The following is a 56,012-nucleotide window of genomic DNA, read 5'->3' on the forward strand; positions in this document are numbered from 1 at the left end:
ATATGACCATCTTTAAACAGCTTAACGTCTTGTTGTAGCTGCTCGTCTTCTGGTTTAATTCGTCCCAGCTCGGTAGAATATACTAAACGACCATCTGACATTGCTTTCTCCAAACTAGTTATCTTATTTTGGATACTAACAAAAAGTGTTTTGTGTCGTTATATTTTTTTGGCGAAATTACGTAATACGATTATATTTAAAACATAAAGATGGATAACAAAACCAAATTTAGAGTAGGAGCTTGCAATGAGCCTGAGCAAAAATGCTTCAGCTGACGGAAAGACCTTAACAATTCAGATTAAAGGGAAGTTTGACTTTAATTTAGTGCAATCATTTCGCCAAGCATATGCCGAAGTGAACGATGAAACTGAGAAAGTCGTTGTTGATTTGCGAGACACAGACTACATGGACAGTTCAGCATTGGGCATGTTGTTAAATATGAAAAAAACGCTCGGTGATTCAGTTGGTAGTATTCAAATCAGCAATTGCCGACCCCAGTTAAAAAAGATATTGCAAATCTCGAGATTCGATAAAAAGTTTGAAATAGATTAGCAGAGCTTAATTTAGCATGCTTATTTTAGTGGTTGATGATCAACCCCTCAACTGTAGACTGCTCACAGCTATGCTTGAGCAGCAGCATTATGATGTTTTGGTAGCGAATAACGGTCAAGAGGCTTTGACTTTGTTACATCAACATGAAGTTGATATTGTGCTATTGGATGTCATGATGCCAGTGATGAATGGTTTTGAGACTGCGCCAAAAATAAAAGAATACGCAGGAGATGTGTATTTACCTATCATTTTTATTACCGCACTTGAAGATCATGCTAGCTTCGAAAAATGCCTAAGAGTCGGCGGAGACGACTTCATTCACAAGCCTTTCGATAGGATCATTCTTTCCGCCAAAATTAGAGCGCATGCGCGCACCAGAAAACTCAGTAAAGAAGCGCACGAGCAGAAAAAGTTACTAGAGTATCACTACAATCAGACCGAACGTGAACATGAAATCGTAGAGCACATTTTTCGCAATGCGCTATCAGGGCAAGAAAAATTTGATAGTCTGTGTGATTTTCACCTTTCTCCCGCATCTATGTTCAACGGAGATATGTTCCTTATGGCGAAAAGCCCAATTGGCGGGTTTTACTGTTTATTAGGGGATTTTACTGGTCATGGGTTAGCTGCTGCTGTCGGTGCTTTGCCAGCCTCACGTATTTTTTACACTATGGTGCAAAAAGGGATGGCAGTGGGTGACATTGCCACAGAGTTAAACAGCTCATTATATACCTTATTACCCGGCCATATGTTTTGTGCAGCTGCAATTATTGAGCTCAGTAGTTCAGGTAAAAATATCTCAGCTTGGCTTGGCGGGTTACCCGATGTTTACCTAGTCAATGAACAAGGTCGTGTTTTAAAAACGGTTGAATCTCAGCATATGGCGTTAGGGATACTCGACGATGATGAATTCGAGAGGACCATACTACACTTTGAAGTGGAGAAGGGCACTCGACTCGTTATGGCAACTGACGGCATTATTGAGAGTGAAGGGCCTGATGGAGAGATGTTTGGAGAAGGGCGTTTTATAGATACGTTGCAAAGTACGCCCGAAATCACCACACAAGAAGTCATTGATAAAGTGCGTAACTATGCGCAGCATGCGGAGCAACAAGATGATTTGAGCATTGCGATTATCAATTGTTTGCCGGCGGAGTTAGAGCATTCAGGTGAAACGCATTACTCATCACTGCCTTTTGAGATTGCTGTCTCCTTAGACGCTGAGCAAATGAAAGTGACTGATCCTGTTTTGGAAGTGGTTAATGTGCTTAGTAATGTTGAAGGGGTGGATGCACACCGTTCGAACATCTTTTTGCTACTGTCAGAGGCATATAATAACTCACTGGATCACGGGGTTTTGGGGATCAGTTCAGAGTTAAAAAATCAAGAAGATGGATTTTTAGAGTACTACACACAGCGTGCTGATGCGCTGTCTAAGCTCACCGAAGCGTTTATTGAAATTGCGGCCTCTTATAGCCCCGAAAAACGGTCAATCACTTTTGATATCAAAGATTCAGGTAGAGGTTTTTCTCAGCCTGACTTGCCAAGCGATAGTACATTATCTAATGAGCATGGAAGGGGGGTTCAGCTACTCTCAGAAATTGCTGATAGTGTCAGTTACAATCGAATTGGAAATGAAGTTAAATTGGTCTATTCGTTGGATTAAGCAGGTCCACCTATCTATTTATTAGAATTGAAATTTTTTTACGATATCCCCTTTCTTTTAACTCCCAATGATAAAAAACATGCTTGTGCCTATAGGCAAAGGCGCGTTTGCGTGTTAAATTGCGTTTAGATATATAGATGTTTGGATGGCTAAATGATTTCTGCATACTTAGATAAAACACAAACTTCCCTTGACCATACACTTGTTCAATCACAGCTTGATGCACTGGATGCTTATTTAGTGTCACATAAAGCTCAAACGATCTGGTCTTATCAAATACCAGAACTTGGTGAGGGGGGAAGTTGTAGTTTATTTGGTCACTTACAAGAAGCGCCATTTGAGTTGGAAACGATCATAGCGCGAACGCAAGAAAATGACGTTTTATTGTCTAAGCTTCAAACAATCGTCGAGTTTGTGACTAACAAAACTGGTGTCGAGTGGTTCGGTATTTATCAGTCAAGACAAGTTGACGGTGATCAACAATTGCTTAAACTCGCGTACAATGGTGCACCTAGCCGCCCATTATTTCCTATCAATGAGCAGTTTGCAGCAACATCAAATAATATTCAGACAGTACTTTCTGAAAAGTCTCGCATTATCAATAATATTCCTGAATATATTGCGCAGGGTGGCGAGTATTATACCTGTGACCCAAAAGTACAAGCGGAGGTTTGCATACCGCTGTTAAATGACAAGCTCGATTGTATCGGGATCATTGATGCAGAGGCTTTTAGTAAAGACTTTTTTACTGCTGACAATTTATCTGTACTTGTCGCGGCTTGCATGAAAATAACGCATTACCTTCCCAAGTAACAAGTCTCGTGTTCTTGTTAAATTGTGGTAGTATTATGGCAACTATAACCCCCACAATTGTTACGTAATATCGAGTTAAATACTTAGATAAATAGAGGCGAGCTTGCAAAAGTGTGAGCGATTTTTCGTCTCTTTTGATTTTTGTGCGTATCAGTTTTAATAGGAATAAAATACACATGTTTTCAGAACTAAAACCATTACCAACAGATCCTATTTTGGGCCTAATGGCAGCTTATAAGCAAGACGATAACCCTAACAAGATCGATTTAGGTGTTGGTGTATATAAAGATGAGCAGGGTGCTACACCAGTTTTAAAAGCGGTTAAAAAAGCAGAAGCATTTCGTTTAGAAAACGAAACAACAAAATCGTATATTGGATTAGCAGGTAATTTAGATTTCTGTACAAAAATGGAACAATTGCTGTTAAGCGATAGCCATACAACATTACTTGCCAATCGCGTTCGTACGGCTCAAACGCCAGGTGGTACAGGTTCATTGCGTGTTGCAGCTGAGTTCATCAAGCGTTGCAACAAAGATGCGACAGTATGGGTGACTACACCAACATGGGCAAACCACATTAGCTTGTTTGAAGCGGCTGGCTTAACGGTAAAAGAGTATCCGTACTACGATTATGAAAACAAAGGCCTGCTTTTTGACGAGATGATTGACACGCTTAAGCAAGTACCAAAAGGTGATGTTGTTTTAGTGCACGCCTGCTGTCATAACCCAAGTGGTATGGATTTAAATGCAGAGCAATGGCAAATTTTTGCAGATCTTGCTAAAGAAGTAGGCTTCACGCCACTAGTCGATATTGCATATCAGGGCTTCGGCACTAGCTTAGATGAAGATGCAAACGGTCTTCGTTTATTAGCTCAGACAGTAGAAGAAATGATTATCTGTTCTTCTTGCTCTAAAAACTTTGGCCTGTATCGCGAGCGAATTGGTGCATGTTCGATCATTTCAAAAGATGCGGCGAATGCGGATGTTGCAAACTCAGTATTGTTAAGCGTTGTTCGTAGCATTTATTCAATGCCGCCAGCACACGGTGCTGATATTGTAAATACGATTTTATCGAGCGATGAATTAACACAGCAATGGCATCAAGAGCTGGCTGAAATGCGTGACAGAATTAATGGCCTTCGCAGTTTGGTTAAAGACAGCCTTGAGCAAAGAAATACAGGACATGACTTCTCATTCATTGAGCGTCAGCACGGTATGTTCTCTTTCTTAGGGATTAATAAAGCGCAAATCGATCGTCTTCGTGAAGAGTATTCAATTTACATTGTGGGTTCTAGCCGTGTAAATGTTGCTGGTATTAGCCACAGTAATATTGATTACTTTGCAGATGCTGTAGCGTCAGTATTGAAGTAATCTAACAAGATATTTCAAGTATATTAAAACGCCGAGCTATATTGATAGGTCGGCGTTTTTGCGTTTTTGGAATGAATAAGCAAGTATAGATAAAGGCAGTATCATGCTTGTTTAATAGCAGTCACCTTATCATCTTCAACGTCGGCTTTTTTGGTCGTTTTTTTCGGCTCTTTTTCTGCTGTTGGCTTACTGCCTTTTAGTACAGAGATAAAGTCATCTTTGTATTTTGCCATTTCTAGCGCAAGAGACTCTACTTGCTGCTCGCTCAGTGGCACATCTACCTTATCTAGCATCCCTTCAAGCGCCTCTGCCACATCCAGCATTTTATCGTAGGCATCTGCCTCTTTTTTGCTAGTAAATGTCATTCGCTCTACTCCATTTCTTTCAACCACATACTTTACTATAACAGCCATGATCACCCTCCATAAAACACTGTTTTTTTATACAGTAAACTGTATTTGATTTTTTTGCAACTCAATCGCTGCCAATTAGACGATCCATATGAAAAAAATACAATGAAAATATTCTTAGGTATTTTACAAAAGTCAGTGATAAATCCTATGGTTACATTGCTTAATCACTTTTTTAAGCATGGTGAAACTCACAAACAGTTTAAGGAGAAATTAAATGCTCAAGCAAATATGGAATATTGGCTTTCTAGTGCTTTTGTTAACTTTTAACAATGCTGCTCAGGCACAAGCGGTAAAGAATATAGAAACGTCGACCCTACAGGTCAATGTGAATACAGCAGCAGTTGATGAGCTAATGAAATTACCAGGAATAGGCAAATCAAAGGCGCAAGCAATTGTGGACTCAAGGGAGCGAGAAGGATTATTTTTCAATATACAAGAGCTGGCAAGAGTGAAAGGTATAGGGACAGGGCTAATAGATAAAATAGAAGCCCATGTCGTATTGGAATAAATAGAGAATGCAGAGCCTAATTTTGGCTCTGCTTAAATTCAGACAAAGCTTTATCTAAGTTTTTTAAAGCAAACTGTACTTCAATAGGGGCTGTTAAGAGCGGGTATGCAATACCAGTGATAAGCAACACAGGTAAAAGTGACCAGCCTTCAAAGTAGGCAAGTGCCATAAATAAGGGGGTTAACAGAGCGAGTTTGCATACAGCCAATATGACCTTACTTTTTGCCGATAGCATGGAAATCGCTATTGCTTTAACTTGCTGCTTTTCACGTAAAGATAGCGACGCAAGTGCAGGAATTTGGCTTAGTCTAAAAATCATATATTTCTCTAATTTACTTCTTAAAAATAACCATAGGCGCAAAAATCAAAAAGCTAATGGCATAAATTGCAAAAATAACTTCCATCCAGCCTGGCATAGATAGTCCTGCAAATGACCAGTCTATGTTTGAGCAGCTACCTGTTACGGCAAAAAAGGATGGGATCCATTCATGCAAAGGAACAGGGAAGTTAGGTTCAAAAGAACAGGTAAAAGCAAAAGGATCTGTAGTGGTTTGCATATCAAGGTGCTGACGCGCAAGTAGCCACCCCCATATAGCTGATACACCCCATCCAGCAGTCGCTATTAATCGAACAAGGTAATTATTCTTACTGCAAAGCCCAAAAAAGGCTGCGATTAAAACCCCTAACATTGCTGTACGTTGATAGATACACATCACACAGGGCTCTAGACCCATGGCGTACTGAAAGTATAGTGCAACGATTTCGAAAGTAAGCGCACTTAAAAACAATAAGCCCCAAGCTGTGGTGGTACGAGAAAAACTCGCGAGTCTATCAAACATGTATGTCTCCTTTTTTGCCCGCTATTATGGCTATCTAGTGTCAATGCATCAAGCTATTTGCACCTTAATGTAGGTCACATTAAAGGGAGTAAATTACTTTTATCATGCTTTGTAAGTTATCAATTCGTTTAGTAAACAGATTGTTAGTCTATCCGTTTTTCATTTAGTTCCCACTTTGTACTCTATTGTTCGGTTGTTGCCACCTGATGGTGACTATTTAAGATTAAGTGAGGCTATCCACAAGATTGTTGGTTTGATGTATGACGCAAATTGCACTCTACTATGAAGGAAACTAAGCAATTTGTTCCTATATGCTATCTAAACACGAATTACTCTGCCTTCATATCACTGTTGCGCTTGTTACTTTATATCCATCTGGTACAATCAGTAGATTAACGAGTTGCAGTATCATGCTGCGCCTGCTACCGAGAGTTGCTTGCGCTGAATGTATCTTGCCTTTGGTTGTAATTTAAGTGGTGCAAAATGAGAATTTTTAAAGCCAAGAGCCCAGCGGGATTTGCTGAGGAATATATAGTAGAATCGATTTGGAATGGAGAGTTTCCGCCGGGGTCGATATTGCCAGCTGAGCGTGAACTGTCAGAACTTATCGGTGTGACTCGTACAACCTTAAGGGAAGTATTACAGAGATTAGCGCGAGATGGTTGGTTAACTATTCAGCATGGCAAACCGACACGTGTAAACAATTTCTGGGAAACATCGGGTCTAAATATTTTAGAAGCACTTGCTCGTCTTGATGAAGATAAAGTCCCTGAACTAACAGATCAATTATTGTCTGCAAGAACAAATATTAGTGCAATTTATACTCGTGCTGCGATTAAGTTAAACGCTGAAAAAGTGATTGAGATTCTGGCGCAATACCAGGAGCTACCTGATACGGCAGAAGCATTTGCAGATTATGATTATCAAGTACATCATCAGCTTGCCATTGCAGGCGGTAACAAAATTTATGTATTGATTTTAAATGGCTTTAGAGGCCTTTATTCGAAAATCGGCTGCCATTACTTCTCTGAGCCGAAAATTCGTAAATTGACCAGAGAATTTTATCGAGATTTAACGGCATTGGCTGAACAAGGTGACTTCGACAGAGCGATTGCGCTTATCCGTAAATATGGTCATCAGTCAAGTGAGCTATGGCAGGGTATTCGTGCCGACATGCCAAATGACATTATGGATTAATGATTTAAAAGCGCCCCGAAAGGGGCTTTTTTGTGTCTAAATATTGGCCTCATCGAATTTTTAGATTGTACCTATCGGTTAATTCGATTGTTATTTTTCCTCAGAGCTGAATAAACTTAGGCAAATTTTTTCAAGGGGTTGTTTTTCGTAAACAGCGCCTCAATAATTAGAATCAAATTACAAAACGATTTGTATATTGGAACTAAACCTAACTATTTGGAGAAAACAATGGGTGTATTAGTTGGCCGTCAGGCTCCTGACTTTACAGCAGCAGCAGTACTAGGTAATGGTGAAATCGTAGATAGCTATAATCTACATGAGCGTATCAAAGGTAAAAAAGCGGTTGTATTCTTTTACCCACTAGACTTCACTTTTGTTTGTCCTTCAGAGCTTATCGCTTTTGACAAGCGTTTCGAAGAATTCCAAAAGCGTGGCGTTGAAGTGATCGGTGTTTCTATCGATTCTCAATTCTCACACAATGCATGGCGTAACACGCCAGTTAACGAAGGCGGTATCGGTCCAGTTAAATATGACCTAGTTGCTGACGTTAAACACGAAATCTGTCAAGCATACGACGTTGAGCACCCAGAAGCTGGCGTTGCTTTCCGTGGTTCTTTCCTAATCGATTCTGAAGGTAACGTACGCCACCAAGTAGTTAACGATCTACCTCTAGGTCGTAACATCGACGAAATGCTTCGCATGGTTGACGCACTAGCGTTCCACGAAGAGCACGGTGAAGTATGTCCAGCAGGTTGGACTGAAGGTAAATCAGGTATGGACGCAAGCCCAGAAGGTGTTGCTAAGTTCCTATCTGAAAACGAAGGCGAGCTATAATTAGCAACCTCGTACAGTTTTAAAAACCCGCCTTGTGCGGGTTTTTTATTGTCATAAATCGCCACATCATGAGGTACTCTCTTCAAACCACTTTTGACTGATCATCTTGATGGTTTCTATCGAAAAATATGCCAGCAATAAGCTCACTACTGGCATCGCTAATAAGCTAATCAATGTTACTTCACTAAACATATTAGTTATCCTTTTTAGCCTGTGTTGTTTCAGGCTGGTCGATTTCGATGTCCTTATTGGTACGGATCAAACTATCTACTAGTGCCTTTTTAGTGTTTATTTTTAACTCCACTAAACTCGACTGAATGTTTTCACTCACTCTACTTTGCACATCACTTAACAAATCACTGCTAATCGAACTCGCGTTAGCTGAAGCTGATAGACCAATAAAAAGGCTAGTTGTAAGTACTTTAGTAAATAAGTTCATGCTGTTGTTCCCTTTGTATGTTTAGACGTAATAACTATTACAAAGGTTGTGCCAGCTTAGATTTTATTTTTAAGTTGTTGATAATTATGGGGTTTTAATTTTTCTAGATTTTGGCCAAAACTGAGGTGTGGTCGATTTGGCCAAGATGAGTCGTTTAATTAACTAATTTTTGGTTAATTTTGCTCTAACATTTGATAGATGAGCTGTTTTACGATATTGGGTTCAAACGGTTTATCACACATTGCATTGACACCTGATTGCGCAACATTTGCTAAATGTGTTTCATTGGCCTCAGACGTTACCATTAATACTGGCACATGGGCATGTTCATCTGAGCGACGAATTGCCTCTGTTAGCTCTTGTCCGTTGACTTCTGGCATGTTGAAATCGGTGACGATTAAATCGAACATGCTCTCATTTAATATGCTTAAAGCTTGAGCACCATTTTCAGCTTCACTGATACGTGTTGCGCCAAGATTTTGCAGAACACGTTGAATGTGGTTACGGGCTAGCATGGAATCGTCAACGACCAAAATTCGCAAGTCTTGAATGTCGTATAAATCTAGCTCAAGCTCTTGTGGCGAGAGTAAATCCAAGGTGGCGTTAATGGCTTTGCCTAAGTGCTCTTTGGTAAATGGCTTTGGCAAAATCGCAACGACCCCTGATTGCTTATAAGCTTCAAGCTGTTGCCGGCGAGTTTCACTGGAGACCAGCATAAAGGGCAATTGATGTTCACTGAAGTGCTCGTGAACATGATCCAATAGAGCAAGTGCGTCTCCATCTGCCAAGTAAAGTGTACAGATTATGAGATCCGGCAAATTCTGATTGAGTGCATCTATGGCGCTGCTGACTGAATCGGCAAAGTCAATATTTTGCACGCCTTCATCTTTGAGCTCTTTGGCGATAATCTTTCGTTGGGTCACTGAGGGTTCGACGAGTAAAATCGTCAGATCTGTACTGAGTAAATCGTTCATTTTAAACCTGAGGATAGAAACAGAAGCTAAATGTCTTCAGCCAGTACAATTTATTTACCTAACGTAGGTTTTTTTCATCAACTGGCTGCACATGATTCAGGCTAATATAGCGTATTTGTAAACGACAGGCTAGTTTGGATAATGGTTGCGTTAATGCTTGTTAACTTTTATCTGCGAAATTCAGGGTTTTGTGGTAAATCAACCAATATCAAAATGGCGCCTTTACCACCATACTCAAGAGGTGCTTGGTGCATAGCAAGAATATCAGGGTGTTGTACCAAATAATGGGGCACCTTATGCTTCAAAATACGTTCACCAATACCATGTACGATGCATGCACAACTGATATGCTGTTTTTTACAGGCATGAATAAGCGCAGCAAGCTCATCTTTGGCCGTTTCTTTATTCATACCATGCATATCTAAAATCAGCTCTGGCGCATAGTCACCGCGTCTTAACTGCTTTGCAAGGTACTTATCGGCCCCCGGTCTGACAAAGTTGATGGTGCCATGAGTATCAATATCTGGTACATACTCATCTGAAAAATAAAACTCAGCTTGATGTTGTTTCTTTTGCTCAGCAATCACTTCGCCTTTGAAGCGGGTGGCTTTACGTTCGTGCACCACAGTGTCTTGCTTAAGGGGTTGTGTTCCGGAAATTGCATCACGGAATAAATCAAAGTCATCAGAGGCCATAGCTACTTCAGGGTATTCTCTATTCATTCGCGCATTTTAAATAAAAAAAGCATAAAAACCTAGTCTAAAAACCGCTACAATGCGGCTATCTACAAAGTGTGAGAATAATCATGAGTGAATTAGCAATAACCAATGAAATCGCCCAAGAGGCTTATGAAGATCTGGTAACCATGCAAGATTGGCTGCGTTGGACGACAAGTCAGTTTGTTGCAAATGGGCTTTTTTATGGCCATGGTACCGACAATCCTTGGGATGAGGCGGTAAATTTACTCTTGCCAACGCTAAATCTACCGATAGATGCGCCAAAAGACTTGATGCAAGCTAGGCTGACTAGGACAGAAAAAAAGCGTTTAATTGAAGTTATCAAGCTGCGTATTGAGCAGCGTATGCCTGTGCCTTACCTTACGAATCAAGCGTGGTTTGCAGGTATGCCTTTTTATGTTGATGAACGCGTATTGGTGCCGCGCTCTCCATTTGCAGAGTTGATCACCCAACAGTTTCAGCCTTGGGTTCAAGCGCCTGAAGAAGTGACTCGTATTTTAGATATGTGTACGGGCTCTGCATGTATCGCGATTGCACTGGCTAAGCATTTTGAAAATGCACAAGTGGATGCCGTGGATATTTCATTTGATGCGCTGGCCGTGGCCGAAATGAATATCCATGACCATATGATGGACGAACGTGTATTTGCGATTCAGTCAGACGTCTTTAGTGGTGTGCCGGGTCAAAAGTACGATCTAATCGTCGCAAACCCACCTTATGTTGATGCTGAAGATATGGCCGACCTGCCCGATGAGTTCCATCATGAGCCTGAATTGGGCCTCGCGTCTGGTGACGATGGCTTAGATGTGACCCGAGTACTGCTTCAAGATGCGGCCGAGCATCTAACAGAGAATGGTATTCTATTTGTCGAGGTGGGTAATTCTATGGTACATATGGATGCATTATATCCAGGTGCGCCATTTACTTGGCTTGAGTTTGAGCACGGCGGTTTAGGTGTGTTCATGATCAGTAAAAAAGAATTGGTAGCATACTTTAACGATTAAGCTTTGCTGTATATTGCCTGCAAATGAAGCCGATTCATTGGCAGCTTGATACGGCAAAGAATGACAGTGGTGAACATTGTCAAAACTTGGGGTATAGCCCCATTTAGGCTTTAGGCCAAAACCGTAACGAGGAATGAGGAAAGTTAATGGCAGGCAATAGCATAGGCCAGCTGTTTCGAGTGACAACCTTCGGTGAAAGCCATGGTACAGCACTGGGTGGTGTTGTAGATGGTGTTCCGGCAGGGCTTGAAATCAGCGAGGCTGACTTACAGGTAGACCTAGATAGAAGAAAGCCAGGGCAAAGCCGCTACACGACACAGCGTCGTGAAGGGGATGAAATTAAGATTTTATCAGGTGTATTTGAGGGCAAAACGACCGGTACAAGTATTGGGTTGCTGATTGAAAATACCGATCAACGCTCTAAAGATTACAGTAAAATTATGGACGTTTTTCGTCCAGGGCACGGTGACTATACCTATTGGCATAAATATGGTCATCGTGACTATCGTGGCGGCGGACGTTCATCTGCACGTGAAACCGCCATTCGTGTTGCAGCCGGTGGCATCGCTAAAAAATATCTCAAGCAAGTCCATGGTATTGAGGTTCGCGCTTGTCTATCGCAGCTTGGGCCAATTAAAGCTGAGGTGTTCAACTGGGATGCGGTGGAGCAAAATGCATTTTTCTTCCCAGATGAAAGTAAATTAGACGCTTTAGATGAATATATGAGAGACCTTAAAAAGCAAGGTGACTCAATTGGTGCCAAAGTGAAAGTAGTCGCTAAAAATGTGCCTGTGGGTTTAGGTGAGCCAGTATTTGATAGACTCGATGCTGAGCTCGCGCACTCTCTGATGAGCATCAATGCAGTGAAAGGCGTTGAGATTGGTGATGGCTTTGATGTGGTTGAGCAGAAGGGCTCAGAGCATAGAGACGAGTTGACACCCGATGGATTTGTTAGCAATCATGCTGGTGGTGTACTTGCCGGGATCTCTACAGGTCAAGATATTATCGCATCGATCGCGTTGAAACCAACTTCAAGCATTACAGTACCTGGGCAGAGCATTAATACTGCTAATGAGTCGGTAGAGATGGTTACTAAAGGACGTCACGACCCATGCGTGGGCATTCGTGCAATCCCAATTGCGGAAGCAATGATGGCCATTACAATTATGGATCACTTACTTAGACAGCGTGGACAAAACCCGCATGTCGAAGTGCCTCAAGGTCCTATCCCTGGGCAAGTTAAATAATGAAAGGCACCGTAAGGTGCCTTTTTTATTTCAATATATCTATATGATAAATAATGAACTTTAGATTAAGCGATTAATTTAGCAAAAGCGCGATCAGCTGCTGCGATGGTATTGTTGATGTCCTCGTCGCTGTGCATGGTGCTGACAAACCCGGCTTCAAATGCAGATGGTGCAAGGTACACACCTTCTTCTAACATCAAATGGAAGAAGCGCTTAAACCTTTCTAAGTCACATTCAGTCGCCTGTTGGTAGGTGTCAACGCGCTCGGCTGAAGTGAAAAAGAAGCCAAACATGCCACCGGCGAAGTTAGTCGTCAGTGGAATACCGTGCTTATCCGCGGCAGCCTGAAAACCAGCACATAGCGCTTGGCTCTTTGCTTCTAGGTCGTCATGTAAATTAGGCTCAGAAAGTAACTCAAGTGCTTTAAGGCCTGCTGCCATCGCAATCGGGTTACCAGAGAGCGTACCAGCTTGATAAACAGGTCCTATTGGTGCGATGTAATCCATGATTTCACGCTTTCCACCAAAGGCACCAACAGGCATGCCGCCACCGATCACTTTGCCTAAGCAAGTCAGATCTGGCTCGATATTGTAATAGGCTTGTGCACCACCAAGGGCGACACGGAAGCCAGTCATCACTTCATCGAAGATAAGTACTGACTTGTGCTCATCACATACCGCACGAAGACCCTCTAAAAAGCCTTTAACAGGCGGGATGCAGTTCATGTTACCTGCAACGGGTTCAACGATAATACAGGCGATTTCATCTTTATATTCTTCAAAAATCGCTTTGACTTCATCCAAATTATTAAATGACACTGTAAGTGTATGTTTTGCAAAATCAGCAGGAATGCCCGGAGAATTTGGCACGCCCATTGTTAGTGCGCCAGAGCCCGCTTTTACTAGTAGAGAGTCGGCATGACCATGGTAGCAGCCTTCGAACTTTAAAATCTTATCTCTGCCAGTGAAGCCTCGGGCAAGGCGGATCGCGCTCATTGTCGCTTCGGTACCAGAGCTCACCATACGAACTTTTTCAATTGACGGCACAAGTGCTTTAACTTTTTCTGCCATTAAAATTTCAGTTTCAGTAGGCGCACCGTAGCTAAGACCGTTCTCCACTGCGTCTAATACCGCTTGTTTGATTTCTGGGTGGTTGTGGCCAAGGATCATCGGTCCCCAAGAACCAACATAGTCGATGTAACGATTATTGTCAGCGTCAAAGGTAAATGGACCTTCTGCTTTTGTGATGAATAATGGTGTGCCACCCACACCATTAAATGCCCTTACTGGCGAGTTAACGCCTCCCGGGATAGAGGTTTGTGCACGCTCAAATAAGTCTTGGCTAATTGTCATAATGTATCCTTTTTGATTAACTTTGGCGCTTTCTGCTGAACCAAGGTACGTTGGTTTCGTATTGCTGTACTTTGTTTTCTACACCGAGTGTCAGTGCGAAAAGGGCCATACGGATCAATACACCGTTTTGTACTTGTCTGAAGATTGCCAAGTTATCATTACTATTTAAATCATTGTCTAGTTCATTCGCATCACTGCGGCTATCTCTAGGGAGTGGGTGCATTAATACTGATTCAGGCTTACAGTGTGCGTCGTAGATTGCTTGGCTTATTCTGAAGCCGCCACGGTACTTGTTTGCTTCTTCTTGAGACGGGAAACGCTCTTCTTGAATACGCGTTTGGTAAACGATATCAGCAGCTAGATTACCTTCCATTTGAGATACGAGCTCGATTTGGTGTCCAGCATTGGAGACCGCATCTAAGACATAATCTGGCATTTGCAAGCCATCTGGCGCAACCATCGAAAATTTAATATTTTTATAGTGACAAAGAAGCTTTGATAGCGAATGCACAGTTCTGCCGTACTTTAGATCGCCCACTAACGCGATATGCATGCCATCAACTGTACGGTCAAAGCGGCTAAGCTCTCGGTCAATCGTTAATAAATCTAACAGTGCTTGCGTAGGGTGCTCGTTTGGCCCATCACCACCATTCAAAACAGGTACATCTGACCCTGTGGCAAATTCAGCCACACTGCCAGCATCTGGGTGGCGCATAGCAACAGCATCCGCATAGGCAGAAATAACACGCGCTGTATCGTATAAAGACTCGCCCTTAGCTAATGCAGAGCTTTGCATACCTGTGGTTTCTCTTACTAAACCACCTAATAAGTTAAATGCAGTACCAAAACTGACACGGGTACGAGTGCTTGGCTCAAAGAATAAATTTGCCAGTACAGCACCTTCAAGCACTTGAGTACGCTTATGCTTTTTAGCATAAGGCTCCATGCGCTTAGCAACGTCAAAAATTAATTCAATGGCTTCTCTATCGAGTTGATTGACAGAAAGGATGTTTTCACCTTGGAAACTTAGCATGCGGCGATTCCTAATCACAGATTGACAACAGGAGGCGGGGTGCGCTCCTAACCGAGATAACCTTGGCAACGCAGGTTACTGGAACGATATGATAGCATAATTGCGCGCCAACAGGAGAGCATGACGGCAGGATACCGTCATATTTGTATTAAAAAAGTGGCTTTAAGACTGCAAGTAAGATGATTGGCAGTAATAAGAACACTGGGAACTCGTTGAAGAAGCGATAAAATCGAGTGCTGCGAATATTTCTATCATGTTTGAAGTCGGCGAGGAGCTTGAAGCAATATGCATGATAGATGTAAAGAATAATCACAAACACGAGTTTATAGTGCAGCCACATGTTGTACTTGAACCACTCTCTGCCGTATTCCATGATAGTCAATACCCCAAATACAGTGGTTAAAACCGCAAATGGCGTGACAAAGTAGAGCAGTCTGCGCTCCATAATTTTCAACATGGCAGTGCAGGCTTTTTCTTCTGTCATGGTGTGATAGATGAATAACCTTGGCAAATAAAAAATACCAGCGAACCATGCGACCATAAAAAATATGTGCAAAGCCTTATAAATCAGCAAAGCGCTCATAATGCCCCTTATTTTTATTGATTAAAGTAAACTGTTTCTCATTGTGAGTATGTGGCGTAATTTGTCCCAGCGCACCACGCCCATTATTTGTAAGCTGTCTTTTTGGTTGTAAACATAGACTGCGCCAGAGCGCTTATCTTTTAATATTTCAAATGCTTCAGCAAGCGTTGCCTGAGTACTGAGGCCCTGTAGCGGCACATACTTAATTGTGGCACTGTCATCAGAGACTAAAGTTAAATCATACTCTGCTAGACGGTAGCCATTTTCTTCATCATAAGTGATAAGGGGGGTTTGGCTATCCACAGCACTGAGTGTTGCTTTGATTTGCTCTGGGTCATTTGAGTACAGTAATTTGAAATCCTCTTCCATTTCTTCGACGATCCCGACTTTTTGCAGTGCTTCTTTGGCGGGCGAAACTTGATATGGCAAACCTTGAAAATCGAGTTGCTGAATAAAAATAGAGCGATTACCAAAAACTTGTAGTGCGGTCACATAGGCGGTAGAGATCACCAACATGGCAGGCACGACGATTTGTGGATTTGAGGTCAGCTCCATAACCGCCGTCAACGCAGCCAATGGGGCATGTAAAGTCGCCGCTAGAAGCCCCGCCATACCAAGTACCCCATAGGTCCCGGCCACATTGACTTCTGGTGAAATAAATTGTGCGAAAAATGCCATGAGGGTGCCCATGATTACGCCAAGTCCTATAACTGGACCTATCAACCCGCCAGGGATCCCCAGCCCAATTGCAAACAAAGTTGCAAGAAGCTTTGCGATAAAAATAGTCGTGAGCAATTGCAAATTGTCTGGTGTCTCAACGGCAAGTTTAATGGCGCTCATGCCCGACCCCATAGCTTCAGGCACCATATAACCAATCAGGCCCGCAATTAAACCTGCAAGTAGCAAACGTGGGAACATGCTAATTGGCTTAAATGTTTTGATAATTAACATCAGGTTTTGATTGAATGCAAAGGCGACTGCACCCAGTGCAAATCCGCAAATGATGAGGTAGGGGTAGTGCCAGAAGCTGAGCATTTCTATTTGGATCAATGAAAGTTCGGAGACATTACCAAATACAAACTGTGTTGCTAAGGCACCAGTAACGGCTGCTAGCATGATGGGCACAAAGATATGGATCTTGTACTCCCTAAGCACCACTTCCATTACGAAAATAACAGCGGCTAAAGGCGTGTTGAACGAAGCCGCTATCCCTGCTGCAACACCGCACCCGGCAAGTGTTCTAGCAGCATTGTGCGGTAAATGGAGTCTTTCAGTGAGGACGCTAGCGCCTGTCGCGCCCATATGCACAGATGGCCCTTCACGACCTACTGAGAAACCACAGATAAGCGCGATACCACCGCCAAAAAACTGATTGACTGAATTCCAGATGGGCATATGCCCGTAATGATGCTTGATCCGGTTAATTACAAATGGAATGCCGAGTCGATAATGCTTAAAGCCAGTTAAGTTGGCAAATAAGGCGATAACCAATGCTGCTCCGACAGGCAGTAATAACCTTTGGTGTTCTGCTAAAGACGTGAAGTCGTCATGGCTTTCAAGAAAAGTTGATTGAACAAGTTCGATCATTAATCGAAAAAGAATGATTAAAATGGCTGCAATCAATCCAGCGCAGACGCCCAATAGGCAAAGCTGTGCTGAAGTTCTTGGTTGTGCAAGGCGTCGTCTAACTTGATCAAGCGTCATAGTTTAAAGTTTGAGATTGGAAGTACTTTTTTATTTTATCAAAAGAATAATATTAAGTCCCTGACATAAATCTAGCTTTGTGCGTGTTTTTGAGGACATTTTTGACTAAAGGTATGGGCTTGCCGTCAGATGAAACGGGTACATACCGATACTTGATTAAAATAGTCGGGTATTAGATAATTCCGTTAATTAATGTACAAGGGTCGAATGCACATGTCAGAAGAGTTACCGATTAAGTTTAGCGATGCAGCTGCTGCGCGCGTAAAAGAATTGATTTCCGAAGAGGAAAATCCTGAACTAAAGCTTCGTGTATACGTAACTGGTGGAGGATGCTCTGGGTTTCAATATGGATTTACGTTTGATGAAAAGGTAAACCCAGGCGACTTGGAGATCGAGAAAAATGGTGTGGTTATGGTGGTTGACCCAATGAGTATCCAGTACTTGGTGGACGGTGTTGTTGATTATACTGAAGGGCTTGAAGGCGCACGTTTTTTCGTTAGTAACCCAAATGCGACGACAACATGTGGTTGTGGTGCAAGTTTCAGTGTGTAATTGAAGCGGATTCTAATCACGGTAAAAAAGCCATGCAATCGCATGGCTTTTTTATGCTGGGTTAGTCACGTGCATCATTAGAACAAAAAAGCCTAAAACCAATGCGGAAAACAGAAGAATATAGATGAAACCGCGCTTTCCTTGTTTGATAGGTACATTGTTTACGCGTAAAAAATAATACCATCCAAAGCACAAAATCAGTGGTAATAAAAATAAAATCCGGAACATTTTTGAGCCCTTTTTTTAAGTTAATTTTAAGATTAGCTGTAAATGCTTATTTTTAAAAGAAAAATAAATTATTTCAAATACTGGTACAAGATATAAAATTTTTGTTAAAGTGTAGTATGTACCCTACATGAAAAAAACGAATATAGTTTTTCAAAAATTTATTAGGTTTTAGCGGTAAGATAGTCTATACCTAATTGGGTACATAGGAACACACCTGTTGTTGATACAGGAAATGTGCAAGGCCTATAGGGCCTACAGAGGTATTATTTTTTAAAATACAATAGCCAGCTGAGTGAGACGGGCAAATTTCACGAGGCCAGTTGAGATTAATCATCAAGTAGGAGATGTTTATTTATGATGGGTAAAACGGTTTCTTCGGAAGAAAACGGAAAGTTAACAAAATGGTTGAAATCAAAGCGTCATGAGAAAGGTCATACAATGCGTAGCCTTGCTCAAGTTTTAGGTACGCCGCATTCTTTCATCGGAAAGATTGAAAACCAAGAGCGCCGTTTAGATGTGATTGAGTTTTTGCGCTATTGTGAAGCGCTAGAAGTTGACCCGTATGAAGGCCTATCTTTAATTAATAAAGAAGAGCTATAACCCTTTACGGGATTAAGAATACAAGGTGCAGGGAAGTGCACCTTAGTCTTGTTTCTTGTAGTCTGCCTCTATCGCATAGAGCTTATGGCGAATGAAATAGAGAAATAGCAAAGAAGGGAGCACCATCAACGCAGTAATGACAAAAAATACCGCCCAGTTACCACCTAACCAGTCGTCAATAACCACGCCACTGTAACTAGATAACACAGTTCTACCTAAACTGCCCAATGATGCCAGTAGTGCATAATGTGTTGCGCTGAAGGTTCTATCGCAGAGCATAGAAATGAAAGCGACCATAGCAACCAATGACCATGCCTGAGTAAAGCCATCAACAACAATGGCCAGAGCATAAAGTGACTCTTTAGGGCCCGCAACCGCTATCCAAGAAAAAATCAAATTAGAAGCCGCCATTGCGACACCACTGATAAACAGGCCTTTGACTATGCCATATTTGTGGTTGAAAATGCTGCCAAGGAAAGCAAATACAATGGTAATGAGTCCGGTGCCTAGCTTTGAATACTGTGCTATTTGCGTATTTGTAAATCCAATTTCTTTATAAAATACGATGGACATGCGCGCTAAAAACGCTTCGCCAATCTTAAACAAAAAGATAAAGGTTAAAAGCGCAAGTGCTGTTTTGATGCCATTTTTATTGAAAAAGCTGACAAAGGGCGCGACCAGCGTAACACCTAACCAAGCGAGTAACTTATTGGCTTTGGAATGGCCAAGTTGAGATAGTTTTTCTTCGTATGCCTTTTGTATTTGCGCTTGTGCTGTATCACGATGAGATTCTGGCTCTTTTGCTATTAAGGTAACCACACAAAGTAATGCCATTATCACTGCGAGTAGCAAATAAACATCAGACCAAGATATATTCGGCAGATCGGCTGCGAAAAAAGGAATTGCGCCAAGCAGGGCATAGCCGCTCCACCAACCAGATGTTGCCATAGCTGCAGCTGCTGTAGACTTTTCACTTTCTGATTGCGGCAGCACATCAATACGATAACCATCGATGGCAATATCGTGTGTCGCAGCAAACAAAGCAATTAAAAAGCACAGTAGTGCGGCGTAAAACAAATTCGTTTTTAAATCAATAAACGCCAAACATACGGCGCTTGCCGTGATAACGACTTGCCCGAGTAAAATCCAACTCCTGCGCTGACCCAGCATATTACCAAGCACAGGGAGCTTTAGTCGATCGACCAATGGAGACCACAGGAAATTGATGGTATAGGCGCTAAAAACAATACCAAACAATCCAATTAGACTGCGGCTAAGGCCTTCATCTTTTAACCACGCAGACATGACTGAGCCGATCAGCACCCAAGGGAAGCCTTGGCTCATACCAAATGCAAATACAGTCAGCAGTCGTTTGTCTTTGTAATAACGCAGGTATTGGGAAATACTGGCTGATGTCATCATTGTTTAGTTAAAACTCTTCAGCTGGCAAAATATCGACGCTATGAATGATAACCGCGGTCTTGGGGATAAATGAGTAACCTAGCTTTTGATTGTAGCCAGTTTCCACTTGCATTATCTTGTCCAAGGTTTCATAACCATCAGTGACGTTACCAAATACCGCAAACCCCCAACCTCTCCCTGGGTTTAAATGGTCATTGTCATCCATATTGAAGAAGAACTGACGGGTACCCGAATGCGGCTTACTGTCTTGGTAGGCCATCGCGACAGAATACATTTCATTTTTAAGGCCGTTACCGCTTTCATTGAAAATAGGTTTGCGTTCGAACATACCATCGTAGTCTTTGTCGTAGCCGCCACCTTGGATCACAAAGTCTTTTTCGTTGGCTTCATCACGTTCGACTCGATGAAAAACAGAACCTTTATAATCACCATTGACAACATAGGTTAAAAAGTTATTGACCGTCAATGGCGCGCGTGAGCGGTCTAGTTCTACAATGATTTTACCTAGCGATGTATTGATCTGAACTTTAGGGAATAGATTGTCTTTTTGGACGAAGCGTCCTTCTTTATTAGCTGCTTGTGCAAAGCTTGCTGTTACAATTAGGAAAGCAAAAACCAATATGCGGATCATGTTGACTGCCTCTTATTATTGTTGTGCGATGAAATCAATTAACTCTTTGTCTTTAATTATATGAGTAACAAGTTGCTGTGCGAGCATATTAAGCTGACCTTCCACTTTGGCTTGGTCGTGCTTTAAAGAGCCCGATAGCGTGCGAGTACCTGTGTATGACTTACTAAAAGTACCACTTGGTTTATTGACCGTCACTTTAAATTCAGCTTCGGCATTACTTTCATGCTTGCTGTATGTTTCAGTTACTTGCGCTAAGAACTTATTTATCTCCAGTGTAATCGTTGTTTTTGCTTCTGAAGTAATGTTTGCGTTATTCGCCACTAAGGCCTGTTTAAATACATTAGAAATAGTGACCGGCAAGTTTGCATCAGGTAAGTAAACTGCGGGCTCTGTATCAAGCACTTTGACAGTAAACTTGGATGTTCTTAAATCCATCACATTGACATTGATAGGCATGTTAAGCTGGACAACTTGGCCTTCGGAATATTGTGGATTCATGATCACCGACTTTGGCGCGGCTGTGCAGCCAGACAATACAGCCAACATGCCTGCAGTTGCGAGAGAGTAGATAATTTTGGCCATGATTAGCTCCTTTTTATTACGCTTAATACGGTAAACTTTTTATTATTGCCCAGCACCTTACAATTACCAAAAAGGCGCTGCAACTTATCTTGATAATCCAAATGACGATTTCCAATGATCCTGAGCTCGCCGCCATTGCGCAGTGTATATTTAGCCTGTAAAAACATTTGCCAAGCAATGTGGTCTGTGATGGCTTGAGCTTGGTGGAATGGCGGATTACACAGCACTAAATCTGCGCTGTTTGGAGTAAAATCGGTTAAACAATCGTTGTGTACAAACTGGCAATCGCTCAGTCTGGTAGGTAGATTGTCTGCTACGTTCTGGCGAGCACTTGCTACAGCCATCGCAGACTCATCCACAAAGGTGACTTTTACATTAGGCATACGGTTTAATGTTTGCAGTCCAATCACGCCATTACCACATCCCAAATCAATGATGTTGAGTGCCTTTTTACCTGCAGGTAGGTAGTTAAAGAAAAACCGTGCGCCAATATCCAAGGAATCACGTGAAAAGACATTGGCGTGATTGGTGATGGTCATCTCTGTGTTTTCTAATGACCAAGATACTGGAAACTTGCAAGCAACGGGCTTGTTGGTTGTTTTAGAGAAAATTAATCGAGACTTTTTAACGGCCAAACTGGTTTTTGGTTCGTAGATAAAATGGTTAAACGACTTTAGTGTCGAGGTATGGATCTCTTTTGCTTTACCAGCGGCAACAACAGGGATGTCTGCGGGTAAGTGACTCAATTTTGCTAACTGGTGCTGTAAATAACCTGCATTTTTAGGTATTTTTAGTATCACTAAATCGATGTCATGGGGCAGCGCATCCAAGCTATCTAAAAATGAGATATGAGTATCTGGTAGCTGGTTTTCGCTCAGATTGTATTTACACGCTGCAGTGCTCACAAAAGAGTCGTTGACAAAATGAATGGCAGGGAGCTGATCATCATGTTGGTAAATAACGGATAGTGCGCAACTGAGTGCGCCAAAGCTGTCATTTAGCACTAATATTTTTTGCACATCAGGGTAGTCTTCGCTGATGTGTTCAAGTAGATACTCGTCTGCGGCATCCCAAGCCTGTAAACTGCGATTTTTTTGTTCTAGAGGAAATCGATGTAAAGTAAATGGGCGATTAGCCAATACCGCGTCGGTTGTCATAGGTCTATATTTTTCACTAACAATGTGAGTGCATAATATCATGTCACAGCTGAACAAAGAATGTTTGCCTGAAGGCTTTACGTATTTTCCACAGGTTATCTCTTTTGATAAAAGCTTGGCCTTATACGAGCACTTAACCACGAGTTTGCCTTGGCAACAGCCAAAAATTCAGGTCTATGGTAAATATCATCTTATCCCAAGGTTACAGTGTTTCGTTGCAGACCCGAGTGTACATTATGGTTACTCAGGTAAGTCATTGGATAATGTTCCATGGCTGCCCGCATTGGATGCCATGCGCCAGCGCTTAAAAAATCAATATGATAAATCTTTTAATGCATTGCTGGTTAATTGGTATCGTGATGGCATGGATACCATGGGTTGGCATAGTGACGATGAAAAAGAGTTGGGCAATAAGCCATTAATAGCCTCGGTATCTTTGGGTGCACCAAGATTGTTCAAAATACGTCATCGACAAACACGGGAAGTCACTTCTTTTGTGCTTGAAACGGGCAGCTTGTTGATTATGTCAGGAGACAGTCAGCACGATTATGAGCACAGTCTACCTAAACAAACAAAAGTCAAGCAGGGACGAATTAACCTGACATTTAGAACGGTTGGTTAATCCTAGTTTAGGGCGTATAGTATGCGGTGTTTAACAATATGATAGTAAAGAGTATGCCCATGTCTATGCAGCAACAAATACACACCAAACTCAGTGACGCAATTGATTGCACGCACCTTGAGGTGATCAATGAAAGCCATATGCACAGTCGCGGGAGTGATTCGCACTTTAAAGTGATTGTTGTCAGTGAAGAGTTTTCTGGTTTACGTTTATTACCTCGCCACAGACGCATAAATGACGTACTGAAGTCTGAATTAGCCAATGATATTCATGCTCTGGCTATTCATGCTCATACACCTGAAGAATTTAGTGAGCAGTCTGAGCAAGTGCCAGCGTCACCAAACTGTTTAGGTGGGTCAAAGTTCGACTAACATCTGATCAGACCTGTATTTAGGTCATCAGAGATTACACTATACGCAATTTTTCTGGCACCATCTTTCTAACCCCTCAGTTGTTTGTGGTAAATGATGGGCCTAAATACTTGAGACAAATTCAAAATTTAGTAGGAAATATAATGGTAATTAAGCCGAAGATCCGTGGTTTTATCTGTACAAATGCTCATCCGGCAGGTTGTGCTGCACATGTTGAAGAGCAAATCGCTTATGTTAAGCAACAGGGCGAGTTAAAAGATGGTCCAAAAAATGTACTTGTGATCGGTGCTTCTACTGGCTATGGCCTTGCGTCTCGTATTACTGCGGCATTTGGTTCTGGTGCTAAAACACTGGGTGTCTTTTTTGAGAAAGAAGGTACAGAGAAAAAAACAGCATCTGCTGGTTGGTACAACACCGCAGCTTTCCAAAACGCAGCTGACAAAGCAGGCCTTTGGTCTAAAAACATTAATGGCGATGCGTTTTCAACGGAACTAAAAGAAAAAGCCATTGAAGCGATTAAAGCGGATATGGGTAAAGTCGATTTAATTATTTACAGCCTCGCTTCGCCGCGTCGTACTGATCCTAAAACAGGTGAAACACACAGTTCAGTGCTTAAGCCAATTGGCGAGGCAATTACAACTAAAAACTTAAACACGTCTAAGCGCGTTATTGACGAAGTGAGTGTTGAAGCGGCCAACGAAGATGAAATCGCTAACACAGTTAAAGTGATGGGCGGCGAAGACTGGGAACTTTGGTTAGATGCACTTAAGCAAGCAGATGTGCTAGCAGATAACTTTAAGACGACAGCTTATACTTATATTGGTAAAGAGCTAACATGGCCAATTTATGGTCATGCAACAATCGGTAAAGCGAAAGAAGATTTAGATAGAGCTGCTGCGGCAATTAAAGCGTCTACAGCTGCGCTAAATGGCGAAGCTTATGTGTCTTCTCTTAATGCAGTTGTGACACAAGCGAGTTCTGCAATTCCAATCATGCCACTTTATATTTCAGCTTTATTTAAAGTAACCAAAGAAGACGGCACATATGAAGGGACTATTGAGCAGATCCATGGTCTATTTAATGAAAGTCTGTACAGCGATAGCCCGCGTTTTGATGACGGTGGCCACCTGTTCCAAAACTACAAAGAGTTAGAAGAGGGTGTGCAAGCGCGTATTCAGCATATTTGGGACACAGTAGATACGGATACCATTGATGCATTAACTGACTACGAAGGTTATCACAACGAGTTCTTAAAATTATTTGGCTTTGGTGTTGATGGTGTCGATTATGATGCTGACGTAAATACTATTGCTGAAATCAATAATTTAGTTTAATTATTGAGCTAATGGTGAAGCGTGCTTGCTTCACCATTTCATATTTATCCCGCTAATCACACCTATCTTTTTCTCATTCAATACCACTTTGGTCTATATTGAATTAATCGCAATTAGCTGAACTGAGCTAAAACCATTGTTAAGTCGTATTAATTTGATAATTCTACTCGCATAGTCAGGGCGATTAATGTTAAAATTGCGGAAATATGTGAGGACTATATATCACGACGCTTGTTTTTGGTTGATTTGACTTTTGTCAAGTCTCTTTTGACTAGGCGAGTTCTTTGATACTGAAAACACGATGAGATAGCGGCCGTGATAACTAAAGATTTTTCAATTTCTTTCCGTTAATGTAATGCAAGTGCGTATGATCAACATAAAAAAAGGTCTGGACTTACCCATAGAGGGCGCACCACAGCAAGCTATTCATGATGGCGCTGCCATCAAACGCGTAGCTGTGCTTGGTGAAGAGTTTATTGGTATGCGTCCAACCATGCATGTTCGCGTGGATGACCAAGTCAAAAAAGGCCAAATTCTTTTTGAAGACAAAAAGAATCCTGGCGTCAAGTTTACTGCGCCAGCCTCTGGTGTAGTTAAAGAAATCAACCGTGGTGCTAAGCGTGTTCTTCAGTCTGTCGTGATTGAAGTGCAAGGCAATGAGCAAATCACTTTCGACAAGGTCGCAGCTGCTGATTTAAGCAACTTAGATCGTGAGAAAGTTAAAGAGGTGCTTATTGAATCTGGTCAATGGCCAGCGCTACGTGCACGTCCATTTAGCCGTGTTGCTGTACCAAGCGCAACGCCGAGCTCAATCTTCGTGACAGCCATAGATACTAACCCATTAGCCGCAGATCCTGCAGTGATCATTGCTGAAAACGTTGAAGCGTTTGAAGCGGGTCTTGCTGTGGTTTCACGTCTAACTGATGGCAAAGTATTTGTGTGTAAGCAGTCTGGTAGTAAAGTACCAAGCTCTTCGCTATCACAAGTAGAAGTACATGAGTTCGCGGGTGTTCACCCAGCAGGCTTAGTGGGTACTCATATCCATCATCTAGATGCAGTTGGTGCAGACAAGCAAGTTTGGCACTTAGGTTACCAGGACGTTATCGCGTTTGGTAAGCTGTTCCTAACTGGCGAGATCTACACTGATCGAGTTGTTTCTTTGGCAGGTCCTCGCGTAAAGAATCCTCGTTTAGTTAAAACTCAAGTTGGTGCGTCGTTAACAGACTTAGTATCAGGTGAACTTGAAGACGGTGATAACCGAGTCATTTCTGGCTCTGTGTTAGCTGGTAAAACAGCAGCCGGCCCTCATGGTTTCCTAGGTCGTTACCACGTACAGGTTTCAGTTCTTCTTGAAGGTCGTGAGAAAGAACTATTTGGTTGGATTGCGCCAGGTAGTAAAAAATTCTCTGTGACACGTACATTCATTTCACACTTAGCGCCTAGCCGTTTGTTCAAGTTTACAACGTCTACTGGTGGTTCTAAGCGTGCAATGGTGCCAATCGGCAACTATGAGCGTGTTATGCCTCTGGATATCCTACCAACGCTATTACTTCGTGATCTGATCGCAGGCGATCTAGATAGCGCTATCTCTTTAGGTGCGCTTGAGCTTGACGAAGAAGATTTAGCATTGTGTACCTTCGTATGTCCAGGCAAGTATGACTTTGGCTTAATCCTACGTGATTGCCTGACTACTATCGAGAAGGAAGGTTAAAAATGGCCTTAAAGAAATTTTTAGAAGACATTGAACCTCACTTTGAACCAGGTGGAAAACACGAGAAGTGGTATGCGCTTTATGAAGCTATCGCGACGGTTTTCTATACTCCTGGTTACGTAAACAAAGGCGGCACGCACGTGCGTGATAACATCGACCTGAAACGTATCATGATTTTGGTATGGATGGCGACGTTCCCGGCTATGTTCTTTGGTATGTTCAACATCGGTCACCAAGCGGCATTAGCTATTGGTAGTGGTTTTGACATCGCATCTACTTGGCAAGCTGGTATTTTCCAAGCGCTAGGTGGTGAGCTGACAGCAGATTCTGGCTGGGCAGCGAAAATGTTTTATGGTGCGTGCTTCTTCTTACCTATTTACGGTACGGTGTTTATCGTAGGTGGTTTCTGGGAAGTCTTATTCGCATCAGTGCGTAAGCACGAAGTAAACGAAGGTTTCTTCGTAACTTCAGTATTATTTGCATTGATCCTGCCTGCAACCATTCCTTTATGGCAAGTTGCACTAGGTATCACTTTTGGTGTTGTGGTAGCTAAAGAAGTATTCGGTGGTACAGGCCGTAACTTCCTTAACCCTGCACTTGCTGGTCGTGCGTTCCTTTTCTTCGCATACCCAGGTGATATCTCAGGTGACACAGTATGGACAGCAGTAGATTCATTCTCTGGTGCTACATACCTAGGTCAAGCAGCGATCGGTTCATTAGATTACAACAACATGCAGTTGTGGTGGGATGCATTCTACGGCTTTATCCAAGGTTCAATGGGTGAAACGTCGACGCTAGCACTGGCAATTGGTGGTTTGTTCTTGATGTATGTTCGTATCGCGTCATGGCGCATCGTACTAGGTACATTCCTAGGCATGGTTGTGATGTCTACACTACTGAACATGATCGGTTCTGACACGAACGCGACATTTGCTATGCCTTGGCATTGGCACTTAGTACTTGGTGGTTTTGCATTTGGTATGTTCTTTATGGCGACTGACCCAGTTTCTGCGTCTTTCACTGATAAAGGTAAATGGGCATACGGTGCATTAATTGGTGTTATGGTAGTTCTTATCCGTGTTGTTAACCCGGCATACCCAGAAGGTATGATGTTAGCAATCCTATTCGCTAACCTATTCGCACCACTATTCGACCACCTTGTAGTGCAGTCAAATGTGAAGAGGAGATTGGCACGTGTCTAGTAACAATGAAACTATCGGCAAAACGTTAGGCGTTGTTGTTGGTTTATGTTTAGTGTGTGCAATCGTCGTATCTTTTGCGGCAGTTCAATTGCGCCCTTTACAACAGGCAAACAAAATTGAAGACGTTCAGCGTAACATTCTAGCAGCAGCTGGTTTTAAAGACGTTGAGAACGTTTCACAAAAGTACAGCCAAGTTATCGATGCACGCGTTGTTGACTTAAAATCAGGTGAGTTTGTTGACACAGATCCTAACTCATTTGATTTCACAATGACTAAGTTCGATGCAGAGCGCAGCTTCGCAGTACCAAAAGAAGATGACCTTGCTGGTGTTCTTCGTATGACGCACGAGTCGCCTGTATACCTTGCTAAAGGCAGCAACGGTCAGGTTGAATCTGTGATCCTACCTGTGCAAGGTTACGGTCTTTGGGGCATCATGTATGGTTTCATCGCACTTGAGCTTGATACGAAAACGATTAAAGCAATCAACTTCTATCAGCACGGTGAAACAGCGGGTCTTGGTGGTGAAATCCAGAACCCTAAGTGGACAGCTACTTGGGAAGGCAAGCAACTACCTGTTGATATCGTAAAAGGCACAGCTGGCAACGATATTCACAAAGTTGATGGTCTATCTGGCGCAACACTAACTTCGAACGGTGTTGATAATACATTCAAGTTCTGGACAGGCGATAAAGCGTTTGGTCCATTCCTAGCGAAAGTACGTGAAGGGGCATTGAACTAATGGCTAATGCAAAAGAAATGAAGGAAGTCTTGTTAGGACCAGTCTTCGCAAACAACCCAATTGCTCTGCAAGTACTGGGTATTTGTTCTGCGCTAGCGGTTACTTCAAGCCTTAAAAATGCACTTATCATGTCACTTGCTTTGACAGTGGTAACTGCGTTCTCAAGCTTATTTATCTCGTTGATCCGTAACCACATTCCGTCAAGTGTACGTATCATCGTTCAAATGACGATTATCGCATCATTGGTAATCGTTGTTGACCAAACACTTCAAGCATTCGTCTATGCGACGGCTAAAGAACTAACGGTATTCGTTGGTCTGATCATTACGAACTGTATCGTAATGGGTCGTGCAGAAGCGTATGCAATGAAGTCGCCACCGCTTATGTCTTTCTTAGACGGTATCGGTAACGGTCTTGGTTACTCAGTAGTTCTAATTACAATTGGCTTTGTACGTGAACTATTCGGTGCAGGTGCACTATTTGGTGTTGAAATTCTTCCACTTGTTGCTGACGGTGGTTGGTACCAGCCAATGGGTCTATTAATTATGCCATTCAGTTCATTCTTCTTAGTTGGTTTCTTCATTTGGGTACTTCGTACTTATAAGAAAGACCAAGTAGAAGCGAAGGCATAAGGGGAGAAAGATGGAACATTATCTTAGCTTATTTGTAAAAGCTGTTTTCATTGAAAACTTAGCGCTATCTTTCTTCTTAGGTATGTGTACATTCCTTGCGGTATCTAAGAAAGTAACTACCTCGTTTGGTCTTGGTGTTGCTGTTATCTTCGTACTAGGTGTGGCTGTACCGGTAAACAACATCGTTTATCACGCAGTATTAGCACCAGGTGCACTAGAGTGGCTTGGTTTCCCAGAGGCTGACTTAAGCTTCTTGAAATTCTTGACTTTCATCGGTGTAATTGCAGCACTGGTACAGATTCTTGAAATGACTTTGGACAAGTTTTTCCCAGCGCTATACAACGCACTTGGTATTTTCTTGCCACTGATCACAGTAAACTGTGCGATTTTCGGTGCGGTAGCATTCATGGTTGAGCGTAACTATAACTTAACAGAATCAGTCGTATTCGGCGTGGGTTCCGGTGTGGGTTGGGCGCTTGCAATTGTATTGCTAGCAGGTCTTCGTGAGAAGATGAAGTATGCTGACATCCCTGACGGTCTTCGTGGCTTAGGTATTACCTTTATCACTGTAGGTCTTATGGGCTTTGGCTTCTTGTCATTCTCTGGTATTTCACTTTAATTAGCGAGGAAACTATACGATGGAAACTATTGTATTAGGTGTAAGTATGTTCATCGCTATCGTTGTGATCTTGGTGCTAGTCATCATCGCAGCGAAATCGAAGCTTGTACCAAGCGGTGACATCACAATCGGCATCAATGGCGATGCAGATAAAGCAATTACTTCAGCACCAGGTGGTAAGCTACTAGGCTCACTAGCTGATGCAGGTATCTTCATTTCATCAGCATGTGGTGGTGGTGGTTCTTGTGGCCAGTGTCGCGTACATGTTCATTCTGGTGGTGGTGATATCCTTCCAACTGAGCTTGACCACATTACTAAAGGTGAAGCACGTGAAGGTTGTCGTCTAGCGTGTCAGGTTGCAGTTAAAACTGACATGGAAATCGAAGTAGAAGAGTCTATCTTCGGTGTTAAAAAGTGGGAATGTACAGTTATCTCTAACGATAACAAAGCGACATTCATCAAAGAGCTTAAGCTTGGTATCCCTGAAGGTGAGGTTGTACCTTTCCGTGCAGGTGGTTATATCCAGATTGAAGCGCCAGCTCACCACGTTAAATACGCTGACTTCGATATTCCTGACGAGTACCGTGGCGACTGGGAGCGTTTCGGCTTCTTTAACCTTGAGTCTAAGGTTGATGACGAAACAATCCGTGCATACTCAATGGCGAACTACCCAGAAGAGTTTGGCATCATCATGCTTAACGTACGTATCGCGACTCCGCCGCCAAATAACCTAAGCCTACCTTGTGGTAAGATGTCATCGTACATCTGGTCACTAAAAGAAGGTGATAAAGTCACTATCTCTGGTCCATTCGGTGAATTCTTCGCGAAAGAAACTGATGCAGAAATGGTATTCGTTGGTGGTGGTGCAGGTATGGCACCAATGCGTTCACACATCTTCGACCAGCTTAAGCGTCTTAACTCAGACCGTAAGATGTCTTTCTGGTACGGTGCACGTTCTAAGCGTGAGATGTTCTACGTAGAAGACTTTGACGGCCTAGCAGCTGACAACGAAAACTTCCAGTGGCACGTAGCACTTTCAGATCCTCAACCAGAGGATAACTGGGAAGGTTACACAGGCTTCATCCACAACGTATTACTAGAAAACTATCTGAAGGACCACGAAGCGCCTGAAGATTGTGAGTTCTACATGTGTGGTCCACCGATGATGAACGCGGCTGTTATCAACATGCTGAAAGATCTAGGTGTTGAAGACGAAAACATCCTACTTGATGACTTCGGTGGTTAATTAGGAACTTAGATATGATGATAAATCGTATTTAATAAGATTAAACCCCTAGGGCATTCCCTAGGGGTTTTTTTATATGCTTTAAGGACTAAAAAGTAGATGCAAAAACTCAGCTATTTATTCTCTGTTATTTTTTTGATGTTTTTTTTGTCCGCTTGTGGACAACAGCAAACTCAACAAAAGCCGGTTGAAATTAACGGCAAAACCATGGGAACTACCTATAACATTAAAGTATTTCCAGGCCCGGTGAGCTTAGAGGCGCAGCGTTTTAAGCAAGAAGTGGATGAAGCGCTTGTTGTAGTTAACCAGTCTATGTCTACCTATATCCCCGACTCAGAAATTAATCGCTTTAATCGCCTTGAAGCCAATACGGTAATGCCGATTAGTAGTGATTTTCGTGCCGTGATCGCAGAGTCTATTCGCCTAGGTGAGTCGACTAAAACCTTAGATGTGACTATGGGGCCGCTGATTGATTTATGGGGCTTTGGTCCAGATAAAAGACCGACCAAAAGACCTTCACAATCTGACATTGAAGCCATGCAAGCAAATATCGGTGTAAATAAGTTAGCGTTGACAGATGAAGGGCTGGCGAAATCACTGCCACATCTTGAATTATCTTTTTCAGCGACGGCGAAAGGTTACGGCATTGACAAAGTTGCAGAGTTGATTGAGAAAAAAGGCTTATCTAATTATATGGTAGAGATTGGCGGAGAACTTCGTATCTCTGGTAATAAGCCAGATGGTTCACCTTGGCGAATAGCGATTGAAAAACCAGATGCACCGGCAGGACAGCGTCAAATTCACCGAGTTGTAGAGCCGGGCAATAATGCCATTGCCACGTCAGGGGACTATCGTATTTTTTACGAAATGGATGGCGAGGTATTTACGCACCTAATTGACCCGGGTACCGGCAGACCTGTGCGCCATGACTTGGTGTCTGTGACGGTGTTACATCCTTCAGCAATGACAGCTGATGGCTTGGCAACAGCGCTTACCGTGATGGGAATGCAACGTGCAAGAACTTATGCTGAAGAGCATAATCTACCAGTATACTTGATCAGTAAGACAGACGCCGGCCTAGAGACATTCTCAAGCACTGCGTTTAAGCCGTATTTAGATGTAAAAAAGTAATTAGTGGATTCGGTTAAATATCATTGCTTTTAGTGTGGTAAATTCATTCAACTTTGACGGATTTAGATATATAATATTGTCAATACACCGTCAGTTGCTTGGAACTTGACCAAGCTAGTTTATTGAGGGGCCTTTGCCTATGTCACTATTTATTCTTACCTTTGGGTTACTTATCTTGATCGCTGCAGCCATGGCTGTGGGTGTAATCGTTCAGAAAAAATCAATGGCAAGTAGCTGTGGTGGTTTAGGCTCAATGGGTATCGATAAAATCTGTGATTGTGATGACCCATGTGATAAGCGTAAAAAGCGTTTAGCCAAAGAGCAATCTTGGCGCGAAAACCAAATTCTATAATTAGATAAAAACGCAGGCTAGCCTGCGTTTTTATTATCTCCAAGTATATGCTGCAAACTCTTTACTTTGTTCGTCATACTGAAACGACATTATCCGGTAAGTTATTAGGGCAAACCGATCCCCCTTTAACTGAACAAAGTCAAAACCAATTACTAAAAACACTCCATAGTCTACCCAAGCCAAATCGTGTGCTCAGCTCGCCAAGACTGCGATGTCAGGTTGTAGCAAAAGCATTTTCAGAAAAGCTGGATGCAGAGTTCGCGGTCGTTAATGCACTGCAAGAAATGAACTTTGGTGATTGGGATGGTAAAAGCTATGAGTGGCTTTGGCAGCATACTCGCTCCCCGAGTGTTGGCGACTTTTGGCAAAACCCTTGGTCAGTAACACCGCCAGAAGGAGAGAGTATGGCCTGCTTTAATTCGCGAATTAAAGCTTGGTGGCGTACTTTCACATCTCAAAGCAGTGATGACACAATCGTCATTGTAACCCATGGTGGGGTTATGAAGCAGCTACTGGCACACTGGCTTGCATTGCCGGAAGGCGCTGTAAATCATTTAAACTGCTTTGAAGTTGGATATGGCAAGGTCATTCAGGTGTCAGTTTTCTATGATGAACAGGGGAGTGTATGGCCTAAAGTTGTGTTTTAGCCATCTAGACTTCATAATACACAAAATTATTTCGACATCACTTGGGAATGAGGTGTAAACCCTCAGCTGTCCCCGCAACTGTAAAAATGATTGCATGACTACTCATTTAAAGCCAGATACCAAGGTTGGAATAAAGACTTAAGCGGGCGCACTTGGGTCATGTCATTTTACCAAGTCATATTTATGATTCAGTGGTATTCTGATGTGTGCCTCATGTAGAGGAATTATGGCGGCAACACCAATATCAGTCGATAGCTTGCATCTAGTTATCAATAATAAATCAATTTTATCCAATATCAGCTTTTCAGTTGCTGAGGGTCAGTGTGTTGGCCTCATCGGACCTAACGGGGCGGGAAAGTCGTCTTTACTAAGATGTTTATACCGTTTTCAAAGTCCAACATCCGGTACTATCAGTATTAATGGTAAAGATGTAAGTGAGTATGACCGCCAAAGTTATGCTCGAAAAGTCGCTGCAGTGCTTCAGGAGATCCCAAGTCAATTTAATCTCGCTGTTTTTGATGTTGTTGCCATGGGCCTCACACCGCATAAAAGCTTATTTTCCAGCGTGTCACTACGTGACAAACAGGCAATCCAAGAAGCGCTATTAAAGGTCGGATTAACACACAAACAAAAGCAATCCTATGAGTCTCTATCAGGGGGGGAAAAACAGCGGGTGATGATAGCCAGAGCTATTGTCCAGCGCCCGAGTTTACTCTTAATGGATGAGCCTACCAGCCATTTGGACGTGAAGTACCAAATCGAAATTATGGCGCTAGCTAAATCATTAGGGATCACTGTGCTCGCCTCTTTTCATGACTTAAATTTAGCCTCAGCCCTCTGTGACGCAATGTTAGTTTTAAATCATGGAGAGCTTGTTATTCATGGCACGCCTAAAGAGGTGGTGAGCGAGTCTATGTTAGCACAAGTTTTTGGTGTCAAAGCCGACGTGACCCTCCAAACATGTCCTGCGAGTGAACATGAGATCCCACATATTCGTTATCAATATCACTTATCGTACGATGGCGAACTATCATCGAGGGGTCGAACATGAGATTAGCTGCAAGCAGTGTATTGTTACTCGCATGTTTATTTAGCTTTGTGTGCGCCCTAAGTATCGGGGCAGTGCAAGTTGATTTTTACGATGTTTGGCTGGCCTTATGGTCATACGACAACACCCAGTTAGCACAAAAAATTGTTATCGAGCTGAGGTTACCGCGTACCGTACTTGCATTTTTGGCTGGATCTGGGCTTGCGACAGCGGGGCTGATTTTACAGACAGTCACACGTAACCCCCTTGCTGACCCTTATCTATTTGGTATCTCTTCAGGAGCCTCTTTTGGTGTGGTGTTGCTATTAACATTATTTGGAATGCAAAGTGCGCTTGCCATGTCTGGCGCTGCTTTAATCGGTAGTGTCTGCGCCATGTGTTTGCTGCTATTGATTGCATATCATAAGGGCACTGCGCAAATCGAAAATATGTTGCTAGCGGGCGTTGCATTGTCTTTCTTATTTAATGCATTTACGAGTTTGCTCTTATATTGGAGCGATCCGCAAGCGGTTACCGCCATTATTTTTTGGAGCTTAGGTAGCTTCAGTCGTGCTGATTGGATGTGGATGTGGTTGCCTGCTGTTGTAGTGCTAAGTGGAATTATGACCGTTGTTTGCTTTAGACGGCATTTAAACGCGTTGCTATTGGGTGATGAAAGTGCGGTAACTTTAGGCGTTAATGTACACAGGTTGCGCTTGGGCATGTTATTAGTGAGTTCTTTGATCACGGCTGTTTTAGTCGCAGCATGTGGCGGAGTCGGCTTTGTTGGCTTAATGATCCCACACATAGTGCGGTTTTTTATCTCTCAAGCGCGTGTATTAGGCATGTTAGTCACGGCTTTAAGCGGTGGATTATTGATGCTGTGGGTGGATGTGCTAGCCCGAATAATCATAGAAAACCAAGAATTGCCTATTGGTGTGATTACTGCGGCCATAGGTAGCGTCTTTTTCTTATCTTTACTTATGTTTCGCAAGCGAGCGGCAAGTATTTAACAGAGGCCCATATGATCCCTGCTTTAGATTTAACACACAGTGATTTTGTACAGCAAAAACTAGATTTAAAAACAAAACCTCAAGGCTCACTGGGCAAGTTGGAGGCACTGGCAAAGCAACTGGTGTTGATTTACGCACAAGGCATGTCTAAAGAGACAATGACCGCGCAGTTGTTTATCGTTGAAAATCCATCAGTCAGTATTTTTGCCGGCGATCATGGTATTGCGAGCGAAGGCGTTTCTATTGCGCCCAGTGAAGTCACCGGCCAAATGGTGGCTAATTTTGCCAGTGGCGGGGCTGCAATTTGTGTTTTGGCCCGTCAGCTGGGCTGGCGTCTAAATATAGTGGACTGCGGTATTCTTAAGCCTGTTCAAAACAGTCATGTGATTGACAACAGGCTTGGGGCAACAACTGCGCCATTTCATTTGCAACCGGCGATGAGTGAGGCTCAGTTAGCGCAAAGTTTTGACAATGCCAAACAGCTTGTTGCAGCAGAGTTGGACATGGGCTGTAATTTGTTTGCGTTTGGTGAAATGGGGATAGGTAACACCACGTCTGCTGCCGCCATTTTTTCTGCGCTTTGTAATTTGCCGCCAAAAGCAACTGTCGGACAGGGCACAGGCGTAAGCCAAGATATTGTCGTGAAAAAACAGCTGCTGATTGAGCAGGCGCTTGACCTTCATCAGTTGGACTGCAATGACCCGAAACAGATTTTACAAAGCGTTGGCGGATTTGAAATTGCCCATATGGTTGGTGCTATGCTCGCAGTCGCTGAGGCGCAAAAACCAATTTTAGTGGATGGTTTTATTGCGACAGCTGCGGCTATGTTGGCCATTTCGATGGCGCCCAACGCGAAGCAATACATGGTGTTTGCGCATTGTTCCAACGAACAAGGGCATAAGAAGATGCTAGAGTGGCTAAAAGTAGAGCCATTACTGCAGTTAGATATGCGCTTAGGAGAAGGAAGCGGTGCGGCGTTAGCACTGCCTATCATTCAAAGTGCATTGGCCATTTATAACGATATGGCAAGCTTTTCACAAGTGCAAGTAACCCAAGTGGTTGGCTGATATGAGTCAGTGGTCTTTATTTAAATTGGCCGTGATATTTTTAACTCGGATCCCGATTAAATTAACGGCGTCTGTTACGGATGCCGATATAAATCAGTCTAGCCGTTACTTTGCCAGTGTGGGTGTTTGCATCGGCTTGGTGATGGCACTCCTGATGTGGGTTTTGTCGCTTGTATTACCAATGAGTGTGGCGATTCTATTTACACTCGGTGCTAGCTTATTACTCACAGGCGCATTCCACGAAGATGGGTTGGCAGATGTTTGGGATGGCTTTGGTGGCGGTTGGAGTCAGCAGCAGAAGCTGGAGATCATGAAGGACAGTCGCCTGGGTACCTATGGCAGTGTTGCGCTGCTTATCTTAATGCTGAGTAAATTTCACTTGATGCTTACCCTTAGCGGCAACTTATTCGCTCTGTTATGGGGGATTGTGTTGGCGCAGTCTTTGAGCCGTTTAAATGCGACCAGTTTGATTGGCAAGTTGTCTTATGTACAGCTAGATGCACAGAGCAAAGTTAAGCCTGTGGCAAAGAGTCTTCAGCTATCCTGCCGTGCAATTTTATACTTAACAGGCATTGTCGTACTCGCTGCTGCTTCTGTCTGCTCAGTGCTCACGTTTGGGCAAGTGATTGCTTTAATCGTCACTTTATGGCTCACCCGTCTTTTGTGCCAGTATTGGTTTAAAAAACAGTTGGGCGGTTACACTGGGGATTGCTTGGGCGCAGCGCAGCAAATCTCAGAGTTAATGATTTATACCTTTTTGGTTGTAAGCCTAATATGACTAAGCATGTTGAACTAATTTTGGGTGGTGCACGCTCGGGGAAAAGCGCGCTTGCCGAGCAAAGAGCACAAAGCTGGTTGGAGAGTGGCTCAGTCAAAGAACTTATCTATGTTGCAACCGCGCAAAGTAAAGATGAGGAGATGGCTGAGCGCATTGCACACCATCGAGCTTCAAGGCTTTCTTGCTGGAAGGTGATTGAGTGTCCATGGGATATCGCCCCGATCATTACCGCGTTATCACCGTTCCAATGCGCGCTGGTTGATTGCTTAACATTATGGCTGACCTATGGTTTGTGTGAGGTTGAGTTCCCAGAATACGAAAATCAAAGATCTCAATTGCTCAAAGCACTTCAAGGTACGAAAGGCAAGGTCATACTGGTGAGTAACGAAGTGGGCCATGGCATCGTGCCTATGGGGGCGCTGAGCCGTCAATTTGTAGATGAATCAGGTCGTCTGCATCAACACATTGCAGCTGTGGCAGATCATGTTGATTTTGTCATGGCAGGTTTGGCATTGAATTTAAAAAGTGAACAAAAATGAAGACATTGATGGTGCAAGGCACCACTTCTGATGCGGGTAAGAGCACGCTGGTTGCAGGCCTTTGCCGTGTAGCGGCTCGAAAGGGCCTTAAAGTTGCCCCGTTTAAGCCACAAAATATGGCACTCAATAGTGCCGTGACGCCCTGTGGCGGAGAGATAGGTCGTGCACAAGCGCTGCAAGCGATGGCAGCAAAGGTGCCACTCAGTGTTGATTTTAATCCGATCTTACTCAAACCCAATTCTGATACAGGTGCGCAAGTCATTGTGCATGGCCAAGCACTGAGCAACATGGAAGCGGGCAAGTATCATGATTATAAAGCGGTCGCGATGCAGGCTGTGATTGAGTCCCATGAGCGCTTAGAGCAAGCATATCAATATTGCATGGTGGAGGGCGCAGGGAGTCCTGCTGAAATCAACCTTCGAGAAAACGACATTGCCAATATGGGGTTTGCCTGTAAAGTCAAATGCCCGGTGATTATCATTGCTGATATTGATAAAGGCGGTGTATTTGCCCACCTTGTCGGTACGCTTGCTTTGTTGAGTGAACAGGAGCAGGCTTTAGTGCAAGGATTTGTGATCAACCGATTTCGGGGCGATATTAGTTTACTGCAATCCGGTTTAGACTGGCTTGAAGACTATACAGGCAAACCCGTGTTAGGCGTTTTACCTTACTTACATGATTTGGCACTGGATGCGGAAGACGCAATTACCATCGAGAATCGTACCGACGATACAATGATACGGGTTGCTGTTTTACTGCTACCTCACATTTCCAACCATACTGACTTTGACAGTTTGAGATTAAATGAAAAAGTGGATTTAAGATATGTGCGTCATGGTGAGAAAATTGGCAGTGTTGATCTGATCATTATTCCGGGCAGTAAAAATGTCATCAATGATTTAGCCTTTTTACGAAGCGAAGGCTGGGATAAAGAAATCAATCGACACATCAGGTATCAAGGCAAGGTGTTGGGTATTTGTGGTGGTTTGCAAATGCTCGGGCAAGAAATTACAGATCCGTTGAATATAGAATCAACTCAAGCTCGTACCAATGCACTCGGTTTGGCGGCACTAACTACAGAGCTTGGTGAAAAAAAGCAGCTAACCAATGTGTCAGGGCACTGCTTATTAAATGGCAAAGCAGTCACCATTTCTGGGTATGAAATTCACTGTGGTCAAAGTCGCGGAGAGGCACTAGTGCAGCCATTTATCACTTTTGATGAACATCCATTAGGTATGCAAAAAGATGGCTTTATTTCTGATGATAATTTGATAGCGGGTACTTACTTGCATGGTCTGTTTGATAATCCTGTAGCGAGCCGTGCGATTTTACAATGGGCATGTGATGAGCAGTTTGATTTTGATGGCTTTGATCTTGCGCAGCATCGTGAAGCTCAGCTTGATAGATTAGCGGATATGTGTGAGCAGCATTTAGATATAGATAAGATTTTTGAACTCAAGGTATAGGAGTCCAGTATGACGGATAAGAATCAAGATAAGCACAAAGCGCGACAGCAAAAAGTAAAAGAGCAAGTAGACCAAAAGGTCGCTGAAGCGAATATTGAGCAGGGCATCTTGCAGGTGATCACCGGTAATGGTAAAGGCAAATCAACATCTGGTTTTGGTACTGTTGCCCGCTGTGTTGGGCATGGTATGAATGCAGCAGTGGTGCAATTTATTAAAGGCACATGGGAATGCGGTGAGCGCAATTTATTAGAGAATGCGGGTGTCCCATTTGCAGTAATGAAAACGGGCTTTACGTGGGAAACACAAGATAGAGAAAGCGACACGCAAGCTGCACAAGCAACGTGGCAGCATGCAAAAGCATGGTTACAAGATGAGAATATTGACTTGGTTTTGCTAGATGAGCTGACTTACATGGTGAGTTACGATTATCTAGACCTTGATGAGGTGATTGAAGCGCTCAGTAATCGACCGAAAATGCAATCAGTGATCATCACAGGTCGCGGCGCGCACCGCAGACTGACTGAGCTTGCAGATACAGTCAGTGAAGTGAGAAATGTAAAACACGCTTTTGAAGCTGGCATTCAGGCACAAAAAGGATTTGATTACTAATGGCCATGTATACTTGGTGGCTGCTTCTGAGTTTGTTACTGTCTGCTGGTTGTTTCGCGCAGGATAGTAAGCAACCTAGCCGGATCATCGCATTGGCACCGCATATCGTTGAGAATCTATATGCGATTGGGGCTGGCGATAAAATTGTAGGTACTGTGGAGTATGCGGATTATCCAGAGGCTGCTAATCGTATCCCTCGAATTGGCGGATACCATGGGATCCAATTAGAGAAAGTACTTGCGCTGGCACCTGATCTGGTCATTGTTTGGAAAAATGGTAATAAAGAAGCGGATATCGAAAAGTTAAAGTCATTGGGTATTCCGATTGCATACAGTGTGTCTAAAGACATACGTCGAGTACCGACAGAGTTAATCAAACTAGGCGAGCTTACCGGGCATAAAGCGCAGGCAGAGCAGCTTGCTAATAAGTTTAATCAACGCTATCAGCAAATAATTAAGCAGTTTCAAGGCAAAGCGTCTTTGGATGTATTTTATCAACTTTGGCCTTCTCCACTGATGACGACCAATGGTAAAACTTGGATACATCAGACGCTCAATATGTGCGGTGTACGCAATGTCTTTGCAGAGGCTGCCACTGAATATCCGCAGATAAGCCTTGAGAATGTGATTGCTAAGCATCCTCAAGTGATCATTATTCCAAATGAGAAAGCCGCAAAGCAACCACAGCAAGTACAATGGCAAAAGTGGACAGAGATACCAGCAGTAAAGCATGGGCAATATATCGAAGTTGACGCTGACTTATTGCATCGCTTTAGTACGCGTATGCTTGAGGGAGTACAAGATATGTGTGATAAACTCCATGCTTCAAGAAAATATTATGGAAAGCGACTATGATATCGTGGCAATCGCTTATTGAAGCGCAAAAGCAACAGCCTTATTTTCAGGAAACTTTGGCACATGTTGCGCAAAGACGTAGTGAAGGCGTGACCGTGTTTCCGCCGGATGAACAGGTGTTTGCAGCGCTAGATGAAACAGCTCTTGAGGATATAAAGGTCGTGATATTAGGTCAAGATCCGTATCATGGTCCTGACCAAGCCCATGGTTTATGTTTTTCTGTGTTGCCTGGCGTAAAGGTGCCTCCCTCTTTGGTAAATATGTATAAAGAGCTGGCTAACGACATTGAGGGATTTGAAATTCCCGATCATGGTTATTTATTGCTGTGGGCTCAGCAAGGTGTTTTGCTGTTAAATACGGTGTTGACTGTTGAGCAAGGTCAGGCGCATTCTCACAAACAACTAGGGTGGGAACGTTTCACCGATGTGGTGATAAATACCATAAATGAGCACTGCGAGGGTGTGGTATTTTTACTTTGGGGCGCACACGCGCAAAAGAAAGGTAAATCAATTGACACATCACGACATCATGTTTTGCATGCGCCACATCCTTCACCGCTGTCTGCGCACAGAGGCTTTTTTGGCTGTCAACATTTCTCCAAGACCAACGCATTACTACAATCTATGGATAAATCTCCCATCGATTGGCAAATATGATACCTGATAACTGACATGCCAAGCATGTCAGTGGGTATGTACAGACAAACAAAAAGGCTCTGTAAAAGAGCCTTTTTGCTATATAAAATCGAGTTCGTCTAAGTCGACACTGTCTGCGAATATGTCTAGTTCTTCCAATTCCTTACGAAGGCGCTGTCTGTCTTTTAGCGCTTCAATTTCACGCCATTTTCTTTTTTTCCCCTTCGAAGAGGCTCTTTTTTTCGGTTCTGGACTTTCTACAACTTCAATCATATCGTCTAGGCTATCCATGAATATCTCCTATTGATGTACTAACCTCAAAACATGTGCTTAAGCATTACCCCATTTGCATGAAAAACACACTTGAGTAATGCTGGTATACCACAGACAGTAGAAAAATAAAACACAAATATGTCTTTAAAGTGAAAACAAAGTGACACTTTGATGACAAACAAAGAATCCGTATGTTTGAGAAAAAACATGTCTCTCTTGATAGAGGTTGTACATCGAGTAGCTAAATGAGTTGGATTTTTGAACTATATTATCTTGAAATACAATAGTTTCTATTCAGGGGAATCACAGTGTTTAGGTATGTTAGCTGTTGGCGAAGGTTATCTAGTTTGGGTGGGGACGCGTTGTTTAAATCGTCGCTTAAAATAAATGTAAAGAAATTTAAACCGAGCGGGGATTTTGGTGTGGATATGAAAAGCTGAGTGAACTGTACTCAGCTTTTCTATCAATTAACCTTAAAGTGATTTAACTTCAGACTCTAAGATTTCTTGTGCGTGAGCGAATGCTCTGATGCCCTCAGCAAGTTTTTCTGTTGCCATTGCATCTTGGTTATGTAACCAGCGGAATTCGCTCTCTGTAAGCGGTGCAGGCTTGTCTTCAGACGCTTGTGCGTTTTCTAGCAAGTAATCTTCAGTTGCTGGTAACTCGCCTAGCTCTTCTAGTAGCGCAGGGCTAATAGTCAGCTTATCACAACCTGTTAGTGCAACGATTTCACCTGTGTTACGGAAACTTGCGCCCATAACCACTGTTTTGTAGCCATGGCGCTTGTAAAAATCATAAATAGTGCGAACAGACTGAACACCTGGATCGTCTAGCGGATCAGTTGGCTTATCAACACCGTTTGCTACATGCCAGTCAAGGATACGACCAACAAAAGGTGAAATTAAAAATACGTTTGCATCTGCACATGCGCGTGCTTGCGCTTGGCTGAATAGCAGTGTTAGGTTACATTTTACGCCTTGCTTTTCAAGTGCTTCAGCTGCTTTGATACCTTCCCAAGTCGATGCGATTTTGATTAAGATCTTATCTTTGCTTACACCTTGCTCAGCATAAAGCGCAAGTAGCTGCTCTGCTTTTGCAATCGTTGCCTGAGTATCAAATGATAAACGTGCATCTACCTCTGTTGAGATATAACCCGGTACGATGTTAGCAATTTCTTTACCGATTAAAACCGCGAAATAATCACAAGCGAGTTCGATTTGCTTTTGCTCATCTTGCTCTTGCGATTTTGCGTAATCTAAAGCTTGTTTTAGAAACGGCTGATAGGCAGGCGTCTGCGCCGCTTTTAATAAAAGAGAAGGGTTTGTTGTTGCGTCTTCCGGTTGATGTTTACGGATCGCTTCGATGTCACCTGTATCGGCCACGATCGATGAATGCTGTTTTAGCCTATCTAATGCTGAAGTCATGCTGTCCTCATTCCTAATTTTTGCAGCTTAAATAAATTACACACCTTATGTTGCAATACCGTGATCAGCTTTTATAGGTCAAATGTCCTCATGATAGATTATCATATGGCTTGCCTTAGCCTGTTTGGTTATTGTTATGATTAGGTGAGTGATGTATACCCACAGTAAAGGTGCGGTCTTACCTTGCGGTTATTTGTTTGAACAACTAAGAGCGAAAGATTTTACGCTTGCGATCAACTGTGGATAGTGTTGAAATTGACATTAATCAATATTTAAGTCAATAGGCTATCAATGATCACGGTTATTTCACCCGCAAAAAATCTCGATTACGACTCTAGTGCGCCAACAATGCGCCACACCTTACCTGAGTTATTGACGCATTCTGAAGCATTAATTTCAGTCTGTCGTGACTTAAGTCCTCAAGAAATCGGTAGTTTGATGAAAATCAGCGATAAGCTGGCTGGTTTAAATGCGGCGAGATTTGCCGATTGGTCGCAGCCGTTCACTTTGGAGAATGCAAAACAGGCGATTTTTGCTTTTAACGGTGATGTGTATACAGGTCTTGATGCGACCACATTATCAGAAGAAGTTATTGATTATACACAGCAGCATTTACGGATCTTGTCTGGCCTTTATGGTGTATTAAAACCACTTGATTTGATGCAAGCTTATCGTCTAGAAATGGGCACAAAATTGGCGAACACACGTGGTAAAAACTTATATGAGTTTTGGGGTACGGTGATTGCTGAAAAGCTTAACGAAGCGTTATCAGAGTCTGGCTCTGCCAAGCTCATTAACCTGGCATCAAATGAATACTTTAAGGCGGTAAATAAAAAAGCGCTTAATGGTGAAATTATAACGCCAGTTTTTAAAGACTGTAAAAACGGCCAATATAAAGTGATCAGCTTCTATGCGAAAAAAGCCCGTGGCATGATGGCCAGATATATTATGGAGAATAATGTCGATAATATCGAAGCACTTAAGGCTTTCGATGTTGCGGGTTATTACTTTAGCGAAGAGGCAACTGTAAAAGCCAATGAACCGGTATTCTTGAGAGAAGAACAGTCATGAAAACAACAATAATAATCGCACTTTTTATTTTATTACAAGGATGTAGCACTCGAGTCTCATTGACAAGTTCCAATGGTGAAATCTCATGTCAGCATAAGCAACAAGAGTGTCTTAGTATCTGTAAAGAAGATGGACTAACACAGTCATGTGCACAGCAATGCCAAGTTGAATCAATATGTGAAATGACACCAAACCCAGAAGTGTATTGATTATTATTGCCCTTCAATAAAGGCTAGAGAATTTGAATAAAAATGTCTTTTTATTGGCATGCTGCCAAGGATTGATGACCACGGGCAATATTTTATTGGTCACCATTAGCGCTTTGGTTGGCCAAAAGTTAAGTGCTTCTGATACCTTGATCACTTTGCCAATCGCGACCCAAATGCTTGGGTTATTGCTTGCAACTGTACCTGCATCATTGGTGATGGCGAAAACAGGCCGAAAGTTAGGCTTTAGCATAGGCAATATTATTGGTACATCAGGTGCGATATTGGGCTATTTGGCACTGATAAATAGTCAGTTTTATTTGTTTTGTTTAGCCACATTTTTAATTGGCATAGGAATTGGTTTCGCAACTTTGTATCGTTTTGCGGCCATAGAAGTCAGTGACAAACCCGCGCGTGCGATTTCGATGATCATGGCCAGTGGCGTTATCGCTGCAGTGCTTGGGCCGAATTTGGCGGTATGGGTGAATCACTACTTGCCTGAAATTAATTTTGCAAATTCATTTTTGGCATTGACCTGTGTGTATTTGCTCGCTCTGACTTTATTACAGCTGGTCACGTTCAATGAAGTCTCAGGCCAACAAAGCCAGCTTCAACAAAGACCCATTAAAAGTATAATTACTCAGCCGCAATTTATGATTGCCGCATTTATTGGCATGATCAGTTATTCAGTGATGAACTTATTGATGACGGCGACTCCACTGGCAATGCATCGCCACGGTTTTGATCTGGCACAGTCGGCTTTAGTGATTGAATGGCATGTGCTTGGCATGTTTTTACCTTCTTTTTTTACCGGCAAGTTGATAGAGAAATCTAGCCCTGTGGTGGTGATCATTGTCGGCTGTATTTTGATGTTGACTTGTTCAGTCATCAACTTGCTGGGGGTGAGCCATTGGCATTTCTTAATTGCACTGTTTGCGCTGGGCGTAGGTTGGAACTTTATGTTTATCAGTGCGACTTCATTAGTCAGCGAGACATATCAGCCTCATGAGCGCGCAAAATCACAAGCGGCAAATGAATTTGTTGTATTTAGTATGGTGGTGCTTTCATCTCTTTTTGCTGGCTGGCTTGAAAGTGAAATTGGCTGGCAAGCACTGAACATAGGGTCAATTCCAATCGTCGTGCTGGCGTTGCTGGCCTCTGCTTGGTTTAAGCAATATTCACCCCCTTCGCCAGTTGTAAGTAAGCTTTAACGACCGCATCACGGAATAATAAATCTGAGTCTTTATGTTGCGTTCGGTATGACTGGCAAAATGTTTTGGGTTCTACTTCAGTACGCTGTAATAAATGGTCTGTGAGATGGCCATATTGAGTGTACCAAGCGGTTTTAATGTGCTGTGGGGTATTTGGCAGCGTAGAGAGAATACGCTCGCTCAATCTGAATTCTGATTCTCTGGCCAATGAGATCATGTCATCATTGGCTGCACCTAGCCAACAAGCGCCTTGTTGATTGACGCATACGAGCGGTAAAAACGGCGCAAGTGCCGGAAAGAGATCGTTTTGATACAGGGTGACCTGCCAGTATTTTTGTGCAATGGTACAAAACTGCTCAAAGCTTGAGATGGCGCTAAAGCCACTTTCGGCGAGTTTTACAATTTCAACGCGAGGTTTATTGGGGTTCACGGTATCGTTTGCAGCATCAATATACCAATCGTCAATTAAAATCGCATTTTGGAAATATTCATCTCTTAAAGAGCCCCAAACAGGTTTTAATGTATACCCTAAGCTTATTTTTCTTTCTAGTAGTTGCAACGGTTTAGGTATTATGGGCATAGCGAGACGTTCTAGAAGTAACTCCAGTATTGCATTGCGGATTTCTTTACAGCGACCTAGTGGGTAGGGCTTGTCTGCAAAGTAGGGGTACTTTGCTATGAGTTGAGGATCTACAAGCAGGCGTAGCTCCGCTAAATATTTTTCCAAAATTACTTTTTGATATTTTTCCATATGCTTTCCCCATTAATATACTTTACGAATTTAACTGTATAGTTTTGCAATTTTTTTGATTTATATTTGCTTTTCCTGATATGTTTAAAGTTAAAAAATAAGTATATAAGTAAATTGTTTAAAAGAATTATTTTTTCACTAACTATATTAGCCTCCAGTGTTACATACGCAAAACAAATTGATACTTTAATTACCAGTGTTGGGTGTAATGTAAACAATAGTGTTTGCTATATCTATATTCCCAAGGGAGATATTCCCAGTTCAAATAGTTGCCCAAATAAGGGGCAGAACTCAATACGTTGGGACTCAACAAAGATTAAGAATGCGGAAGCTATTCTTTCTATATTTTTAGCAGCTCAGGCTATGCAAAAAAAAGTATCAATTTGGGTCCCTGATGACAGCTCAACGTGTCGTTCTGGCTTTCCAACTTTAGCCTTTGCTCATGTCCGGAACTAATTTATATATTGTATTGACTAGATAATAGTTGTTACATACAAAAAAGCCCCTACCGGGGCTTTTTTATTATTTTTTCTTTTTACTTTTACTTTTAGCTGCTTTTTTCTTGGCTTTAATTTTTGCTGCGTCTTTTTTCTTTTTCGGTGCCTTAGCTTCTTTGTGCTTCGGCTCTAGTCCTTCAATGGCACGGCGTTTCAATTTTTGATCTGTATAACGCTCGACCTTACCTAAAATTTCAGCATCATGTGCTTCAACCAGTGAGATAGCGGTGCCTTTTTTGCCTGCACGACCTGTACGGCCAATACGGTGAACATAAATATCTGCAGTGCGTGGCATATCAAAGTTGATTACGTGCGTTATGTCGGGAACATCGATGCCTCGTGCAGCAACGTCTGTTGCAACTAGGATGTTGGTTCTACCACTGTGGAAGCTCGCCATGGCTGACATGCGCTTATCTTGCGGCATCTCACCTCGTAGCCAAGTCGTCTTGATTTCATTAGCATATAGCTCACCAATTAACTGCTCTAGACGCTCTCGAGTTTTAACAAAAACAATGGCTTTTTCGACTTCTTCGCTTTTTAGTAAGTGCGTTAGTAGCGCTAATTTATGGGTGTAGTCGTCGGCAAGATGAGCCCACTGGTGGATTTTGCCTTTTTCTTTTCTCGATGACTCTGCTTCTAGTAATGCAGGGTCATTGAGCATGCGTTCAGCGAATAACTCAACGCTATCACCTTCAAGTGTTGCGGAGAATAAGAAGCCCTGACGGCGGTTTTTAGCCTCTTCACAGATACGTAGCATCTCTTTTTTAAAGCCCATATCTAGCATGCGGTCGGCCTCATCGAGAACCAGTAGCTCGACGTTGTCAGCGTGGAAGTTTTCGGTTTCCAAGTATTCCATTAAGCGACCCGGGGTTGCTATCAGAATATCATTGTTTTTTTCGAAGATTTCCTTGTGACTGCCATAGTTGATACCACCTGTGACAACACCAATACGCAAATGGGTGTTTTCTGCAAGTGCCTGACACTGTTCGTGTACTTGATAGGCAAGCTCTCTGGTGGGTGTCATAATTAAGACACGTGCAAACCCTGGATCTTTTCTTGGAAAATCTAGCAAGTATTGAATCGCAGGAATAAGAAAAGCGGCTGTTTTTCCTGTGCCAGTGGGCGCTGATGCAAGAATGTCACGCCCAAGTAGCGCTTCAGGAATAGCCAGCTGTTGAATGCTGGTGGCGGTTGTATAACCAATTTTTTTTATGGCAGAGAGTACCTTGCCATCAAGGTCAAATTCAGAAAATTGCATAATGCATCACAAATAAAGGACAATAGCGGAATTATACTTGTGCTTGGCGTTTTCTAAAAGGTGCAATATGGCAAGCTTTGCATTTAAACAATTTAAAATTGACCAAAACCATGCCGCAATGAAGGTTTCAACGGATGGGATCATGTTTGGAGCGTGGTTATCGCTCGATAACGCGAAAAATGTACTTGATGTGGGTACGGGTACCGGGTTGTTGAGTTTAATGGTAAAACAGCGGTTACCTGACTTAACATTATCTGCGATTGAAATAGATGAGCTGGCAAGTAAAGATGCAAGCCAGAATATTGCGTGCTCGCCGTGGCCAGATATTCGATTACATCGTATAGCCGTGCAAGAATTTGAGTCGCCGGACAAGTTTGATTTGATATTCAGCAACCCACCTTATTTTCAAGCAAGCTTGAAAGGAGAGAATGTGCAAAGGAATTTAGCAAGGCATACAGATAGTCTGAGCTTTGCAGATTTAATTTCATCGTTTTTGCGTCTGTCCACTGATTGTGGCAGGCTGGCTATTATATTACCTGCAGATGGTGCACATGGGTTTATTGAGCAAGCACAATCACAAGGGTTGTTTTTGACTCGTCAATGTGACGTGAAAACGACGCCCTCTAAACCTGTGTCACGGATCATGTTTGAAATATCCAAAGTAGAGCAGGCATTGGTGACAGAGTCTTTGTGTATTTATGATGGCAATAATCAATACAGTGCAGAATATACGCATTTGTGTCGTGCTTTTTATCTAAAAATGTAAAAGCTGTGCACGAGCGTATGCAAAATTAATGGAGAGTGTGATGGAGCGCGCACAACAGATAAAGCGAGTTTTAGGCTTTTTAGACGACATTGCTTTGCCATATAGGGTGGTAAGTTTTGCACAAGAGACTTTTTTACCCGGGCTTAGACATAACCAAGGGATGTTAGAAATCGACTTGGATAAACTGATTTACCCAGGTGATATATTGCATGAAGCTGGGCATTACGCCGTGTGCGAACCAAAAGAGCGACACCTTTTAGATGGTGATATTTATAAAACCGGATTAAAGCATCAACGCCCAAAACAGCAAATGATGGGGGAGGAAATGGCGGCAACAGCTTGGTCAGTCGCGGCTGCAAAGTATCTCGGATTTTCTCTTGATGTTGTATTTCATGACGCGGGATACAGAGGCAATAGCCAAAACTTAATTAGTGCGTTTGAACAAGGTGGAGGTATCGGTCATCCGCTATTAGGTGCTTATCAGATGAGCTGCAAAGAGCAAGGGTTTCCAAAAATGCAGACGTGGATAAGGCAGGTTTCTTGGGCTTGAAGGCTGTGTGAGCGGGTGTGCCCGCTCAAACGTTTTTATAGTGTCGCTGCGTACTCGGTCATAACTTGTTCAATCCAAGTTGCGATACGCTCATCACTTTTTTCGTATTGGCTGTCTTCATCTAAAGCCAAACCGACAAAGTGTTTTCCATCTCCTGTCAGTGCTTTTGATGCTTCAAACTCATAGTCATCGGAATTTGGCCAAAAGCCGATGAAATTAACGCCTTGAGGGGCAATTTTATCATGTAGCATACCCAGCGCATCTTGGAACCACTGACCGTAACCTTGCTGGTCGCCCATGCCAAATAAGGCAATGGTCTTTCCACTGAGTTCAACACCATCGATGTCGTCCCAATGAGATTCCCAGTCTTCTTGTAATTCACCAAAGTCCCACGTTGAAATACCAAAGATTATAAAGTCGAATTGCTCTGCATTTTTCAGTGGTTCATCTTTGATGTTGTGTAAAGAAATGACATCTTTACCAATGATTTCTTGTATTTTTTCAGCGGCCATTTCTGTATAACAGGTTGTTGAACCGTAAAATAACCCGATTTGCATTGTATTCTTCACTCAAATGGCTGTTATTATATGGGGGCAGTCTACCTTAAGGTTTAATCAATTGATACAGGCAGCCCGTGAACGAACAAGAAACCATATCAGAAATAGAAGAGGATGATTTTGACCCGATAGAATCATTCTTAGACGCCTTATTTTTAGAGCAGGGATTGAGTGACAATACCATTTCCGCGTATCGCACAGACTTGGAGAAATTTTCAAGCTTTATACAGACGCAGCTCGAAGGCCAAGATATATTGGCCATCAGTGTGGCAGATGTAGAGGCTTATTTAGCACATCGCGTTGATCTGGGCCTTAAACCAAGAAGTACAGCCAGATCGATTAGTGCCTTGAAGCGATTTTATCTTTACTGGGTAAACCACAAAAAAATTAGCCAAAGTCCACTTGTGAATATTGCACAACCCAAAACAGTGCAATCTTTACCAAAAACGCTTTCAGAGCAAGAGGTTGAGGCACTGTTGAATGCGCCGAATATTGAAGATGCAATGGGGCTTAGAGATAAAGCCATGTTGGAACTGCTGTATGCAACGGGCCTTCGAGTGACTGAGTTGGTTGGTCTGAGGATAGAGCAAATCAACTTGCGTCAAGCTGTTGTGTTAGTGAAGGGTAAAGGCGGCAAAGAGCGCATGGTGCCAATGGGTGAAGAATCGTTGCGCTGGGTAGAACAGTTTTTAAGTGTTGGTAGACCTCAAATGGTTAAGCATGCTAACGATTTTGTCTTTCCCTCAAAGCGCGGCATCGGCATGACGCGGCAAACTTTTTGGCATAGAATCAAACACTATGCTATGTTGGCTGATGTTAAGTCTCCATTATCTCCACATACGTTACGTCATGCATTTGCAACACACTTGCTGAATCATGGAGCAGACTTACGCGTTGTGCAAATGATGTTGGGTCATAGTGACTTGTCAACGACACAAATTTATACCCATGTTGCTAGTGAGCGTTTAAAATCTCTGCACGAGCAACATCATCCTAGGGCTTAATGGAATTTTATTGTAGTTTTACGGTCCTATTGGTGAATGAAAAACGAATTTACGAGAACAAAGATGAAAAAGTTATTTTTAGCAGCCGCGCTTGCGGTCAGTGCTTCTGCTTATGCAGAAGAAACAGCGCAAAAAGAAGGTGTTTTTGCAATTAATCCTATTCAGCAGTCTCTTGCTGGCCTTGGTTTATCAGTGAATGAAATTACAGATAGTCCAATTCCAGGGTTGAAAACCGTGATCACCGACCGCGGTGTGTTTTATTCGAGCACTGATGGCCGTTATTTAATGCAGGGTGCTTTAATCGATATTCCAAATAGAAAAAACCTGACAGAAGATGCGCTAAGCGGCGTTCGTAAAGAAGGCTTAAAGCAGTACGAAGACTCAATGATTGTTTACAAAGCAAAAGACGAGAAGCATCAGGTCACTATTTTCACCGATATCACTTGCGGTTATTGTCGTAAACTTCACCGTGAGTTAGAAGATTATTTAGAAGCAGGCATCACGGTTAAGTACCTTGCTTTCCCTCGTGGTGGCATTCAAAGCCAAGGCTATGAAGATTTAATGAATGTATGGTGTGCGCAAGATGCGGCAACTGCCATGACAGAAGCGAAAGCGGGTAACCCGGTTGCTGATGTTAAAGATTGTACAGCACCGGTTGCTGAGCATTATCAGTTAGGTCAGAAGTTTGGTGTGACTGGCACACCTGCAATTATTCTTGATGATGGCACGATCATTCCAGGCTATCAGCCTGCAGCCGAACTAGCTGCTTCATTAGAAAGAAATGCAAAGTCTTAAGCTTTACGTATAATAGACCCATTATGATAAAAAGGCCGTCAGGCCTTTTTTTGTGCCTGCAAATGTCAACTACCCACTTATTTGTAGCCGCAAACTGGAATAACTAAAGTCAGATAAAGAGTAATCAGAGTTCTATGCAAACTAAGATCCAGCCTCGAAAGCATGTTGATGATAGCTACTTGCCGGATAACCTTCATCCCGTTATTAAACAGCTCTATGCCTCGCGTGGTGTGCAATCTGCGGCAGAGTTAAATAACAGTGCAGCGACACTGCTAGATTTTAAGCTATTTAAAGATATCACAGTGGCTTGTGAGATTTTAGCAGCCACACTCAATGCGCAGCAACGCATTCTGATTGTTGGTGACTTTGATGCTGACGGGGCAACCAGTACTGCGGTATTGATGCAAGGGTTGCCTGAGTTTGGTTTTAATCATGTTGATTATTTGGTGCCAGATAGATTTAGTCTGGGTTATGGGCTTAGCCCAGCATTAGCCGAGCAAATAGTGCAACTAGGTCCAGACCTTGTGATAACGGTTGATAATGGCATTTCCTGCATTGCGGGTATCGACATTGTAAAGGCTGCTGGCATCAAAGTTATCGTGACCGATCACCACTTACAGGGTGAGCAGTTGCCTAATGCCGACGCAATCATTAACCCGAACCGTCATGATTGTCAGTTTCCATCAAAGTCGATAGCAGGTGTTGGGGTAGCATTTTATCTATTAATTGCATTGCGGCATCATCTGCGCTCGGTGTCTTATTTCGAAAACAGCCAAGGTCCAGAGCCCAATTTAGCCTCATTACTCGATATTGTGGCATTAGGCACAGTAGCTGATGTGGTTGCGTTAGATGCAAACAATCGTACTTTGGTTTTCCAAGGGCTGGCTCGTATAAAAAGTGGTCAAACACGACCTGGCATAAAAGCCCTGATTGAAGTGTCTAATCGTAATATGAACCGATTAACGGCCAGTGATTTTGGTTTTTCGTTAGCACCAAGGCTCAATGCGGCGGGTCGTTTGGATGATATGAGCTTGGGTATAGCTTGTCTGCTAGCGAAAGATGAATATCAAGCGCGCCGGATTGCGAATGAGCTTGATAGCTTAAATCATGAAAGGCGTGAAATAGAGCAGGGCATGCAGCAAGAAGCAAACGCCGTTTTAGAGCGATTAAGCAATAAAACTCAAAGCGTACCAACGTCAGTGTGTTTGTATCAGGATGACTGGCATCAAGGTGTAATTGGTATCTTGGCTGGTCGACTGAAGGAAAAATATCACAGACCCGCGGTGATTTTTGCGCAAGGGGATGATGGTCAAATCAAAGGCTCGTGTAGATCGATTGAAGGTGTTCATATGCGTGATCTATTGGAACACATTAACACACAAAACCCAGGCCTTATCTTGAAGTTTGGTGGTCATGCTATGGCGGCCGGGCTGAGTATCAATGAGTCACAATTTGCCGAATTCAAAACTGCGTTTGAAGCGCAAGTCGAAAAGCAATTGACTGAAGAATTGAAACAAAGCGTGTTGCTGACCGATGGTGCGTTACCGAGCGAGTGTTTTAATATGGACTTTGCAAATATGCTCCAAGCGGCAGGGCCTTGGGGGCAGCAATTCCCTGAGCCAATTTTTAGTGAGCGCTTTGAGTTAGTACAGCAGCGTTTGGTTGCCGAAAAACACCTTAAATTAGTGTTAAAACACCCGACTGGTAAGCTGGTGGATGCCATCGCATTTAATGTTGATTTGAGAGCGTGGCCAAATATGTCTGCTCAGTTCGCAGAGGTAGCGTATCAACTCGATATCAACGAGTTTAGAGGCAAGTTTTCATTGCAGTTGATTGTGCGAGAGATCCAAGCCGTTACAAACTAGCTTTGGATATTTTATCGCGATCAAACGTAGTGACCTCAGTTATCCATGCGAAACCCCAAAATTATCGTATTTTGGGGCTGATATATGGTGGTAAATTTTGTTACTATTGGCCGTTTAGATAGCCTGTCTGAGTAAACGCCGTAGCATAGCGAAGAAATTACGGTGTATGGGCTAGATGTTGAAGGCGTAAATTGGAGTAATGTAGATGTTTGAAGTGAATCCTGTGATTAACCAAATCAAGGAAATTCGCGAACGTACTGAGCTTCTTCGGGGGTATCTTTGACTATGCTCTAAAACAAGAGCGTTTAGAGGAAGTCAATGCCGAACTTGAAGATCCAGCAGTATGGAATGAGCCAGAAAAAGCCCAAGCGCTGGGCCGTGAAAAATCGAATCTAGAAGCGATTGTTGAAACCATTGATAACCTTGTTGGTGGCGCAGACGATGCTGAAGGCTTGGTCGAGCTAGCGGTTGAAGCGGAAGATGAAGATACTTTCATTGAAGCACAGCAAGAAGTAGAAGGCTTAGTTGGTCAATTAGAAAAACTAGAATTCCGCCGCATGTTCTCAGGTGAGCAAGATGCCAACGATGCCTACATCGATTTACAGTCAGGTTCGGGCGGTACTGAAGCGCAAGACTGGTGTAACATGTTACTGCGTATGTATCTGCGCTGGGCTGAAGCCAAAGGCTTCAAAGTTGAAATCGTTGAAGCAACTGACGGTGACGTTGCCGGCATTAAAGGTGCAACGGTACGTGTGTCAGGTGAATACGCTTACGGTTGGTTACGCACAGAAACTGGCGTACACCGTTTAGTGCGTAAGAGTCCATTCGACTCAACAGGTCGTCGTCATACTTCGTTTGCCTCTGCATTTATTTACCCAGAGATTGACGACAATATTGAAATTGATATTAACCCAGCGGATTTACGTATTGACGTATATCGCGCGTCGGGTGCAGGTGGTCAGCACGTAAACCGTACAGAGTCTGCGGTACGTATTACTCACCTACCAACGAATACTGTTGTGCAGTGTCAGAATGACCGTTCGCAGCACAAAAACAAGGCGCAAGCAATGAAGCAGTTAAAAGCTAAATTGTTTGAACTTGAAATGAAAAAACAAAACGCCGAGAAGCAGTCTCAAGAAGATGCTAAATCTGATATCGGTTGGGGTAGTCAAATTCGTTCATACGTATTAGACGATTCTCGTATTAAAGATTTACGTACCGGCGTTGAAAACCGTAATACTCAAGCAGTATTAGACGGTGATTTAGATAAATTTATCGAAGCTAGCCTGAAATCAGGCCTTTAATCAACAAGCTAAACTAAGAGCTAAAAAATGACAGATCAAATCCAAGACGAAAATAAACTCATTGCTGAGCGTCGTGCTAAATTGGATGCAATTCGTGAGAATTGTGATGCCAATGGCCACCCGAACACCTTCCGCCGCGAAGACTATACGGCTGATCTACAGGCTAAGTTTGGTGATAAATCGAAAGAAGAGCTTGTTGAGTTAGACCATCAGGTATCGGTAGCAGGTCGTATTCTTGCTAAACGTGGTCCTTTCCTTGTTTTACAAGACATGAAAGGTCGTATCCAAGCATATGCGTCAAAAGATGTGCAAAAAACGCTGAAAGAAAAATATGGCCAACTAGATATCGGTGACATCATCGGTGTTTCAGGTCCACTTCATAAGTCAGGTAAAGGCGACCTTTACGTAGACATGGTTCAGTATGAGTTGCTGACTAAGTCACTACGTCCATTACCAGAAAAGTTTCACGGGTTAACAGACCAAGAAGCGAAATACCGCCAGCGTTACGTTGACCTAATCACAAACATGGATACGCGTGAAACGTTCCGTATTCGTTCAAAAGTGATTGAAGGCATTCGTCGTTTCTTAGCTGAGCGTGACTTCATGGAAGTTGAAACCCCAATGCTTCAGGTTATTCCTGGTGGTGCAACGGCACGTCCATTCGTGACTCACCACAATGCGTTAGACATCGACATGTATTTACGTATCGCACCAGAGCTTTATCTTAAGCGTTTAGTAGTTGGTGGCTTTGACCGTGTATTCGAGATCAACCGTAACTTCCGTAACGAAGGTCTCTCAACGCGTCATAACCCAGAATTCACAATGATTGAATTCTACCAAGCATACGCTGACTATAACGATCTAATGAACTTAACTGAAGACATGCTTCGTACTGTTGCACAAGACGTGCTTGGTACAACAACGGTGATTAACACAGTTAAGAACGCAGAAGGCGAAGTTGTTGAGACCATCGAATATGACTTTGGTAAGCAATTCGAGCGTCTATCTATGGCAGATGCAATCATCAAGTATGGTCCTGATGCTGAAGAAATCGCGCATATCTTCAAAGATCCTGAAAACCACTTTGATGAGCTAGTGACTTACGCGAAGAAAGTACATGTTAAGATCCCTGAAAAGTGTGTTTGGGGTGCGGGTAAATTCTTATGTGAGATCTTCGAAGAAACAGCTGAGCACAAGCTAATTCAACCGACTTTCATTACTGAGTACCCGTGGGAAGTGTCGCCACTTGCACGTCGCAATGATGAAAACCCATTCATCACTGACCGTTTCGAGTTTTTCGTTGGTGGTCGTGAGCTTGCGAATGGTTTCTCTGAGTTGAACGATGCACAAGACCAAGCCGAGCGTTTTGCACGTCAGGTTGAAGAAAAAGATGCAGGTGATGATGAAGCGATGCACTACGATGCAGATTACATTCAAGCGCTTGAGTAT

63 protein-coding genes and 1 riboswitch (2 of these 64 running past the window's edge) are annotated in these 56,012 nt (G+C 42.8%); of the genes, 42 read left to right on the forward strand and 21 right to left on the reverse strand.

Annotated elements, in window-relative coordinates:
• On the reverse strand, positions 1-101 hold the 5' portion of the coding sequence (gene yciH / locus N477_RS04190; protein WP_063360224.1) for a stress response translation initiation inhibitor YciH. Its footprint begins 229 nt before the window's first position; 101 of the gene's 330 nt are visible here — the first part of the coding sequence; it begins with the start codon at positions 99-101; its stop codon lies beyond the left edge, outside the window.
• A gap of 145 nt (positions 102-246) precedes the next feature.
• Here yciH and N477_RS04195 point away from each other — a divergent pair, with 145 nt between their 5' ends.
• The 4 genes from N477_RS04195 to N477_RS04210 all read left to right on the forward strand — a co-directional run bounded on the left by N477_RS04195 (position 247) and on the right by N477_RS04210 (position 4,401).
• Positions 247-552 (forward strand): STAS domain-containing protein, encoded by a 306-nt coding sequence (locus N477_RS04195; protein ID WP_039608683.1) that lies wholly within the window; start codon positions 247-249, stop codon positions 550-552.
• 16 nt (positions 553-568) lie between these two features.
• Positions 569-2,218: a SpoIIE family protein phosphatase gene (locus tag N477_RS04200; protein ID WP_063360223.1), complete on the forward strand. Its 1,650-nt coding sequence runs from the start codon at positions 569-571 to the stop codon at positions 2,216-2,218.
• A 153-nt stretch (positions 2,219-2,371) separates the two neighbouring features.
• Positions 2,372-3,031: a GAF domain-containing protein gene (locus N477_RS04205; protein WP_063360222.1), complete on the forward strand. Its 660-nt coding sequence runs from the start codon at positions 2,372-2,374 to the stop codon at positions 3,029-3,031.
• A 176-nt stretch (positions 3,032-3,207) separates the two neighbouring features.
• Complete coding sequence (locus N477_RS04210; protein WP_063360221.1) at positions 3,208-4,401, forward strand: amino acid aminotransferase; 1,194 nt, start codon at positions 3,208-3,210, stop codon at positions 4,399-4,401.
• Positions 4,402-4,502: 101 nt separating this feature from the next.
• Here the strand turns inward: N477_RS04210 and N477_RS04215 are convergent, their stop codons facing one another.
• Positions 4,503-4,814: a YebG family protein gene (locus N477_RS04215; RefSeq protein ID WP_063360220.1), complete on the reverse strand. Its 312-nt coding sequence runs from the start codon at positions 4,812-4,814 to the stop codon at positions 4,503-4,505.
• A gap of 214 nt (positions 4,815-5,028) precedes the next feature.
• Between N477_RS04215 and N477_RS04220 the strand changes: the two genes are divergently transcribed.
• Positions 5,029-5,322 (forward strand): ComEA family DNA-binding protein, encoded by a 294-nt coding sequence (locus N477_RS04220; protein WP_063360219.1) that lies wholly within the window; start codon positions 5,029-5,031, stop codon positions 5,320-5,322.
• A gap of 16 nt (positions 5,323-5,338) precedes the next feature.
• Here N477_RS04220 and N477_RS04225 read toward each other — a convergent pair whose 3' ends face one another.
• Together N477_RS04225 and dsbB are read right to left on the reverse strand one after the other, a co-directional pair.
• The gene (locus N477_RS04225; protein WP_063360218.1) at positions 5,339-5,641 is read right to left on the reverse strand and encodes a hypothetical protein; all 303 of its coding nucleotides are present in this window, start codon (positions 5,639-5,641) and stop codon (positions 5,339-5,341) included.
• A gap of 13 nt (positions 5,642-5,654) precedes the next feature.
• On the reverse strand, positions 5,655-6,161 hold the full coding sequence (gene dsbB, locus N477_RS04230; protein ID WP_063360217.1) for a disulfide bond formation protein DsbB: 507 nt from the start codon (positions 6,159-6,161) through the stop codon (positions 5,655-5,657).
• Between the two features lie 483 nt (positions 6,162-6,644).
• On the opposite strand from dsbB, the gene fadR reads away from it, so the two are divergent.
• The gene (fadR, locus tag N477_RS04235; protein WP_063360216.1) at positions 6,645-7,358 is read left to right on the forward strand and encodes a fatty acid metabolism transcriptional regulator FadR; all 714 of its coding nucleotides are present in this window, start codon (positions 6,645-6,647) and stop codon (positions 7,356-7,358) included.
• Positions 7,359-7,586: 228 nt separating this feature from the next.
• The gene (locus N477_RS04240) at positions 7,587-8,192 is read left to right on the forward strand and encodes a peroxiredoxin C (protein WP_023398641.1); all 606 of its coding nucleotides are present in this window, start codon (positions 7,587-7,589) and stop codon (positions 8,190-8,192) included.
• A gap of 66 nt (positions 8,193-8,258) precedes the next feature.
• On the opposite strand, the gene N477_RS26560 is transcribed toward N477_RS04240, so the two are convergent.
• The 4 genes from N477_RS26560 to smrB form a co-directional block, all read right to left on the reverse strand.
• Positions 8,259-8,384 carry a hypothetical protein gene (locus N477_RS26560; RefSeq protein WP_269199990.1) on the reverse strand — a complete coding sequence of 42 codons (126 nt, stop codon included), beginning with the start codon at positions 8,382-8,384 and terminating at the stop codon, positions 8,259-8,261.
• A gap of 1 nt (position 8,385) precedes the next feature.
• A complete protein-coding gene (locus tag N477_RS04245) occupies positions 8,386-8,631 on the reverse strand; it encodes a hypothetical protein (protein WP_063360215.1) in 246 nt (81 codons plus the stop codon).
• A gap of 173 nt (positions 8,632-8,804) precedes the next feature.
• Complete coding sequence (locus tag N477_RS04250; RefSeq protein WP_063360214.1) at positions 8,805-9,605, reverse strand: response regulator; 801 nt, start codon at positions 9,603-9,605, stop codon at positions 8,805-8,807.
• A 167-nt stretch (positions 9,606-9,772) separates the two neighbouring features.
• Positions 9,773-10,327 (reverse strand): endonuclease SmrB, encoded by a 555-nt coding sequence (gene smrB / locus N477_RS04255; protein WP_063360213.1) that lies wholly within the window; start codon positions 10,325-10,327, stop codon positions 9,773-9,775.
• Positions 10,328-10,410: 83 nt separating this feature from the next.
• Here smrB and prmB point away from each other — a divergent pair, with 83 nt between their 5' ends.
• Positions 10,411-11,346, forward strand: coding sequence for a 50S ribosomal protein L3 N(5)-glutamine methyltransferase (gene prmB, locus N477_RS04260; protein ID WP_063360212.1), 936 nt, complete (start codon positions 10,411-10,413; stop codon positions 11,344-11,346).
• A 146-nt stretch (positions 11,347-11,492) separates the two neighbouring features.
• Positions 11,493-12,593 carry a chorismate synthase gene (gene aroC / locus N477_RS04265; protein WP_063360211.1) on the forward strand — a complete coding sequence of 367 codons (1,101 nt, stop codon included), beginning with the start codon at positions 11,493-11,495 and terminating at the stop codon, positions 12,591-12,593.
• A gap of 65 nt (positions 12,594-12,658) precedes the next feature.
• On the opposite strand, the gene hemL is transcribed toward aroC, so the two are convergent.
• The 4 genes from hemL to N477_RS04285 all read right to left on the reverse strand — a co-directional run bounded on the left by hemL (position 12,659) and on the right by N477_RS04285 (position 17,265).
• Positions 12,659-13,945 carry a glutamate-1-semialdehyde 2,1-aminomutase gene (hemL, locus tag N477_RS04270; protein ID WP_063360210.1) on the reverse strand — a complete coding sequence of 429 codons (1,287 nt, stop codon included), beginning with the start codon at positions 13,943-13,945 and terminating at the stop codon, positions 12,659-12,661.
• Positions 13,946-13,961: 16 nt separating this feature from the next.
• A complete protein-coding gene (locus N477_RS04275) occupies positions 13,962-14,978 on the reverse strand; it encodes an aspartate carbamoyltransferase (RefSeq protein WP_039611702.1) in 1,017 nt (338 codons plus the stop codon).
• Positions 14,979-15,126: 148 nt separating this feature from the next.
• Positions 15,127-15,561: a CopD family protein gene (locus N477_RS04280; RefSeq protein ID WP_063360209.1), complete on the reverse strand. Its 435-nt coding sequence runs from the start codon at positions 15,559-15,561 to the stop codon at positions 15,127-15,129.
• 21 nt (positions 15,562-15,582) lie between these two features.
• The gene (locus N477_RS04285; RefSeq protein WP_063360208.1) at positions 15,583-17,265 is read right to left on the reverse strand and encodes a chloride channel protein; all 1,683 of its coding nucleotides are present in this window, start codon (positions 17,263-17,265) and stop codon (positions 15,583-15,585) included.
• 213 nt (positions 17,266-17,478) lie between these two features.
• On the opposite strand from N477_RS04285, the gene erpA reads away from it, so the two are divergent.
• Together erpA and N477_RS04295 are read left to right on the forward strand one after the other, a co-directional pair.
• Positions 17,479-17,817 (forward strand): iron-sulfur cluster insertion protein ErpA, encoded by a 339-nt coding sequence (gene erpA, locus N477_RS04290; protein WP_063360207.1) that lies wholly within the window; start codon positions 17,479-17,481, stop codon positions 17,815-17,817.
• A 582-nt stretch (positions 17,818-18,399) separates the two neighbouring features.
• On the forward strand, positions 18,400-18,645 hold the full coding sequence (locus N477_RS04295) for a helix-turn-helix domain-containing protein (protein ID WP_023399554.1): 246 nt from the start codon (positions 18,400-18,402) through the stop codon (positions 18,643-18,645).
• Between the two features lie 42 nt (positions 18,646-18,687).
• Here the strand turns inward: N477_RS04295 and N477_RS04300 are convergent, their stop codons facing one another.
• Genes N477_RS04300 through N477_RS04315 form a run of 4 tightly spaced genes read right to left on the reverse strand, consistent with a single transcriptional unit; the run spans position 18,688 to position 22,437 of the window.
• On the reverse strand, positions 18,688-20,067 hold the full coding sequence (locus tag N477_RS04300; protein WP_063360206.1) for an AmpG family muropeptide MFS transporter: 1,380 nt from the start codon (positions 20,065-20,067) through the stop codon (positions 18,688-18,690).
• 7 nt (positions 20,068-20,074) lie between these two features.
• Complete coding sequence (locus N477_RS04305; RefSeq protein WP_063360205.1) at positions 20,075-20,698, reverse strand: peptidylprolyl isomerase; 624 nt, start codon at positions 20,696-20,698, stop codon at positions 20,075-20,077.
• 15 nt (positions 20,699-20,713) lie between these two features.
• The gene (locus N477_RS04310; RefSeq protein ID WP_081216319.1) at positions 20,714-21,280 is read right to left on the reverse strand and encodes a YajG family lipoprotein; all 567 of its coding nucleotides are present in this window, start codon (positions 21,278-21,280) and stop codon (positions 20,714-20,716) included.
• 2 nt (positions 21,281-21,282) lie between these two features.
• Positions 21,283-22,437 carry a methyltransferase gene (locus N477_RS04315; protein WP_063360312.1) on the reverse strand — a complete coding sequence of 385 codons (1,155 nt, stop codon included), beginning with the start codon at positions 22,435-22,437 and terminating at the stop codon, positions 21,283-21,285.
• Between the two features lie 40 nt (positions 22,438-22,477).
• Between N477_RS04315 and N477_RS04320 the strand changes: the two genes are divergently transcribed.
• From N477_RS04320 to ung, 21 genes are all read left to right on the forward strand, one after another.
• The gene (locus tag N477_RS04320) at positions 22,478-23,059 is read left to right on the forward strand and encodes an alpha-ketoglutarate-dependent dioxygenase AlkB family protein (protein ID WP_063360204.1); all 582 of its coding nucleotides are present in this window, start codon (positions 22,478-22,480) and stop codon (positions 23,057-23,059) included.
• Positions 23,060-23,118: 59 nt separating this feature from the next.
• Positions 23,119-23,430 carry a BolA family protein gene (locus N477_RS04325; protein WP_063360203.1) on the forward strand — a complete coding sequence of 104 codons (312 nt, stop codon included), beginning with the start codon at positions 23,119-23,121 and terminating at the stop codon, positions 23,428-23,430.
• Positions 23,431-23,573: 143 nt separating this feature from the next.
• Complete coding sequence (gene fabV, locus N477_RS04330; protein WP_063360202.1) at positions 23,574-24,764, forward strand: enoyl-ACP reductase FabV; 1,191 nt, start codon at positions 23,574-23,576, stop codon at positions 24,762-24,764.
• A gap of 367 nt (positions 24,765-25,131) precedes the next feature.
• A complete protein-coding gene (locus N477_RS04335; RefSeq protein WP_063360311.1) occupies positions 25,132-26,475 on the forward strand; it encodes a Na(+)-translocating NADH-quinone reductase subunit A in 1,344 nt (447 codons plus the stop codon).
• Between the two features lie 2 nt (positions 26,476-26,477).
• Positions 26,478-27,677, forward strand: coding sequence for an NADH:ubiquinone reductase (Na(+)-transporting) subunit B (locus N477_RS04340; RefSeq protein WP_039611692.1), 1,200 nt, complete (start codon positions 26,478-26,480; stop codon positions 27,675-27,677).
• A complete protein-coding gene (locus N477_RS04345) occupies positions 27,670-28,416 on the forward strand; it encodes a Na(+)-translocating NADH-quinone reductase subunit C (RefSeq protein ID WP_063360201.1) in 747 nt (248 codons plus the stop codon). Before N477_RS04340 ends, N477_RS04345 begins: the two co-directional genes overlap by 8 nt.
• Complete coding sequence (locus N477_RS04350; protein ID WP_039611690.1) at positions 28,416-29,048, forward strand: NADH:ubiquinone reductase (Na(+)-transporting) subunit D; 633 nt, start codon at positions 28,416-28,418, stop codon at positions 29,046-29,048. Before N477_RS04345 ends, N477_RS04350 begins: the two co-directional genes overlap by 1 nt.
• A gap of 10 nt (positions 29,049-29,058) precedes the next feature.
• Complete coding sequence (nqrE, locus tag N477_RS04355) at positions 29,059-29,667, forward strand: NADH:ubiquinone reductase (Na(+)-transporting) subunit E (protein ID WP_039611689.1); 609 nt, start codon at positions 29,059-29,061, stop codon at positions 29,665-29,667.
• Between the two features lie 19 nt (positions 29,668-29,686).
• Positions 29,687-30,913, forward strand: a complete 1,227-nt coding sequence (gene nqrF / locus N477_RS04360) for an NADH:ubiquinone reductase (Na(+)-transporting) subunit F (protein WP_046354406.1) — start codon at positions 29,687-29,689, stop codon at positions 30,911-30,913.
• Positions 30,914-31,012: 99 nt separating this feature from the next.
• Positions 31,013-32,044, forward strand: coding sequence for an FAD:protein FMN transferase (locus N477_RS04365; RefSeq protein WP_063360200.1), 1,032 nt, complete (start codon positions 31,013-31,015; stop codon positions 32,042-32,044).
• A gap of 139 nt (positions 32,045-32,183) precedes the next feature.
• Entirely contained in the window at positions 32,184-32,396 is a 213-nt protein-coding gene (nqrM, locus tag N477_RS04370; protein WP_039611686.1) for a (Na+)-NQR maturation NqrM, read from the forward strand.
• Between the two features lie 47 nt (positions 32,397-32,443).
• A complete protein-coding gene (locus N477_RS04375; protein WP_063360199.1) occupies positions 32,444-33,043 on the forward strand; it encodes a histidine phosphatase family protein in 600 nt (199 codons plus the stop codon).
• Between the two features lie 6 nt (positions 33,044-33,049).
• Positions 33,050-33,186, forward strand: a riboswitch (cobalamin riboswitch).
• Between the two features lie 83 nt (positions 33,187-33,269).
• Positions 33,270-34,094, forward strand: a complete 825-nt coding sequence (locus N477_RS04380; protein ID WP_063360198.1) for an ABC transporter ATP-binding protein — start codon at positions 33,270-33,272, stop codon at positions 34,092-34,094.
• Positions 34,091-35,083 carry a FecCD family ABC transporter permease gene (locus N477_RS04385; RefSeq protein ID WP_063360197.1) on the forward strand — a complete coding sequence of 331 codons (993 nt, stop codon included), beginning with the start codon at positions 34,091-34,093 and terminating at the stop codon, positions 35,081-35,083. The genes N477_RS04380 and N477_RS04385 overlap by 4 nt, the downstream gene beginning before the upstream one ends.
• Positions 35,084-35,094: 11 nt before the next feature.
• Positions 35,095-36,150 (forward strand): nicotinate-nucleotide--dimethylbenzimidazole phosphoribosyltransferase, encoded by a 1,056-nt coding sequence (gene cobT / locus N477_RS04390; RefSeq protein WP_063360196.1) that lies wholly within the window; start codon positions 35,095-35,097, stop codon positions 36,148-36,150.
• A gap of 1 nt (position 36,151) precedes the next feature.
• Positions 36,152-36,928, forward strand: coding sequence for an adenosylcobinamide-GDP ribazoletransferase (cobS, locus tag N477_RS04395; RefSeq protein ID WP_063360195.1), 777 nt, complete (start codon positions 36,152-36,154; stop codon positions 36,926-36,928).
• Positions 36,925-37,467: a bifunctional adenosylcobinamide kinase/adenosylcobinamide-phosphate guanylyltransferase gene (gene cobU / locus N477_RS04400; protein ID WP_063360194.1), complete on the forward strand. Its 543-nt coding sequence runs from the start codon at positions 36,925-36,927 to the stop codon at positions 37,465-37,467. Before cobS ends, cobU begins: the two co-directional genes overlap by 4 nt.
• Positions 37,464-38,933, forward strand: coding sequence for a cobyric acid synthase (locus N477_RS04405; protein WP_063360193.1), 1,470 nt, complete (start codon positions 37,464-37,466; stop codon positions 38,931-38,933). Before cobU ends, N477_RS04405 begins: the two co-directional genes overlap by 4 nt.
• Positions 38,934-38,942: 9 nt before the next feature.
• On the forward strand, positions 38,943-39,542 hold the full coding sequence (gene cobO, locus N477_RS04410) for a cob(I)yrinic acid a,c-diamide adenosyltransferase (RefSeq protein ID WP_063360192.1): 600 nt from the start codon (positions 38,943-38,945) through the stop codon (positions 39,540-39,542).
• Positions 39,542-40,396 carry a cobalamin-binding protein gene (locus N477_RS04415; RefSeq protein ID WP_063360191.1) on the forward strand — a complete coding sequence of 285 codons (855 nt, stop codon included), beginning with the start codon at positions 39,542-39,544 and terminating at the stop codon, positions 40,394-40,396. The genes cobO and N477_RS04415 overlap by 1 nt, the downstream gene beginning before the upstream one ends.
• On the forward strand, positions 40,393-41,052 hold the full coding sequence (gene ung / locus N477_RS04420) for a uracil-DNA glycosylase (RefSeq protein ID WP_063360190.1): 660 nt from the start codon (positions 40,393-40,395) through the stop codon (positions 41,050-41,052). Before N477_RS04415 ends, ung begins: the two co-directional genes overlap by 4 nt.
• A gap of 78 nt (positions 41,053-41,130) precedes the next feature.
• Here the strand turns inward: ung and N477_RS04425 are convergent, their stop codons facing one another.
• The gene (locus N477_RS04425; protein ID WP_039611677.1) at positions 41,131-41,322 is read right to left on the reverse strand and encodes a DUF3545 family protein; all 192 of its coding nucleotides are present in this window, start codon (positions 41,320-41,322) and stop codon (positions 41,131-41,133) included.
• 455 nt (positions 41,323-41,777) lie between these two features.
• A complete protein-coding gene (gene tal, locus N477_RS04430; protein WP_063360189.1) occupies positions 41,778-42,728 on the reverse strand; it encodes a transaldolase in 951 nt (316 codons plus the stop codon).
• A gap of 291 nt (positions 42,729-43,019) precedes the next feature.
• Between tal and yaaA the strand changes: the two genes are divergently transcribed.
• The 3 genes from yaaA to N477_RS04445 are packed head-to-tail and all read left to right on the forward strand — an operon-like array spanning position 43,020 to position 45,216.
• Complete coding sequence (gene yaaA / locus N477_RS04435) at positions 43,020-43,799, forward strand: peroxide stress protein YaaA (protein ID WP_063360188.1); 780 nt, start codon at positions 43,020-43,022, stop codon at positions 43,797-43,799.
• Positions 43,796-44,008 carry a hypothetical protein gene (locus tag N477_RS04440; protein ID WP_063360187.1) on the forward strand — a complete coding sequence of 71 codons (213 nt, stop codon included), beginning with the start codon at positions 43,796-43,798 and terminating at the stop codon, positions 44,006-44,008. Before yaaA ends, N477_RS04440 begins: the two co-directional genes overlap by 4 nt.
• Positions 44,009-44,040: 32 nt before the next feature.
• The gene (locus N477_RS04445; protein WP_063360186.1) at positions 44,041-45,216 is read left to right on the forward strand and encodes an MFS transporter; all 1,176 of its coding nucleotides are present in this window, start codon (positions 44,041-44,043) and stop codon (positions 45,214-45,216) included.
• On the opposite strand, the gene N477_RS04450 is transcribed toward N477_RS04445, so the two are convergent.
• Both N477_RS04450 and srmB read right to left on the reverse strand, forming a co-directional pair.
• Positions 45,173-45,967: a hypothetical protein gene (locus N477_RS04450; RefSeq protein ID WP_063360185.1), complete on the reverse strand. Its 795-nt coding sequence runs from the start codon at positions 45,965-45,967 to the stop codon at positions 45,173-45,175. The genes N477_RS04445 and N477_RS04450 overlap by 44 nt on opposite strands.
• 522 nt (positions 45,968-46,489) lie before the next feature.
• A complete protein-coding gene (gene srmB, locus N477_RS04460) occupies positions 46,490-47,722 on the reverse strand; it encodes an ATP-dependent RNA helicase SrmB (RefSeq protein ID WP_063360183.1) in 1,233 nt (410 codons plus the stop codon).
• A gap of 67 nt (positions 47,723-47,789) precedes the next feature.
• Between srmB and N477_RS04465 the strand changes: the two genes are divergently transcribed.
• Together N477_RS04465 and N477_RS04470 are read left to right on the forward strand one after the other, a co-directional pair.
• Positions 47,790-48,488: a tRNA1(Val) (adenine(37)-N6)-methyltransferase gene (locus tag N477_RS04465; RefSeq protein WP_063360182.1), complete on the forward strand. Its 699-nt coding sequence runs from the start codon at positions 47,790-47,792 to the stop codon at positions 48,486-48,488.
• 40 nt (positions 48,489-48,528) lie between these two features.
• Positions 48,529-49,038 (forward strand): hypothetical protein, encoded by a 510-nt coding sequence (locus N477_RS04470; protein ID WP_063360181.1) that lies wholly within the window; start codon positions 48,529-48,531, stop codon positions 49,036-49,038.
• 35 nt (positions 49,039-49,073) lie between these two features.
• Here N477_RS04470 and fldB read toward each other — a convergent pair whose 3' ends face one another.
• Positions 49,074-49,595: a flavodoxin FldB gene (fldB, locus tag N477_RS04475; RefSeq protein WP_063360180.1), complete on the reverse strand. Its 522-nt coding sequence runs from the start codon at positions 49,593-49,595 to the stop codon at positions 49,074-49,076.
• 77 nt (positions 49,596-49,672) lie between these two features.
• Between fldB and xerD the strand changes: the two genes are divergently transcribed.
• The 5 genes from xerD to lysS all read left to right on the forward strand — a co-directional run.
• Positions 49,673-50,599, forward strand: a complete 927-nt coding sequence (gene xerD, locus N477_RS04480) for a site-specific tyrosine recombinase XerD (protein ID WP_063360179.1) — start codon at positions 49,673-49,675, stop codon at positions 50,597-50,599.
• 63 nt (positions 50,600-50,662) lie between these two features.
• On the forward strand, positions 50,663-51,394 hold the full coding sequence (dsbC, locus tag N477_RS04485) for a bifunctional protein-disulfide isomerase/oxidoreductase DsbC (RefSeq protein WP_063360310.1): 732 nt from the start codon (positions 50,663-50,665) through the stop codon (positions 51,392-51,394).
• Between the two features lie 134 nt (positions 51,395-51,528).
• A complete protein-coding gene (gene recJ / locus N477_RS04490) occupies positions 51,529-53,259 on the forward strand; it encodes a single-stranded-DNA-specific exonuclease RecJ (protein WP_063360178.1) in 1,731 nt (576 codons plus the stop codon).
• A gap of 205 nt (positions 53,260-53,464) precedes the next feature.
• Positions 53,465-54,563, forward strand: a protein-coding gene (gene prfB, locus N477_RS04495; RefSeq protein WP_155731795.1) for a peptide chain release factor 2 whose coding sequence is annotated in 2 segments (ribosomal slippage) — positions 53,465-53,539 and positions 53,541-54,563 — 1,098 coding nt in all. Because the reading frame shifts where the segments join, the coding sequence is not laid out codon by codon here.
• A gap of 27 nt (positions 54,564-54,590) precedes the next feature.
• Positions 54,591-56,012, forward strand: the 5' portion of a protein-coding gene (gene lysS / locus N477_RS04500; RefSeq protein ID WP_063360176.1) for a lysine--tRNA ligase. It continues 120 nt past the right edge of the window; 1,422 of the gene's 1,542 nt are visible here — the first part of the coding sequence; its start codon is at positions 54,591-54,593; the stop codon falls past the right edge of the window.

Origin of the sequence: Pseudoalteromonas luteoviolacea H33-S (genome assembly GCF_001625695.1) — a bacterium.
Lineage (GTDB): Bacteria > Pseudomonadota > Gammaproteobacteria > Enterobacterales > Alteromonadaceae > Pseudoalteromonas > Pseudoalteromonas luteoviolacea_B.

Coding starts and splice junctions, on each gene's coding strand:
- N477_RS04195 (WP_039608683.1), top strand. CDS start 247: ATGAGCCTGAGCAAAAATGCTTCAGCTGACGGAAAGACCTTAACAATT.
- N477_RS04200 (WP_063360223.1), top strand. CDS start 569: ATGCTTATTTTAGTGGTTGATGATCAACCCCTCAACTGTAGACTGCTC.
- N477_RS04205 (WP_063360222.1), top strand. CDS start 2,372: ATGATTTCTGCATACTTAGATAAAACACAAACTTCCCTTGACCATACA.
- N477_RS04210 (WP_063360221.1), top strand. CDS start 3,208: ATGTTTTCAGAACTAAAACCATTACCAACAGATCCTATTTTGGGCCTA.
- N477_RS04215 (WP_063360220.1), bottom strand. CDS start 4,814: ATGGCTGTTATAGTAAAGTATGTGGTTGAAAGAAATGGAGTAGAGCGA.
- N477_RS04220 (WP_063360219.1), top strand. CDS start 5,029: ATGCTCAAGCAAATATGGAATATTGGCTTTCTAGTGCTTTTGTTAACT.
- N477_RS04225 (WP_063360218.1), bottom strand. CDS start 5,641: ATGATTTTTAGACTAAGCCAAATTCCTGCACTTGCGTCGCTATCTTTA.
- dsbB (WP_063360217.1), bottom strand. CDS start 6,161: ATGTTTGATAGACTCGCGAGTTTTTCTCGTACCACCACAGCTTGGGGC.
- fadR (WP_063360216.1), top strand. CDS start 6,645: ATGAGAATTTTTAAAGCCAAGAGCCCAGCGGGATTTGCTGAGGAATAT.
- N477_RS04240 (WP_023398641.1), top strand. CDS start 7,587: ATGGGTGTATTAGTTGGCCGTCAGGCTCCTGACTTTACAGCAGCAGCA.
- N477_RS26560 (WP_269199990.1), bottom strand. CDS start 8,384: ATGTTTAGTGAAGTAACATTGATTAGCTTATTAGCGATGCCAGTAGTG.
- N477_RS04245 (WP_063360215.1), bottom strand. CDS start 8,631: ATGAACTTATTTACTAAAGTACTTACAACTAGCCTTTTTATTGGTCTA.
- N477_RS04250 (WP_063360214.1), bottom strand. CDS start 9,605: ATGAACGATTTACTCAGTACAGATCTGACGATTTTACTCGTCGAACCC.
- smrB (WP_063360213.1), bottom strand. CDS start 10,327: ATGAATAGAGAATACCCTGAAGTAGCTATGGCCTCTGATGACTTTGAT.
- prmB (WP_063360212.1), top strand. CDS start 10,411: ATGAGTGAATTAGCAATAACCAATGAAATCGCCCAAGAGGCTTATGAA.
- aroC (WP_063360211.1), top strand. CDS start 11,493: ATGGCAGGCAATAGCATAGGCCAGCTGTTTCGAGTGACAACCTTCGGT.
- hemL (WP_063360210.1), bottom strand. CDS start 13,945: ATGACAATTAGCCAAGACTTATTTGAGCGTGCACAAACCTCTATCCCG.
- N477_RS04275 (WP_039611702.1), bottom strand. CDS start 14,978: ATGCTAAGTTTCCAAGGTGAAAACATCCTTTCTGTCAATCAACTCGAT.
- N477_RS04280 (WP_063360209.1), bottom strand. CDS start 15,561: ATGAGCGCTTTGCTGATTTATAAGGCTTTGCACATATTTTTTATGGTC.
- N477_RS04285 (WP_063360208.1), bottom strand. CDS start 17,265: ATGACGCTTGATCAAGTTAGACGACGCCTTGCACAACCAAGAACTTCA.
- erpA (WP_063360207.1), top strand. CDS start 17,479: ATGTCAGAAGAGTTACCGATTAAGTTTAGCGATGCAGCTGCTGCGCGC.
- N477_RS04295 (WP_023399554.1), top strand. CDS start 18,400: ATGATGGGTAAAACGGTTTCTTCGGAAGAAAACGGAAAGTTAACAAAA.
- N477_RS04300 (WP_063360206.1), bottom strand. CDS start 20,067: ATGATGACATCAGCCAGTATTTCCCAATACCTGCGTTATTACAAAGAC.
- N477_RS04305 (WP_063360205.1), bottom strand. CDS start 20,698: ATGATCCGCATATTGGTTTTTGCTTTCCTAATTGTAACAGCAAGCTTT.
- N477_RS04310 (WP_081216319.1), bottom strand. CDS start 21,280: ATGGCCAAAATTATCTACTCTCTCGCAACTGCAGGCATGTTGGCTGTA.
- N477_RS04315 (WP_063360312.1), bottom strand. CDS start 22,437: ATGACAACCGACGCGGTATTGGCTAATCGCCCATTTACTTTACATCGA.
- N477_RS04320 (WP_063360204.1), top strand. CDS start 22,478: ATGTCACAGCTGAACAAAGAATGTTTGCCTGAAGGCTTTACGTATTTT.
- N477_RS04325 (WP_063360203.1), top strand. CDS start 23,119: ATGTCTATGCAGCAACAAATACACACCAAACTCAGTGACGCAATTGAT.
- fabV (WP_063360202.1), top strand. CDS start 23,574: ATGGTAATTAAGCCGAAGATCCGTGGTTTTATCTGTACAAATGCTCAT.
- N477_RS04335 (WP_063360311.1), top strand. CDS start 25,132: ATGATCAACATAAAAAAAGGTCTGGACTTACCCATAGAGGGCGCACCA.
- N477_RS04340 (WP_039611692.1), top strand. CDS start 26,478: ATGGCCTTAAAGAAATTTTTAGAAGACATTGAACCTCACTTTGAACCA.
- N477_RS04350 (WP_039611690.1), top strand. CDS start 28,416: ATGGCTAATGCAAAAGAAATGAAGGAAGTCTTGTTAGGACCAGTCTTC.
- nqrE (WP_039611689.1), top strand. CDS start 29,059: ATGGAACATTATCTTAGCTTATTTGTAAAAGCTGTTTTCATTGAAAAC.
- nqrF (WP_046354406.1), top strand. CDS start 29,687: ATGGAAACTATTGTATTAGGTGTAAGTATGTTCATCGCTATCGTTGTG.
- N477_RS04365 (WP_063360200.1), top strand. CDS start 31,013: ATGCAAAAACTCAGCTATTTATTCTCTGTTATTTTTTTGATGTTTTTT.
- nqrM (WP_039611686.1), top strand. CDS start 32,184: ATGTCACTATTTATTCTTACCTTTGGGTTACTTATCTTGATCGCTGCA.
- N477_RS04375 (WP_063360199.1), top strand. CDS start 32,444: ATGCTGCAAACTCTTTACTTTGTTCGTCATACTGAAACGACATTATCC.
- N477_RS04380 (WP_063360198.1), top strand. CDS start 33,270: ATGGCGGCAACACCAATATCAGTCGATAGCTTGCATCTAGTTATCAAT.
- N477_RS04385 (WP_063360197.1), top strand. CDS start 34,091: ATGAGATTAGCTGCAAGCAGTGTATTGTTACTCGCATGTTTATTTAGC.
- cobT (WP_063360196.1), top strand. CDS start 35,095: ATGATCCCTGCTTTAGATTTAACACACAGTGATTTTGTACAGCAAAAA.
- cobS (WP_063360195.1), top strand. CDS start 36,152: ATGAGTCAGTGGTCTTTATTTAAATTGGCCGTGATATTTTTAACTCGG.
- cobU (WP_063360194.1), top strand. CDS start 36,925: ATGACTAAGCATGTTGAACTAATTTTGGGTGGTGCACGCTCGGGGAAA.
- N477_RS04405 (WP_063360193.1), top strand. CDS start 37,464: ATGAAGACATTGATGGTGCAAGGCACCACTTCTGATGCGGGTAAGAGC.
- cobO (WP_063360192.1), top strand. CDS start 38,943: ATGACGGATAAGAATCAAGATAAGCACAAAGCGCGACAGCAAAAAGTA.
- N477_RS04415 (WP_063360191.1), top strand. CDS start 39,542: ATGGCCATGTATACTTGGTGGCTGCTTCTGAGTTTGTTACTGTCTGCT.
- ung (WP_063360190.1), top strand. CDS start 40,393: ATGATATCGTGGCAATCGCTTATTGAAGCGCAAAAGCAACAGCCTTAT.
- N477_RS04425 (WP_039611677.1), bottom strand. CDS start 41,322: ATGGATAGCCTAGACGATATGATTGAAGTTGTAGAAAGTCCAGAACCG.
- tal (WP_063360189.1), bottom strand. CDS start 42,728: ATGACTTCAGCATTAGATAGGCTAAAACAGCATTCATCGATCGTGGCC.
- yaaA (WP_063360188.1), top strand. CDS start 43,020: ATGATCACGGTTATTTCACCCGCAAAAAATCTCGATTACGACTCTAGT.
- N477_RS04440 (WP_063360187.1), top strand. CDS start 43,796: ATGAAAACAACAATAATAATCGCACTTTTTATTTTATTACAAGGATGT.
- N477_RS04450 (WP_063360185.1), bottom strand. CDS start 45,967: ATGGAAAAATATCAAAAAGTAATTTTGGAAAAATATTTAGCGGAGCTA.
- srmB (WP_063360183.1), bottom strand. CDS start 47,722: ATGCAATTTTCTGAATTTGACCTTGATGGCAAGGTACTCTCTGCCATA.
- N477_RS04465 (WP_063360182.1), top strand. CDS start 47,790: ATGGCAAGCTTTGCATTTAAACAATTTAAAATTGACCAAAACCATGCC.
- N477_RS04470 (WP_063360181.1), top strand. CDS start 48,529: ATGGAGCGCGCACAACAGATAAAGCGAGTTTTAGGCTTTTTAGACGAC.
- fldB (WP_063360180.1), bottom strand. CDS start 49,595: ATGCAAATCGGGTTATTTTACGGTTCAACAACCTGTTATACAGAAATG.
- dsbC (WP_063360310.1), top strand. CDS start 50,663: ATGAAAAAGTTATTTTTAGCAGCCGCGCTTGCGGTCAGTGCTTCTGCT.
- recJ (WP_063360178.1), top strand. CDS start 51,529: ATGCAAACTAAGATCCAGCCTCGAAAGCATGTTGATGATAGCTACTTG.